General features: G+C 63.3%; 63 protein-coding genes (1 of these 63 cut by a window edge). 34 read left to right on the forward strand and 29 right to left on the reverse strand.

What is annotated here, in order from left to right:
- Positions 1-252: 252 nt before the first annotated feature.
- Together hemF and JKL45_RS20545 are read right to left on the reverse strand one after the other, a co-directional pair.
- Positions 253-1,149 carry an oxygen-dependent coproporphyrinogen oxidase gene (hemF, locus tag JKL45_RS20540; protein ID WP_201863445.1) on the reverse strand — a complete coding sequence of 299 codons (897 nt, stop codon included), beginning with the start codon at positions 1,147-1,149 and terminating at the stop codon, positions 253-255.
- 11 nt (positions 1,150-1,160) lie between these two features.
- Entirely contained in the window at positions 1,161-1,640 is a 480-nt protein-coding gene (locus JKL45_RS20545) for a tRNA (cytidine(34)-2'-O)-methyltransferase (RefSeq protein WP_201863446.1), read from the reverse strand.
- A 269-nt stretch (positions 1,641-1,909) separates the two neighbouring features.
- On the opposite strand from JKL45_RS20545, the gene petA reads away from it, so the two are divergent.
- The 6 genes from petA to JKL45_RS20575 all read left to right on the forward strand — a co-directional run bounded on the left by petA (position 1,910) and on the right by JKL45_RS20575 (position 6,918).
- The gene (gene petA / locus JKL45_RS20550; protein ID WP_201863447.1) at positions 1,910-2,473 is read left to right on the forward strand and encodes a ubiquinol-cytochrome c reductase iron-sulfur subunit; all 564 of its coding nucleotides are present in this window, start codon (positions 1,910-1,912) and stop codon (positions 2,471-2,473) included.
- 25 nt (positions 2,474-2,498) lie between these two features.
- Positions 2,499-3,779, forward strand: coding sequence for a cytochrome b (locus JKL45_RS20555; protein WP_201863448.1), 1,281 nt, complete (start codon positions 2,499-2,501; stop codon positions 3,777-3,779).
- 23 nt (positions 3,780-3,802) lie between these two features.
- Positions 3,803-4,687, forward strand: coding sequence for a cytochrome c1 (locus JKL45_RS20560; protein WP_201863449.1), 885 nt, complete (start codon positions 3,803-3,805; stop codon positions 4,685-4,687).
- A gap of 78 nt (positions 4,688-4,765) precedes the next feature.
- Positions 4,766-5,380: a hypothetical protein gene (locus JKL45_RS20565; protein ID WP_201863450.1), complete on the forward strand. Its 615-nt coding sequence runs from the start codon at positions 4,766-4,768 to the stop codon at positions 5,378-5,380.
- 64 nt (positions 5,381-5,444) lie between these two features.
- Positions 5,445-6,329, forward strand: coding sequence for an S-methyl-5'-thioadenosine phosphorylase (locus JKL45_RS20570; RefSeq protein ID WP_201863451.1), 885 nt, complete (start codon positions 5,445-5,447; stop codon positions 6,327-6,329).
- 43 nt (positions 6,330-6,372) lie between these two features.
- On the forward strand, positions 6,373-6,918 hold the full coding sequence (locus JKL45_RS20575) for an adenine phosphoribosyltransferase (RefSeq protein WP_201863452.1): 546 nt from the start codon (positions 6,373-6,375) through the stop codon (positions 6,916-6,918).
- 114 nt (positions 6,919-7,032) lie between these two features.
- Here the strand turns inward: JKL45_RS20575 and JKL45_RS20580 are convergent, their stop codons facing one another.
- From JKL45_RS20580 to nfi, 3 genes are all read right to left on the reverse strand, one after another.
- The gene (locus JKL45_RS20580; protein ID WP_201863453.1) at positions 7,033-8,043 is read right to left on the reverse strand and encodes a MaoC family dehydratase; all 1,011 of its coding nucleotides are present in this window, start codon (positions 8,041-8,043) and stop codon (positions 7,033-7,035) included.
- 149 nt (positions 8,044-8,192) lie between these two features.
- A complete protein-coding gene (locus JKL45_RS20585; protein WP_201863454.1) occupies positions 8,193-11,450 on the reverse strand; it encodes a PQQ-dependent sugar dehydrogenase in 3,258 nt (1,085 codons plus the stop codon).
- 183 nt (positions 11,451-11,633) lie between these two features.
- The gene (gene nfi, locus JKL45_RS20590) at positions 11,634-12,302 is read right to left on the reverse strand and encodes a deoxyribonuclease V (RefSeq protein ID WP_201863455.1); all 669 of its coding nucleotides are present in this window, start codon (positions 12,300-12,302) and stop codon (positions 11,634-11,636) included.
- Positions 12,303-12,491: 189 nt separating this feature from the next.
- Between nfi and JKL45_RS20595 the strand changes: the two genes are divergently transcribed.
- Complete coding sequence (locus JKL45_RS20595; protein WP_246498734.1) at positions 12,492-13,700, forward strand: hypothetical protein; 1,209 nt, start codon at positions 12,492-12,494, stop codon at positions 13,698-13,700.
- Between the two features lie 111 nt (positions 13,701-13,811).
- Positions 13,812-14,234, forward strand: a complete 423-nt coding sequence (locus JKL45_RS20600) for a group III truncated hemoglobin (protein WP_201863456.1) — start codon at positions 13,812-13,814, stop codon at positions 14,232-14,234.
- An 8-nt stretch (positions 14,235-14,242) separates the two neighbouring features.
- On the opposite strand, the gene JKL45_RS20605 is transcribed toward JKL45_RS20600, so the two are convergent.
- The 4 genes from JKL45_RS20605 to JKL45_RS20620 form a co-directional block, all read right to left on the reverse strand.
- Positions 14,243-14,395: a hypothetical protein gene (locus tag JKL45_RS20605; protein ID WP_201863457.1), complete on the reverse strand. Its 153-nt coding sequence runs from the start codon at positions 14,393-14,395 to the stop codon at positions 14,243-14,245.
- 80 nt (positions 14,396-14,475) lie between these two features.
- The gene (gene ychF / locus JKL45_RS20610) at positions 14,476-15,573 is read right to left on the reverse strand and encodes a redox-regulated ATPase YchF (protein ID WP_201863458.1); all 1,098 of its coding nucleotides are present in this window, start codon (positions 15,571-15,573) and stop codon (positions 14,476-14,478) included.
- 26 nt (positions 15,574-15,599) lie between these two features.
- Positions 15,600-16,232 (reverse strand): aminoacyl-tRNA hydrolase, encoded by a 633-nt coding sequence (gene pth, locus JKL45_RS20615; RefSeq protein ID WP_201863459.1) that lies wholly within the window; start codon positions 16,230-16,232, stop codon positions 15,600-15,602.
- A gap of 90 nt (positions 16,233-16,322) precedes the next feature.
- Complete coding sequence (locus JKL45_RS20620; protein ID WP_201863460.1) at positions 16,323-16,937, reverse strand: 50S ribosomal protein L25/general stress protein Ctc; 615 nt, start codon at positions 16,935-16,937, stop codon at positions 16,323-16,325.
- A gap of 212 nt (positions 16,938-17,149) precedes the next feature.
- Here JKL45_RS20620 and JKL45_RS20625 point away from each other — a divergent pair, with 212 nt between their 5' ends.
- Positions 17,150-17,962, forward strand: coding sequence for a class I SAM-dependent methyltransferase (locus JKL45_RS20625; protein ID WP_201863461.1), 813 nt, complete (start codon positions 17,150-17,152; stop codon positions 17,960-17,962).
- A gap of 3 nt (positions 17,963-17,965) precedes the next feature.
- On the opposite strand, the gene JKL45_RS20630 is transcribed toward JKL45_RS20625, so the two are convergent.
- The 3 genes from JKL45_RS20630 to JKL45_RS20640 all read right to left on the reverse strand — a co-directional run bounded on the left by JKL45_RS20630 (position 17,966) and on the right by JKL45_RS20640 (position 20,811).
- Positions 17,966-18,898, reverse strand: a complete 933-nt coding sequence (locus JKL45_RS20630) for a ribose-phosphate pyrophosphokinase (RefSeq protein WP_201863462.1) — start codon at positions 18,896-18,898, stop codon at positions 17,966-17,968.
- A gap of 155 nt (positions 18,899-19,053) precedes the next feature.
- Positions 19,054-19,587: a hypothetical protein gene (locus JKL45_RS20635; RefSeq protein ID WP_201863463.1), complete on the reverse strand. Its 534-nt coding sequence runs from the start codon at positions 19,585-19,587 to the stop codon at positions 19,054-19,056.
- Positions 19,588-19,650: 63 nt separating this feature from the next.
- Positions 19,651-20,811 carry a benzoate/H(+) symporter BenE family transporter gene (locus tag JKL45_RS20640; protein ID WP_201863464.1) on the reverse strand — a complete coding sequence of 387 codons (1,161 nt, stop codon included), beginning with the start codon at positions 20,809-20,811 and terminating at the stop codon, positions 19,651-19,653.
- 110 nt (positions 20,812-20,921) lie between these two features.
- Between JKL45_RS20640 and uvrC the strand changes: the two genes are divergently transcribed.
- The 10 genes from uvrC (at position 20,922) to JKL45_RS20690 (ending at position 28,958) form a co-directional block, all read left to right on the forward strand.
- The gene (gene uvrC, locus JKL45_RS20645) at positions 20,922-22,928 is read left to right on the forward strand and encodes an excinuclease ABC subunit UvrC (RefSeq protein ID WP_201863465.1); all 2,007 of its coding nucleotides are present in this window, start codon (positions 20,922-20,924) and stop codon (positions 22,926-22,928) included.
- A gap of 95 nt (positions 22,929-23,023) precedes the next feature.
- Complete coding sequence (gene pgsA, locus JKL45_RS20650; protein ID WP_246498736.1) at positions 23,024-23,620, forward strand: CDP-diacylglycerol--glycerol-3-phosphate 3-phosphatidyltransferase; 597 nt, start codon at positions 23,024-23,026, stop codon at positions 23,618-23,620.
- Positions 23,621-23,625: 5 nt separating this feature from the next.
- The gene (gene moaD, locus JKL45_RS20655; protein ID WP_201863467.1) at positions 23,626-23,877 is read left to right on the forward strand and encodes a molybdopterin converting factor subunit 1; all 252 of its coding nucleotides are present in this window, start codon (positions 23,626-23,628) and stop codon (positions 23,875-23,877) included.
- A gap of 22 nt (positions 23,878-23,899) precedes the next feature.
- Positions 23,900-24,355, forward strand: a complete 456-nt coding sequence (locus tag JKL45_RS20660) for a molybdenum cofactor biosynthesis protein MoaE (protein ID WP_201863468.1) — start codon at positions 23,900-23,902, stop codon at positions 24,353-24,355.
- A 67-nt stretch (positions 24,356-24,422) separates the two neighbouring features.
- A complete protein-coding gene (locus tag JKL45_RS20665; RefSeq protein ID WP_201863469.1) occupies positions 24,423-24,680 on the forward strand; it encodes a hypothetical protein in 258 nt (85 codons plus the stop codon).
- A 517-nt stretch (positions 24,681-25,197) separates the two neighbouring features.
- Positions 25,198-26,211, forward strand: coding sequence for an extensin-like domain-containing protein (locus JKL45_RS20670; protein ID WP_201863470.1), 1,014 nt, complete (start codon positions 25,198-25,200; stop codon positions 26,209-26,211).
- Between the two features lie 82 nt (positions 26,212-26,293).
- Complete coding sequence (locus tag JKL45_RS20675; protein ID WP_201863471.1) at positions 26,294-26,725, forward strand: hypothetical protein; 432 nt, start codon at positions 26,294-26,296, stop codon at positions 26,723-26,725.
- On the forward strand, positions 26,722-27,384 hold the full coding sequence (locus tag JKL45_RS20680) for a ribonuclease T2 family protein (protein ID WP_201863472.1): 663 nt from the start codon (positions 26,722-26,724) through the stop codon (positions 27,382-27,384). The genes JKL45_RS20675 and JKL45_RS20680 overlap by 4 nt, the downstream gene beginning before the upstream one ends.
- Before the next feature lie 51 nt (positions 27,385-27,435).
- Positions 27,436-28,284 (forward strand): 23S rRNA (adenine(2030)-N(6))-methyltransferase RlmJ, encoded by an 849-nt coding sequence (locus tag JKL45_RS20685; protein ID WP_201863473.1) that lies wholly within the window; start codon positions 27,436-27,438, stop codon positions 28,282-28,284.
- A 68-nt stretch (positions 28,285-28,352) separates the two neighbouring features.
- On the forward strand, positions 28,353-28,958 hold the full coding sequence (locus tag JKL45_RS20690) for a glutathione S-transferase family protein (RefSeq protein ID WP_201863474.1): 606 nt from the start codon (positions 28,353-28,355) through the stop codon (positions 28,956-28,958).
- 56 nt (positions 28,959-29,014) lie between these two features.
- Here the strand turns inward: JKL45_RS20690 and JKL45_RS20695 are convergent, their stop codons facing one another.
- Positions 29,015-29,644 (reverse strand): outer membrane protein, encoded by a 630-nt coding sequence (locus tag JKL45_RS20695; protein WP_201863475.1) that lies wholly within the window; start codon positions 29,642-29,644, stop codon positions 29,015-29,017.
- Positions 29,645-29,938: 294 nt separating this feature from the next.
- Between JKL45_RS20695 and JKL45_RS20700 the strand changes: the two genes are divergently transcribed.
- On the forward strand, positions 29,939-30,694 hold the full coding sequence (locus JKL45_RS20700; RefSeq protein ID WP_201863476.1) for an SDR family oxidoreductase: 756 nt from the start codon (positions 29,939-29,941) through the stop codon (positions 30,692-30,694).
- Here JKL45_RS20700 and pgeF read toward each other — a convergent pair.
- The 3 genes from pgeF to lgt are packed head-to-tail and all read right to left on the reverse strand — an operon-like array spanning position 30,684 to position 33,391.
- Positions 30,684-31,451, reverse strand: a complete 768-nt coding sequence (gene pgeF, locus JKL45_RS20705) for a peptidoglycan editing factor PgeF (RefSeq protein ID WP_201863477.1) — start codon at positions 31,449-31,451, stop codon at positions 30,684-30,686. The genes JKL45_RS20700 and pgeF overlap by 11 nt on opposite strands.
- A 9-nt stretch (positions 31,452-31,460) precedes the next feature.
- Complete coding sequence (locus tag JKL45_RS20710; RefSeq protein WP_312897000.1) at positions 31,461-32,537, reverse strand: class I SAM-dependent methyltransferase; 1,077 nt, start codon at positions 32,535-32,537, stop codon at positions 31,461-31,463.
- Positions 32,534-33,391, reverse strand: coding sequence for a prolipoprotein diacylglyceryl transferase (gene lgt / locus JKL45_RS20715; RefSeq protein WP_201863478.1), 858 nt, complete (start codon positions 33,389-33,391; stop codon positions 32,534-32,536). The genes JKL45_RS20710 and lgt overlap by 4 nt, the downstream gene beginning before the upstream one ends.
- 135 nt (positions 33,392-33,526) lie before the next feature.
- Here lgt and JKL45_RS20720 point away from each other — a divergent pair, with 135 nt between their 5' ends.
- The 5 genes from JKL45_RS20720 to JKL45_RS20740 all read left to right on the forward strand — a co-directional run bounded on the left by JKL45_RS20720 (position 33,527) and on the right by JKL45_RS20740 (position 36,625).
- Complete coding sequence (locus JKL45_RS20720; protein ID WP_201863479.1) at positions 33,527-33,805, forward strand: accessory factor UbiK family protein; 279 nt, start codon at positions 33,527-33,529, stop codon at positions 33,803-33,805.
- A gap of 243 nt (positions 33,806-34,048) precedes the next feature.
- Positions 34,049-34,549, forward strand: coding sequence for a type III secretion system chaperone family protein (locus JKL45_RS20725; protein WP_201863480.1), 501 nt, complete (start codon positions 34,049-34,051; stop codon positions 34,547-34,549).
- Positions 34,550-34,621: 72 nt separating this feature from the next.
- Positions 34,622-35,449, forward strand: coding sequence for a pyrroline-5-carboxylate reductase (proC, locus tag JKL45_RS20730; RefSeq protein WP_201863481.1), 828 nt, complete (start codon positions 34,622-34,624; stop codon positions 35,447-35,449).
- Positions 35,450-35,556: 107 nt separating this feature from the next.
- Positions 35,557-36,246, forward strand: a complete 690-nt coding sequence (locus JKL45_RS20735) for a TetR/AcrR family transcriptional regulator (RefSeq protein WP_210345853.1) — start codon at positions 35,557-35,559, stop codon at positions 36,244-36,246.
- A 19-nt stretch (positions 36,247-36,265) separates the two neighbouring features.
- Entirely contained in the window at positions 36,266-36,625 is a 360-nt protein-coding gene (locus tag JKL45_RS20740; RefSeq protein ID WP_201863483.1) for a tRNA-binding protein, read from the forward strand.
- Between the two features lie 65 nt (positions 36,626-36,690).
- Here JKL45_RS20740 and JKL45_RS20745 read toward each other — a convergent pair whose 3' ends face one another.
- From JKL45_RS20745 to JKL45_RS20755, 3 genes are all read right to left on the reverse strand, one after another.
- The gene (locus JKL45_RS20745) at positions 36,691-38,058 is read right to left on the reverse strand and encodes an ATP-binding protein (RefSeq protein WP_201863484.1); all 1,368 of its coding nucleotides are present in this window, start codon (positions 38,056-38,058) and stop codon (positions 36,691-36,693) included.
- Complete coding sequence (locus tag JKL45_RS20750) at positions 38,055-38,771, reverse strand: response regulator (RefSeq protein WP_201863485.1); 717 nt, start codon at positions 38,769-38,771, stop codon at positions 38,055-38,057. The genes JKL45_RS20745 and JKL45_RS20750 overlap by 4 nt, the downstream gene beginning before the upstream one ends.
- Positions 38,772-38,922: 151 nt before the next feature.
- Positions 38,923-39,444 (reverse strand): MarR family winged helix-turn-helix transcriptional regulator, encoded by a 522-nt coding sequence (locus tag JKL45_RS20755; RefSeq protein ID WP_201863486.1) that lies wholly within the window; start codon positions 39,442-39,444, stop codon positions 38,923-38,925.
- Between the two features lie 160 nt (positions 39,445-39,604).
- On the opposite strand from JKL45_RS20755, the gene JKL45_RS20760 reads away from it, so the two are divergent.
- The gene (locus JKL45_RS20760; protein ID WP_201863487.1) at positions 39,605-40,492 is read left to right on the forward strand and encodes a branched-chain amino acid aminotransferase; all 888 of its coding nucleotides are present in this window, start codon (positions 39,605-39,607) and stop codon (positions 40,490-40,492) included.
- A gap of 69 nt (positions 40,493-40,561) precedes the next feature.
- Here the strand turns inward: JKL45_RS20760 and JKL45_RS20765 are convergent, their stop codons facing one another.
- Entirely contained in the window at positions 40,562-40,960 is a 399-nt protein-coding gene (locus JKL45_RS20765) for a RidA family protein (RefSeq protein WP_201863488.1), read from the reverse strand.
- 75 nt (positions 40,961-41,035) lie between these two features.
- A complete protein-coding gene (locus JKL45_RS20770) occupies positions 41,036-42,280 on the reverse strand; it encodes a Y-family DNA polymerase (protein WP_201863489.1) in 1,245 nt (414 codons plus the stop codon).
- Positions 42,281-42,460: 180 nt separating this feature from the next.
- Between JKL45_RS20770 and JKL45_RS20775 the strand changes: the two genes are divergently transcribed.
- Both JKL45_RS20775 and JKL45_RS20780 read left to right on the forward strand, forming a co-directional pair.
- A complete protein-coding gene (locus tag JKL45_RS20775) occupies positions 42,461-42,736 on the forward strand; it encodes a DUF3072 domain-containing protein (protein ID WP_201863490.1) in 276 nt (91 codons plus the stop codon).
- Positions 42,737-42,996: 260 nt separating this feature from the next.
- Positions 42,997-44,052: a Tim44 domain-containing protein gene (locus tag JKL45_RS20780; RefSeq protein ID WP_201863491.1), complete on the forward strand. Its 1,056-nt coding sequence runs from the start codon at positions 42,997-42,999 to the stop codon at positions 44,050-44,052.
- A gap of 75 nt (positions 44,053-44,127) precedes the next feature.
- On the opposite strand, the gene JKL45_RS20785 is transcribed toward JKL45_RS20780, so the two are convergent.
- The gene (locus JKL45_RS20785; RefSeq protein WP_201863492.1) at positions 44,128-44,709 is read right to left on the reverse strand and encodes a type 1 glutamine amidotransferase domain-containing protein; all 582 of its coding nucleotides are present in this window, start codon (positions 44,707-44,709) and stop codon (positions 44,128-44,130) included.
- Between the two features lie 134 nt (positions 44,710-44,843).
- On the opposite strand from JKL45_RS20785, the gene JKL45_RS20790 reads away from it, so the two are divergent.
- The gene (locus JKL45_RS20790; RefSeq protein ID WP_201863493.1) at positions 44,844-45,065 is read left to right on the forward strand and encodes a hypothetical protein; all 222 of its coding nucleotides are present in this window, start codon (positions 44,844-44,846) and stop codon (positions 45,063-45,065) included.
- 41 nt (positions 45,066-45,106) lie between these two features.
- Here the strand turns inward: JKL45_RS20790 and JKL45_RS20795 are convergent, their stop codons facing one another.
- The 5 genes from JKL45_RS20795 to JKL45_RS20815 all read right to left on the reverse strand — a co-directional run bounded on the left by JKL45_RS20795 (position 45,107) and on the right by JKL45_RS20815 (position 49,838).
- On the reverse strand, positions 45,107-45,841 hold the full coding sequence (locus JKL45_RS20795) for a metallophosphoesterase family protein (RefSeq protein ID WP_201863494.1): 735 nt from the start codon (positions 45,839-45,841) through the stop codon (positions 45,107-45,109).
- Positions 45,834-46,649, reverse strand: coding sequence for a nucleotidyltransferase family protein (locus JKL45_RS20800; protein ID WP_246498738.1), 816 nt, complete (start codon positions 46,647-46,649; stop codon positions 45,834-45,836). Before JKL45_RS20800 ends, JKL45_RS20795 begins: the two co-directional genes overlap by 8 nt.
- A 108-nt stretch (positions 46,650-46,757) precedes the next feature.
- The gene (locus JKL45_RS20805) at positions 46,758-48,338 is read right to left on the reverse strand and encodes a class I SAM-dependent methyltransferase (protein WP_201863495.1); all 1,581 of its coding nucleotides are present in this window, start codon (positions 48,336-48,338) and stop codon (positions 46,758-46,760) included.
- Positions 48,339-48,467: 129 nt separating this feature from the next.
- Positions 48,468-48,845, reverse strand: coding sequence for a hypothetical protein (locus JKL45_RS20810; protein ID WP_201863496.1), 378 nt, complete (start codon positions 48,843-48,845; stop codon positions 48,468-48,470).
- A 144-nt stretch (positions 48,846-48,989) separates the two neighbouring features.
- Positions 48,990-49,838 (reverse strand): BON domain-containing protein, encoded by an 849-nt coding sequence (locus JKL45_RS20815; RefSeq protein ID WP_246498740.1) that lies wholly within the window; start codon positions 49,836-49,838, stop codon positions 48,990-48,992.
- Between the two features lie 190 nt (positions 49,839-50,028).
- Here JKL45_RS20815 and JKL45_RS20820 point away from each other — a divergent pair, with 190 nt between their 5' ends.
- From JKL45_RS20820 to infA, 3 genes are all read left to right on the forward strand, one after another.
- The gene (locus JKL45_RS20820; RefSeq protein ID WP_201863497.1) at positions 50,029-50,283 is read left to right on the forward strand and encodes a hypothetical protein; all 255 of its coding nucleotides are present in this window, start codon (positions 50,029-50,031) and stop codon (positions 50,281-50,283) included.
- Between the two features lie 234 nt (positions 50,284-50,517).
- Positions 50,518-50,727 carry a cold-shock protein gene (locus JKL45_RS20825; protein WP_190842609.1) on the forward strand — a complete coding sequence of 70 codons (210 nt, stop codon included), beginning with the start codon at positions 50,518-50,520 and terminating at the stop codon, positions 50,725-50,727.
- A gap of 94 nt (positions 50,728-50,821) precedes the next feature.
- Positions 50,822-51,103: a translation initiation factor IF-1 gene (gene infA / locus JKL45_RS20830; protein ID WP_009494617.1), complete on the forward strand. Its 282-nt coding sequence runs from the start codon at positions 50,822-50,824 to the stop codon at positions 51,101-51,103.
- 122 nt (positions 51,104-51,225) lie between these two features.
- Here infA and JKL45_RS20835 read toward each other — a convergent pair whose 3' ends face one another.
- Together JKL45_RS20835 and JKL45_RS20840 are read right to left on the reverse strand one after the other, a co-directional pair.
- Entirely contained in the window at positions 51,226-51,774 is a 549-nt protein-coding gene (locus JKL45_RS20835; protein ID WP_201863498.1) for a sigma-70 family RNA polymerase sigma factor, read from the reverse strand.
- On the reverse strand, positions 51,771-51,998 hold the full coding sequence (locus tag JKL45_RS20840) for a NepR family anti-sigma factor (protein ID WP_201863499.1): 228 nt from the start codon (positions 51,996-51,998) through the stop codon (positions 51,771-51,773). The genes JKL45_RS20835 and JKL45_RS20840 overlap by 4 nt, the downstream gene beginning before the upstream one ends.
- 240 nt (positions 51,999-52,238) lie before the next feature.
- On the opposite strand from JKL45_RS20840, the gene JKL45_RS20845 reads away from it, so the two are divergent.
- Together JKL45_RS20845 and JKL45_RS20850 are read left to right on the forward strand one after the other, a co-directional pair.
- A complete protein-coding gene (locus tag JKL45_RS20845; RefSeq protein WP_201863500.1) occupies positions 52,239-52,397 on the forward strand; it encodes a DUF3309 family protein in 159 nt (52 codons plus the stop codon).
- Between the two features lie 191 nt (positions 52,398-52,588).
- Positions 52,589-52,771, forward strand: partial view of a calcium-binding protein gene (locus JKL45_RS20850; RefSeq protein WP_201863501.1) — the beginning only. The gene runs 468 nt beyond the window's last position; only the first 183 of its 651 coding nucleotides appear in the window; its start codon is at positions 52,589-52,591; its stop codon lies beyond the right edge, outside the window.

The following is a 52,771-nucleotide window of genomic DNA, read 5'->3' on the forward strand; positions in this document are numbered from 1 at the left end:
TCCCGGACGAAGCGCAGCGCAGATCCGGGATCGCGTAAACCAGCCCAGCCCTGTCATCCCGGGGCTGCGCAGCAGAGACTGGGATCCATAACCGCTGACAAATCAGAACGAAGCGCGACGCTGCTCGCTCTCTTCTAAAACGTCAGCGGTTATGGATCCCCGCCTGCGCGGGGATGACAGCGTTGAGTTTCAGGCGCTACCTCCGGCACACGATCCCGGATCGGCTACGCCGTCCGGGATGACCAACTCTGTTTAAGGCCAGCGCACAGTCGGCGGCATGGAGGAGAGGATCGACGCGATGTTGCCGCCGGTCTTCAGGCCGAAGATCGTGCCCCGGTCGTAGAGCAGGTTGAACTCCACATAGCGACCGCGCCGCACCTGCTGCTCGATCCGGTCCTCCTCGGTCCAGGGCTTGGACGCATTGCGGCGGACGATCTCGGGATAGACCTTGAGGAAGGCCTCGCCCACGTTGCGGGTGAAGGCGAAGTCCTCGTCCGGGTTCCCGGTCCAGTGGTAGTCGTAGAAGATGCCGCCGATGCCGCGCGGCTCGTTGCGATGCTTGAGGAAGAAGTACTCGTCGCACCATGTCTTGTACTTGCCGTAGGACCCTTCCGGCGCGTGGGCGCTGCAGGCCTGTTCCATGGCCTGGTGGAAGAGCACCGTGTCCGGATCCTCCTGCGTGCGCCGCCTTTCGAGCACTGGGGTAAGATCCGCCCCGCCTCCGAACCAGGGCTTCGTGGTGACCACGAAGCGGGTGTTCATGTGGACGGTGGGCACGTTCGGGTTCCAGGGATGGGCGATGAGGGAAATCCCGCCGGCCCAGAAGCGCGGGTCCTGGTCGGAGCCGGGGATCTGGCCGCGGAACTCGGGCGCGAACTCGCCATGGACCGTCGAAACATGGACGCCCACCTTCTCGAACACGCGGCCCTTCATCATCGACATCACGCCGCCGCCACCGGGCGTTCCGCTGTGATCCTTGCGTTCCCACGGGGTGCGCACGAACCGACCGGGCTCCGAAGCCTCCAAGGGGAGGGGGCCCGTCACCTCGTCCTCCAGGGCCTCGAAGGCGGCGCGGATGCGGTCGCGCAGCAGCGCGAACCAGACAGGGGCCTCATTCTGCAGGCGCGCCACAGCGGCTTGGTCGGTCATCGGATCTTGCCTCACATCTCGGAAGGGGCGGGAACGGGAAACGAACGGGTCTGCCTTAAGGACTCGCCCAGGATCATGGCGGCGGTCACGGCCACGTTGAGGGAGCGCATGCCGGCCTGCATGGGGATGAGGATCCGGGCATCGGCCACCGCATGAACCTCCTCCGGCACGCCGGCGGATTCCCGCCCCACCAGGACGATGTCATCGGGCCGATAGGTGAAATCGGCATAGGGGATCGCCCCCTTGGTGGTGGCGAGGACGAGGCGCCCTCTGGTCTCCTGCCGCCATGCCTCGAAGGCCCGCCACGAAATGTGACGGGTGATCGTGACGTGCTGCAGGTAGTCCATGCCGGAGCGGCGCAGGTTGCGGTCGGACACGTCGAAGGCCGCAGGTTCGATGATCTCGACCGGCACACCGAGACAGGCCGCCAGGCGCAGCATGGTGCCGGTGTTCTGCGGGATATCCGGCTGATAGATGGCAAGACGGGGCATGGCTTCGTCATCGGGGCAACGCGCCCCGCCGTCAAGGGAGCGTCTCCAAGGGAGCGTCTCAAGGGGTTTGGGTCGGCGGCATTTTGAGGCACAGGCTGGAACAACTCCAATCCGGCTATGGACAGGCGGGCTTGACCGTGCCAAAGAGCCACCGCGCGGCGACTCCCAGTCGCATTGCGCGCGCATTGTCGTGTTCCATATCGGAATGCGTGAGCCGAATGCCTGGGTTTCCAAGGCATTGCCGATGCGCGGTTCTCGTTTTTTGACCAATGCTGGAGAGCCAAGTGGCCGAGACCACCACTCATGTCGCTGAGCCGACACGGCGCGATTTTCTGTACATCGCCACGGGCGCAGCCGCCGCGATCGGCGGAGCCACCCTGGTGTGGCCTTTCGTTCAGTCCCTGGCGCCTGACGCGGCGACGGTGGCTGCCGGCGCTCCCGTCGAAGTCGACCTGGCTCCGATCGCCGAAGGCCAGATCGTGAAGGTGTTCTGGCGCGGCAAGCTGATCTTCATCCGCCACCGCACGCCGGATGAGATCAAGGCGGCTGAGGACGTGAACGTCGCCTCCCTGCGCGACCCGCAGGCGGACGCCGCCCGCGTGAAGGAAGGCAAGGCGCAGTGGCTCGTCGTCTATGGCAACTGCACCCATCTGGGCTGCGTGCCGCTCGGCCAGCAGGGCGAGTATCACGGCTGGTTCTGCCCCTGCCACGGGTCGGTGTTCGACACCTCCGGCCGCGTCCGCGGCGGTCCGGCACCCATCAATCTGCCGATCCCGCCCTATGCCTTCGCGTCCGACACGAAGGTCATCATCGGCCAAGAAGCCACGGCGTAACCTAAGCGACGATCAGGCGATACACATGAGCCAGCATCCCACAACTTACGTTCCCAAGAGCGCCTTCGGTCGGTGGTTCGAGAGCCGCCTGCCGATCGCGGGTCTCGTCCACTCCTCGTTCGTCGCGTTCCCTGTCCCGCGGAACCTGACCTATTTCTGGACTTTCGGCGCCATCCTGTCCTTCATGCTCGTCGCGCAGATCGTGACCGGCGTGTTCCTGGCGATGTACTACACCCCGAACGCCGGTATGGCGTTCCAGTCCGTCGAGCACATCATGCGCGACGTGAACTATGGCTGGCTGATCCGCTACCTGCACGCCAACGGCGCGTCGATGTTCTTCATCGCCGTCTATCTGCACATTTTCCGGAACTTCTACTACGGCTCCTACAAGGCGCCCCGCGAGGTTCTGTACATCCTCGGCGTGATCATCTTTATCCTCATGATGGCCACCGCCTTCATGGGCTACGTGCTTCCCTGGGGCCAGATGAGCTTCTGGGGCGCCACCGTGATCACCAACCTGTTCTCGGCGATCCCGCTCGTCGGCGAGACCATCGTGAGCTACCTCTGGGGCGGCTATTCGGTGGGCAACCCGACGCTCAACCGCTTCTTCTCGCTGCACTACCTGCTGCCCTTCATGATCGCGGGCGTCGTCGCCCTGCACATCTGGGCGCTGCACGTGCCGGGCCAGAACAACCCGACCGGCATTCCGATCAAGTCGGGCAAGGACGCGGTTCCGTTCACGCCCTATGCGACGATCAAGGACATCTTCGCCGTCGTCGTGTTCCTGATCTTCTTCGCCTATTGGGTGTTCTACATGCCCAATTATCTCGGCCATGCGGACAACTACATCCCGGCGAACCCGGCCGTGACGCCGTCCCACATCGTGCCTGAGTGGTACTTCCTGCCGTTCTACGCGATCCTGCGCGCCATTCCCGACAAGCTCGGCGGCGTCATCGCCATGGGCGCGGCCATCGTGATCTGGGTGTTCATGCCCTGGCTCGATACCTCGAAGGTGCGTTCCACGGCCTATCGCCCGCTCTACAAGCAGTTCTTCTGGGTCTTCGTGGGCGTCTGCCTCGTGCTCGGCTGGCTCGGTTCCCGTCCGGCCGAGGGCTGGTACGTGATCGCGTCCCAGATCTGCACGGTCTACTACTTCGCCCACTTCCTGATCGTCCTTCCGGTGCTCGGCTTCGTCGAGCGTCCGCTGCCGCTGCCGAATTCGATCCTCGAATCCGTCATGGGTGTGCAGAAGGGCGGGGCTGGCATGCCGGCAGGTGCCAATGCCGAGCCGCAGTCCAAGGGCTGAACGGGAGCGTTGAGGAAAACATCATGATGAAGCGTATTGTTCTCATCGCTGCGGCCGTTCTCGGCCTCTCCGCTCCGGCCTTCGCTGCCGGCGAGACCCCGGTCCCGCCCCAGCTCAAGTGGAGCTTCCAGGGGCCGTTCGGCACCTTCGACCGGGCCCAGCTCCAGCGCGGCTTCAAGGTCTACCGGGAGGTCTGCGCCTCCTGCCACGGCCTGAGCTATGTCGCGTTCCGCAATCTGGCGCAGCCCGGCGGTCCGGAGTTCTCCGAGGCCCAGGTTCGCGCTCTGGCGGCCGAGTACAAGATCCAGGACGGCCCGAACGATGCGGGCGACATGTTCGAGCGTGCCGGCCGTGCGGCCGACCGCTTCCCGTCGCCGTTCCCGAACGAGAACGCGGCGGCTGCGGCCAATGGCGGCAAGGCTCCGCCGGATCTGTCCCTGATGGCCAAGGCCCGCACCTATGAGCGCGGCTTCCCCTGGTGGATCACGGACATCTTCCGTCAGTATTCCGAGAACGGCGCGGATTACCTCGTAGCGCTCCTCAACGGCTATCATGAGGCTCCGCAGGGCTTCAAAGTGCCGGAGGGTGGTCACTACAACGAGTTTTATCCGGGCCACGTGATCGCGATGCCGAAGCCGCTCAGCGACGGTCAGGTCGAGTATCCGAAGAACGAGGCGGGCCAGCCTCAAGTGCCGGAAACGGTCGACCAGTATGCCCGCGACGTGACGGCCTTCCTCACCTGGACGGCGGAACCGCATCTTGAGGCCCGCAAGCGTCTCGGCTTCCAGGTCATCCTGTTCCTGATCGTGCTCGCAGGCCTGCTCTACTTCACCAAGAAGAAGATCTGGGCCCGGGTGGGCGGCGAGGTCGAAGGACACGCCACACCCCCGATGACGCACAATCCGTAAGGATCGAGAACGAGGCCCCGAAAGGGGCCTTTTTCTTTTCAGGTGACAGCGTGTGACGGCAGCCCTATGTCGGCTGCCATGCTGCAGACGATTGCCGACGACATCTGGGGAAAGCCCTGCCTCGCCTACCACGTTCAGCCGAGCCTTGAGCCTGAAGCCCGCGAAGCCTTCGCGGAGGTGCAGCGAAGCATCGCCGAGCGCTGGCCGGAGCCATTGAACATCGGCCCTCGGCACGGGCTGCATGTCACCATCTATCCGCTGGTTCCGGTGAAGGGTGCCTTCGACAAGGACGCCTACTGGCAGGGCATCGCTCGACAAAGCCAGAACTTGGTGGAGGATCTCTGTGCCGACCAGCCGACTTTGGAACTGCGCTTCTCCCGCCTCAAGGTGACCGACACGGCCATCATCGCGACCGCAACCGAGGAAACGGGCCTGATCGATGCCATTCGGAGCAGAATCGTCAGTGATATTCCTCCGCCGCCCGGTCACAAGCCGATCATCTACGATCTGATCCACTCGACTCTGGCGCGCTATCGGACAGGAGCCTCCATCCCGGATGAAGTTGTCCGGCGGATCGAGAGCCTACCCGTCTCCATCACGGCGCCTGTGAGGCAGATCAGGCTCGTTCGCGAGACGCTGTTCCCCTGTCTCACGACGGATGAGATCGCTTCGATCCCGCTGACGGGGGGGTGAGGCTTGGGACGCGGCTCATCCTCGGCTATGACAGGCCCGTAACAGCTGGGCAGACGAGGGCGAGATGGCAAAGGCGGTTCTGGGCATCATCGGCGGTTCGGGGGTTTATGACCTGCCGGGGATCGAGGACATGCGTGACGAGCGCATCGTCTCTCCCTGGGGTGAACCATCGGACGTGCTGCGCATCGGCCGCATCGGCGAGACGACGATTGCGTTCCTGCCCCGCCATGGGCGCGGCCACCGCCTGTCGCCCTCCGACATTAACTACCGGGCCAACATCGACGTGATGAAGCGAGCCGGCGTCACCGATCTGATCTCCGTTTCCGCCGTCGGCTCGTTCAGGAACGAGTATCATCCGGGGTTCTTTGTCCTGGTAGACCAGTATGTGGACCGCACCCACAAGCGCGAGACCTCCTTCTTCGGCCAGGGCTGCGTGGCCCATGTGCCCATGGCTCATCCGGTCGGCCCTCTGCTGCGCCAGCGCATTGCCGATGCGGCTCAGGTCGAGGACATTCAGTTTGCCGTCGGCGGTACGCTCGTGTGCATCGAAGGGCCGCAATTCTCCACCTATGCCGAGTCGATCACCTACAAGGAACTCGGCTACGACGTGATCGGCATGACGGCGATGCCCGAGGCCAAGCTCGCCCGCGAGGCCGAGATCACCTATGCCACCATCGCCATGGTGACCGACTACGATTGCTGGCACCCGGAGCACGACCATGTGGACGTGGCCTCCGTGGTGGCCGTGGCACAGCAGAACGCCGCCAAGGTCGCCCGCCTCGTTGCCCGTGTCGCCCGCGACTTCCCGGCCGAGCACGAGCCTTGCCCCGCCGGCTCCGACCGGGCGCTCGACGGCGCCATCATGACGGCGCCCTCCGCCCGCGATCCCGAGCTTCTGAAAAAGTTGGATGCGGTGGCCGGCCGGGTGCTAAACCCCTCAAAAGCGTGATCACGAACTTATTGTCGTCAAACACTCAGGCAGGCTTGAACCCATGGACCAGCGTCTCCTCACCGACCTGAAGGCCGCGATCCGCTCGATCCCGGATTATCCCAAGCCCGGTATCGTGTTCCGCGACATCACGACTCTGCTCGGCGATGCGCGGGCCTTCCGTCGCTCCGTGGATGAACTCGTCCATCCCTTCGCGGGTGGGCGGGTCGACAAGGTGGCGGGCATCGAGGCGCGGGGCTTCATCCTGGGTGGAGCCATCGCGCACCAGCTCTCGTCCGGCTTCGTGCCGATCCGCAAGAAGGGCAAGCTCCCGCACGAGACGGTGCGCATCGCCTATTCGCTGGAATACGGCGTCGACGAGATGGAGATCCACACGGATGCCATCGGCCAGGATGAGCGGGTGATCCTCGTGGACGATCTCATCGCCACCGGAGGCACGGCGGTCGCAGCCACGAAGCTCCTGCGCCAGATGGGCGCCAATATCGTGGCTGCCTGCTTCATCATCGACCTGCCGGATCTCGGCGGCGCGCAGAAGCTGAAGGAGCTTGGCGTCGAGGTGCGCAGCCTCGTGAGCTTCGAGGGCCATTGAGCTTAGGATGTCATCCCCGGCGAGCGGAGCGAGGGAAGGGGATCCACGATCAGGCTCAGCGCCATGGATTCCCTTCCCCTCCGCTGCGCTCCGGCCGGGAATGACACAGGCGTCTCAGCCGCGCTTTTCCCAGAACACCATGCCGTCGAAGGCAAACACCTCCTCGCCGTTCTGGTTCGTCCCCGTGTTGTGGTGGAACACCAGCCCCCATTCCGGGCGGGACGCGGAAGGGCGCTTGGCCGTCACGGTGGTGCGGTAGGTGATCGTGTCGCCTGCATAGACGGGCTTCAGCCATTTCAGGTTGGAGAAGCCCGGGGAGGGGCCGAGCCTGGCCGGGCGCTGGCCGTGGGCAAGCGCATAGGCGCGGATCCGGTCGCGGTGACCGACCATGTGCTTCATCCACACGCTTGCCGTATGCCAGCCGGAGGCGCAAAGCGCCCCGAACAGGCTCCCCTTGGCGGCTTCCGCATCCACATGGAAGCGCTGCGGGTCGTACTGCCTGGCGAAGCGGACGATCTCGTCGGGCGTGAAGGTGGTGGAGCCCAGCTCCTCCGTCTCGCCGATCACGAGATCCTCGAAATAGGGATTGGAGGAGATCGGGGGGATCTCACGCCGAGGATGGTCGCCGGGCAGGGAATCCGCCACGGCATTGAGAACCTGACGGTCCTCTCCCGAGAAGGGCTCCGCGTCGCGGGTGGCGAACATCACCCAGTTGGTCTGGGTCAGCACAGTCTCGTCGGCTTGGTTGGCCATGTCGAAGTGGAGCTTCACAAGGCCGAGCGTCGGCCGGCTCTTGGAGGTCCGGCTCTCCAGAACCTGCACTCGCGAGCGCAGGGTATCGCCGGGTCTCACGGGCCTCACCCATTTCACCTCCTCGATGCCCGGAGCCCCCATGGCGGAGGAGTCCAGGAGCAGCCCGTCGGCCACGAGGCGCATGTTGAGGCTGCAGGTGTGCCAGCCCGAGGCGATCAGGGTCCCGACGAAGCTGTCCTTGGCCGCAACCTCGTCCACATGGAAGGGCTGGGCATCGTATTCCCGCGCGAAGGCGATGATGTCGTCCTTCGACACATGGAGAGGGCCGAGGGTCTGGGTGAAGCCGACCGGCAGATCTTCGAACGTGCGCATGAGCAATCCCTTGTCGAAGGCCTGCCCTAGCACAATGAACGCCCTGTTGGGAGGCCCAGCGCCGCAACCTAGGTTTGTCGCCTGCATGTCAGGGAACGAAAAAGGGACGGGCATTGCCCGTCCCTTAGCATTCGTCCGCGCTTGGAGGGTTAGAGAACGAACCAGCTCTTGCTGAGCTCGATCGAGCCCTTCAGCTTGATCACGGCTTCCGCCGTCTTGTCGCTGTCGGTGTTGAGATAGACATAAGTTGTGCTCTTCGTCTTCTCGAAGCGCACCTCGCCCGCCTTGCTGAAGCTCTTGTCATCGCCGATGAACGAGAACTTCTGGTCACCGCGCTTCTTGGTGTTGGCGTCGATCAGCTTGAGATCAATCCTGTCACCACCTCGACCCGAGAAGTCAGTAATGTAGTCTGCCTTCGACTTGGACGAGCCCGTCTCCCGGTCGTCGAACACGAACACATCCCGGCCCTTTCCGCCGGTGAGCGTGTCCTTGCCGAGGCCGCCGATCAGTCGGTCGTTGTTCAGGCCTCCGTCCAGCAGATCATCGCCGGATGAGCCTTCAAGCGTGTCATCGCCCGACTCTCCATACAGGCGATCGTTGCCAAGATCTCCATAGAGGCGGTCATTGCCGCCGGCACCCTTGAAGGCGTCCTGGCCCTCTCCGCCTTTCAGCACATCGCCAAGAGCGCTGCCGGTGGCGGTCTCGTTCAGACTATTGCCGACCTGGATCGTGAAGGTCTTCCTCATGCTCGCGCCGGTGGCGTCCGTCACCTGCACCTCGACCAGATGGCTTTTGGCCTGCTCGTAATCGAGCCTCACGCCATCCGCCACGCTGATCTTGCCCGATTTGTTATCGATGGCGAAACGGCCTTCGGCATTGCTCAGAAGCTCGAAGTGAAGAGTGCCAACAGCGCCCTTGATGGAGAAGTCGCCGAACTCGAAGCCGGTTTGGCTGTTCTCTTCCACAACATCACCAGTCAGTCCGAAGTCGGTGAGCAGTAATCCGCCCGCGGTGGATGTGATATCCGCGAACTTGAAGATCTCAACCTGAGTGATCGTATCGACCCTGTCGCCGTCTTCCCGCGCATCGGTCAGTGTGAAGGAGCCGTCGCCGTTACGCTCGATGGTATAATCGGCACGCTTGCCGCTCAACACCACAGTGTCTTCGCCGGCGCCGCCGTCGAGGCTGTTGCGGCCTTTGTTGCCATAGAGAGTGTTGTTCAACTCATTGCCAGTGAGATTGCCCCCAAAGCTGTCAGGATTCGCCTTCAGGATCTCCACATGGATGCCTGCACCGAGTGTGTAGTTGGCCTCGCCGACGACGATGACCGTGTCGATACCCATGCCAGCTGCTTCTTCGATCGTCTCTTCGCCGTAGATACGGTAGGTGTCGTCACCCGCGCCGCCTTCCAGGCTGTCGGATCTGTTTCCGCCATTGAGTGTGTCATTGCCGCCTCCGCCGATGAGCGTGTCGACACCATCGCCGCCGGAAAGGGAGTTTGCGGCACTATTGCCGGTGATGATGTTGTCGAGACTATTGCCCGAACCGTTAATGGCAGCGGTTCCTAGCAGGGTCAGGTTCTCAAGGTTCGTGCCCAGAGTATAGTTGTTCAATGCAGTCCGGACTGTATCGATGCCGCCGGCATCTGAACCATCGTCATTCGTCTCCACAATCGTGTCCATGCCGTCCGCAACGTAGGTGTCATTGCCTGCGCCGCCCATTAGCGTATCCGGACCGACATCGCCGTTCAGAACATTCGCACCTGCGTTGCCGATCAGGCGTTGGGCAAGCTCGTTGCCTGTCAGGTCGAGAGCAACCTCACTGTCAGCAGGCCAAGCCCGCAGAACTTCTACAGCTTGACCAGCTCCCAGAGTGAATGACTCAATTGCGCGAACCTCATCATTGCTTTGAACTGTGCTGGCAAGCTCAATCACTGTGTCGCCGCTGCTGACATAGTAGGTATCGTCGCCATTCCCGCCGGTAAGGGTGTCGGCGCTGTCATCAGTGCCTGTAGCATTGCCGCCATAGATGGTGTCGTTACCCTCATCGCCATAGATCCGGTCGCTGTCGGCGCCGCCATAAATGGTGTCATCCCCACCGCCGCCGTAGATGGTGTCGTTGCCGCCTGCACCGTCGAGGGTGTCGCCAAGGTCGGATCCGCCCCCGCCTGCATCCAGGCGGAATACCTCGCCACTGATGTCGACAACATAGAGGTTGCCGTTCCTGTCGGTGCCGAAGGAAGCAATCCTCTCGATCGTACCGGCGCTCGGAACGATCGTAGCGGTGATATCATTTCTCACCCAACCGGAAGCAGTTTCCTCGAGCGTCCAGATCCGCGCGCTTCCGAAATCGCCAAAAATGTACTTGCCTCGCAAAGAGGCGATGGGGCCGTCATAGACGTATCCGCCTGTAACCGACGCACCAATGCCATCCTCGTGAAAATAGGAGTGGATCCCGTCGGTATAGCCGTCGTTGGTTTCAGGGGTCGGTCCGTCGTCCGCATCATTACTTGGATCTTCATCTTCGTCGTTCTCGGGCCGTCCCCAGCCATAGTTCGCACCAGGGACCACGAGATTAATCTCTTCCGCTGTATCCGCGCCGACATCGCCTACAAAGAGCCGACCGTCCTTATCGAAGCTGGCGCGCCACGGGTTGCGGAAGCCAATGGCGTAGACCTCGGACGGCTGCGCCAGGTCGGGAGCGTTGTCGAAGACGGTCGGATTGCCCTCCGGGATGGCGAAGTTCTTCTTGGGATCTCCCGGATAGGCATCCTCCAGACTGTCCACGTCAAGGCGAAGAATCTTGCCGAGGTGGCTGGTCGGATTTTGCGCATTCCAATTCTGATCGCCGTCGCCGGTCGCTACATACAGGTAGCCGTCTGTCGGGCTGAAGCCGATCCAGCCGGCTCGATGATTGCCCGAGCCCTCAGTATATTCCGTTGTCTCCAGAATGACTTTGTAGTTGCTGGGGAGTACGTCCGGCGAATTCGGATTGACAGTGTATTCCCGGATCTGCGACTCGTTGTGCCGTGGGTCGCTGTTATTCTCTCCCTTGAGGGACAGGAACACATACACTTTGCCGTTGTTGGCAAAATCCGGATGGAACGTGAAGCCGAGGAGGCCGACCTCGCCAGCCGTCGAGACCTGATCCGTTACATCCAGAAACGGCGTTGGGGCAGTCGACCCGTCCGCGCCGACGATCTGAACTGTCCCTTGCTTGCCGACGATGAAGAGGCGGCCTGAATTGTCCGGGGCGCCGGTGACAAAGAGTGGCTGAGTCAGGCCCGACGCGATCCGCGTGCCGACGATTTCCGATGCATTAGGATTGTACCCATAGATCGTGTCATCCTCATTCGTTGCTTGGTTCGTCAGGTCGTCGGCACCAGAAGAGCCGTAAATAGTCGCCATAATCATTGCCCCACATCGAAAAGTGTTACTTACCTTCATCCTTCGCTGAGGGGCTTGGCAGGGACAACTCTCTGAACAGGGAGGACTCTTGACGAAAGGGCAGGTTTACATGTCTCGGGCAGCGGGAAAGCCTGCTGAACGCCAGAAATGACCTCGTAAACCATTGCTCTGCGGCAATCCCACTCAGGGCGTAAACTCCCCCGCCGCGTTGTGCGCCAAGCGGATCGGCTCCGGCAGGCGGTACTTGGGGGAGCAGCGCAGGACCAGTTCAGCGGCTGACGGGATATCCGCGAGGTGGCCGGGGGAGATGAACATCGGGTTCTTGGCCGTGCGGGTGCGCAGCGCCACCCCGATGGTTTCCTTGCGGTCGATGAGCGGCGCGGCGGAGCCCTTTTCTTCGCCGAGATCCTTGTAGCGTCCGCAGAGCAGCGTCTTGCCGCAGCCGACAGTGGGGCGCTGCAGCCACAGGCCCATATGGCTGGCGATGCCGATGCGGCGGGGGTGCGCGATGCCCATGCCGTCGAAGAGAAACACGTCGGCTACGGTTTTCAGTTTCTCGAAGGCCTCCTCGAGCACCGGCCCTTCCCGAAAGCTGAGCAGTCCGGGAACATAGGGAAAGGGCGTCGGCCGCTGCGCCAGCACTGTCTCGACCGGCAGGAAGCCGGGATAAGTCACCACCACGATAGCGGCCTGCGACTGCTCGTTCTTCACGCTGACGTCGACGCCGGCCACGAGCTTGACCTTGTCGAGGTCGATGGGGTGGTCGGAGATCACCTCCGTGCGCAGCTCGTGCTGCAGGGCGATGGCCTCGGAGGGGGAGACATTCCAGTCGTGGCGGTGGTGAAGCTTCATGATCCGGTATCGAAGAGGACAAGGGCTAACGCTCAAGGTTCGGGATCGATCCCTTGCAACCTGAGTCGATAGGCCGAAGCCGCTGGAGACTACGTGGAAGCCCTTAGGGGCATTGTCGGAATATCGTCCTCTGTTCGATGGGTTTAAACCCTCGGCCATCGCAAAGATAAGTCTAACAAAGAGGATGTCATGTCTCGCGTACATGCAACCAGCGGCTCCGCACCGGTCGAGCCGCACGTCAAGAATTCGGGGTCGTTCAAGCGTGCAGCGGCGGGCCTTGCCGCCCTTGGCGCCGGCCTGTGGGCGCTGCCGGCCGAAGCCCATGTGAAGTGGTTTGCGCCCTATATCGTCAATGCCGCCCCGCAGCCGATCTCCGCCACTCTGACCAATGTATGGTTCTGGACCGGCATCGGCCTCGTTCTGGCGTTCTTCCTCGCTACGCTCATGGTCGAGCGCACATTCGTCGGCCGCGGCGTTCAGGCGGGTCTCGACCGCGTCAGCGCGCCGCTCTGGAGCCGTGCGGACGATTTCATGCGCGTCTCCATCGGCGGCTTCTTCGTGGCGATCTTCGCCGTCGGGGGCATCTATCTCACGCCGGATCTCAAGACGGATTCCGAGCTGATCTCCTGGGCCCAGCTGCTGATCGCCATGTGCGTGTTCTCGCGCCGGACCATGCCGATTGCCGCTGCCGGCATCATCACCCTCTGGGTGGTGGCGTTGCGGGAATACGACCTGTTCCACCTGCTGGACTACCTGGCCCTCGGCGTTGCTGTTGCTGCCTATCTGGTGATGGCCTCCTCGAACGACGAGAAGTGGCGCGCCCGCCGGTTCCTGGCTCTGCGCTGGGGCATCGCGATCGCGCTGATGTGGTCGTCGCTCGAGAAGTTCGCCTATCCGGACTGGTTCTATCCGCTCGTGGAGGAGAAGCCGTTCCTGACCTTCGGCATGCCGCGTGACGTGTTCATCCCGATGGCTGGTGTCGCTGAGTTCACCATGGGCTTCGGCCTGCTCTGGACCCCGCTGGTGCGCCGTCTTTCGGCCGTGGCCCTGCTGGCGATCTTCTTCACCGCCGTCTATCCGTTCGGCCGCATCGACCTCGTCGGCCATGCCCTGATCATGGCAGCGCTCTTCCTGGTCGCCGCCGATCCGTGCCGCGAGGCCAAGGCGGTTGCCGTAAAGGTGCCGAACACACTGCCGCGCTTTGGCAGCCTGGCTTCGGTTCCTGCGGGACTTGCCGTCGCCCTCGTGGTGCTGGTGAGCGGGTATTGGGGACTGCACGGCGTGTTCTACAGCGCCGGGTATGAGGCCGGACAGCAGCAGGAGCTGACGACCCACTCCCACAGTAAGGAATATCCGCACGGGCCTCAGCCTAAGCCGGAGAGCCACAGCCATCACTAACCATGAGCAAGCCGGGCCGTTATGAGCGGCCCGGCTTGATCTTTCGTAAGGAATGACGAAACAGGATGGAGCATCGTGCCTCCATCCTGTTCGGTTTTGAGGAGATCCGCTTTGGCGCAGTCAGCCACAGGGCGCAGCATCCCGATCATCAGCCCGGCCGAGGGCGTGACGGAGGAGATGATCCGGCTACTGGTGGAAACCTTCTACGACCGGGTGATTCGCGATCCGGAACTCGGGCCGCTCTTTCACAACGCGCTCTCCGGACGATGGAGCAAGCACTTGGCCCTGATGGTGGATTTCTGGTCGTCGATTGCGCTGCGGACCGGGCGCTACCAGGGCAAGCCGCAGGCGGCCCATATGGGCATGAGTCTCACGCCGGAGCTTTTTTCACGCTGGCTGGCGCTGTTCGAGCAGACCGCGGGTGAAATCTTCGAACCGGATGTGGCGGCCTTCTTCGTGGATCGGGCAGGGCGCATAGCGGATAGCCTGCAGATCGGCCTCGGGATCGGACCGAAGGCGCTGCGGCTGCCTTAAGGCTTAGCTTAACGCTCCCACCACTCAAGCTCGTCATCGCCGCGCTTGGGCAGCAGGGACGAGATGCCGATCATGAGAAAGCCGCAAGCCATGAGCACGCCGACGAAGAACTCGGCGCTACCAAAGCCCGGAGAAAAGAAAGTCTCTAAAAAAGCCTGCATGAAGCCACCCTCCATGCAGGCTTTGTCGCATCATGGTCCTGAACGGGCGAAAAAGCCCGCGTTCAGGATTCCGACAGCTTTTACGTATTGAACCGGAAGTGCATCACGTCGCCGTCCTGGACGATGTATTCCTTGCCCTCCAGCCGCAGCTTGCCAGCATCGCGCGCACCGGCTTCGCCCTTGAGCGAAGTGTAATCGGCATAAGCGATGGTCTCGGCGCGGATGAAGCCCTTCTCGAAATCCGTGTGGATCACGCCGGCAGCGCCGGGAGCCTTGGTGCCCTTGGTGATCGTCCAGGCACGGGCTTCCTTCGGGCCGACGGTGAAGTAGGTGATCAGCCCGAGCAGTTCGTAGCCGGCGCGGATCACGCGGTTGAGGCCGGGCTCTTCAAGGCCGACGGCTTCGAGATAATCCGTCTGCTCGCTGGGCGGCAGAACGGCGATCTCGCTCTCGATCTTGGCCGAGACGACAACGGCTTTCGCACCCTCTTCCTTGGCCCGCTCGAAAACCTTGGCCGAGAAGGCGTTGCCTTGGTCGGCGGAGGCCTCCTCCACGTTGCACACGTAGAGAACGGGTTTGGAGGAGAGGAGACCCAGCATCTGGAACAGACGCTCCTCTTCGACCTTGCGCTCCACCATGCGGGCGGGCTTTCCTTCGCGCAGCAGGGGCAGGGTGCGGTTGACGAGGTCGAGGGTTTCCTTCGCCTCCTTGTCGTTACCCTTGGCCTTCTTCTCGAGCGCGGTGACGCGCTTCTCGAGGCTGTCGAGGTCGGCCAGCATCAGCTCGGTCTCGATGGTCTCGATGTCGGCGATCGGGTCGATCTTGCCTTCCACGTGCGTGATGTCCGTGTCCTCGAAGCAGCGCACCACATGGGCGATGGCATCGACTTCACGGATGTTAGCCAGGAACTGATTGCCCAGGCCTTCGCCGCGGGACGCGCCGCGCACGAGGCCTGCGATATCCACGAAGGTGAGGCGGGTCGGGATGATCTGAGCCGAGCTGGCGATGCCCGCGAGCTGGTCGAGCCGGTCGTCCGGCACCGCCACGTCGCCCACGTTCGGCTCGATGGTGCAGAACGGGTAATTGGCAGCCTGCGCGGCGGCCGTCTGCGTCAAGGCGTTGAAGAGGGTGGACTTGCCCACATTCGGCAGGCCGACGATGCCCATTTTGAAGCCCATGGCCTCACTCCTTTGATGGCCGGTGTCTAGCCGGCGTTGTTCTTGCCTTCAGCAGCCTTTTCTCCAGGCCGCTTCACATCCGTCCAGCCTCTCGCCTCCATGGCGAGGTGGACCTTGTTCTGAAAGCTGCCGTCCTCACCCTTGGCGAGAAGGGCGGCGCTGTCCGCGATGATCCGGCACAGGTCATCGACCCAGGCCTCTTCGCTTTTTCCGAAATCGCCCAGCACATGGCTCTGCACCAGTGCCTTGTGACCGGGATGGCCGATGCCGAGGCGCACGCGGCGGTAATCGTTGCCGCAATGGGCGGAGATCGAACGCAGGCCGTTATGGCCCGCATTGCCGCCGCCGATCTTCACGCGCAGCTTGGCCGGCGGCAGATCGAGCTCGTCGTAGAAGACCGTCACGTCGTGGAGCGGGATCTTGAAGAAGTTCTGCGCCTCTCCCACGGACTGCCCCGACAGGTTCATGTAGGTCTGCGGCTTGATCAGCAGCACCTTCTCAGCCCCGATCACCGCATCGGCTGCCTCCGCGTGGAAGCGCTTGCGCCAGGGGCCGGCGTTGTGTGCGCGCGCAATCTCGTCCACGGCCATGAACCCGATATTGTGGCGGTTCCTGGCGTAGCGGGATCCGGGATTGCCCAGGCCGACGAAGAGGCGCATCGCTTGGTCCTGCTCATAAGAAACGCTCCGGCCTTGCGGTCGGAGCGTTAAAGCCGATCGATGGGCTCAGTAAACGCCCGATCAAGCCCATTAGGCCGCGGGAGTGGCCTCGGCAGCCGGAGCTGCGTCCTCTTCCGTGAGGCCGGTCGGGGCCACGACGGTGACCAGGGTCACGTTCTCGGTGGATGTCGCCTTGGCGCCGTTCGGCAGCTTGATGTCGTTGAGGTGGATCGAGGAGCCGATATCGAGACCATCGACCGATGCCTCGATGTAGTCCGGGATCGAGTCGGACGGAACGAGCAGTTCCACCGAGTGCTCGACGATCTGGAGAGCGCCGCCGCGCTTCAGGCCCGGGCTCTTCTCCTGGCCGACCACGTGCACCGGAACCACGACCTTGATCGACTGGCCCTGCGCAAGACGCAGGAAGTCGATGTGGACCGGGAAGTCACGGACCGGGTCGAGCTGGTAGTCGCGCGGAATGGCGCGGGTCTTCTTGCCGTCCACGTCGATCTCGAAGATCGTGGTCAGGAAGTGACCGGCGAAAATCAGCTGCTTGGTCTGGTTGAAGTCGAGGGCGATCGCCTGGGCCGGCTGGCCGGCTCCGTAAATGACGGCGGGAACTTGGCCTTGGCGACGAACGGCCCGGGCGGCCCCCTTGCCGGCCCGGTCGCGCGCCACGGCCTTGATTTGCTTTACTTCGCTCATGGTCGTGGTCCTTGATCAATGGATTGGAAAAACCGATGGCCGCCAAGGTCTTGAAACCTATCTGCGGCCATGAGGTCAGCGCCCGTGCCTCCAAGGGTGTCGAGCGGGCGCGAGGCGGCTTATAGCGGTAAATATACCGGAAGACAATGACTTTGGCTGCTACTTTGTATCATATAGTATTGCGTCCGGAATGCCGCCAATGAGAACCGAAAATGGGCCTGGATCAGGTTGCCTTAGACCATATCACGAGAATTGTGGGCTCGAACCTGCCGGAGAGGCAGAAGCTTGAGCAGACCCTCCGGGCTCTCGCCAAATGGCGCTCCCAGCTCATCGGGTCGACCTTGGTGGCCCATTCGGACACCGTCATTCAGGACGGCCCCTTCAAGGGCATGACCTATGTGGCGGCCCCATCCGAGGGCGGCATTGCGCCCAAGCTGCTCGGAGTCTACGAAACAGCCCTGCACGAGGTCTTCCTCGCCGCACCCAAAAGTGGCTACGACGTCGTTCTCAATGTCGGCTGTGCTGAAGGCTTCTATGCGGTCGGATGCGCGCGGCTATTGCCTGACACGACAGTGTTGGCCTGGGACATCGATCCCATAGCCCGTGGAAAATGCCTGGAACTGGCCCGCCTGAACGGTGTCGAGACGCGAATTGATCTTCGCGAGCGCTTCGGGGCGCAGCATGTGAGCCTTGTGGATAACGAATTTGACGTGAAGCTCGGGCGCCAACCGAAGGGGCTGCTCGTCATGGATTGCGAGGGCGCAGAGTTCGATCTGCTCGACCCTCAGGCAGGGGACTTCCGCTGGCTCGATCTCGTCGTCGAGGTCCATCCGGGGCAGGAGCGGACGGTGAGGGCGCTGGCGGAGCGCTTCGAGAGCACACACATTGTCGAGGAGAGGCAGGCGCGGACCGTGGTCCCGAAGCTGCCGCCATGGCTCGAGAAACTCGGCCATCTCGACCAGCTTCTCGCCGTCTGGGAGTGGAGAGCTGTCCCCACCCCATGGCTGGTCATGCGTCCACGATAGAGTTTAGTCGAACAGGCTCGACACCGAGCTTTCCGTAGCGGTACGGCCGATGGCTTCTCCCATCAGGGACGCGATGGAGATGACCCGGATGTTGTGGGCCGCCTTCACCGCCTCGGTCGGCATGATGGAATCGGTGATCACGAGCGCCTTCAGGCGGGAGCTGGCAATGCGGGCCACGGCGCCGCCGGACAGCACACCGTGGGTGATGTAGGCGTAGACCTCCTTCGCCCCGTTGGCGAGGAGGGCATCAGCGGCATTCACCAGGGTGCCGCCGGAATCGACGATGTCGTCGACCAGGATGCAGGAGCGGCCGGACACGTCGCCGATGATGTTCATCACCTCGGACTCACCCGGACGATCGCGGCGCTTGTCGACGATGGCGAGCTGGGCGTCGATGCGCTTGGCGAGCGCACGGGCGCGCACCACGCCTCCCACGTCCGGCGAGACCACCATCCGGTTGCCGCCGTCGAGGTGCTCCTTGATGTCCCGCGCCAGGATCGGCGCGGCGAAGAGGTTGTCGGTCGGAATATCGAAGAAGCCCTGGATCTGACCGGCATGGAGATCCAGCGTCAGAACGCGATCGACGCCCGCATGGGTAATCATGTTGGCGACAAGCTTGGCCGAGATCGGCGAGCGAGAGGCGGGTTTCCGGTCCTGCCGGGCATAGCCGAAATAGGGGATCACCGCCGTGATGCGGCGGGCCGAGGCCCTGCGCAGCGCATCGGTGATGATCAGAAGCTCCATGAGGTGGTCGTTCGTGGGATACGAGGTCGACTGGATAATGAACACGTCCTCGCCGCGCACATTCTCCTGGATCTCGACGAACACTTCCATGTCCGCGAAGCGCTTCACCTGAGCTTTTGCCAGGGGAACATTGAGGTAGGCGGAGATAGCCTCCGCCAGCGGACGATTGGAATTTCCCGCAACGAGCTTCATGAAAGCAACTTTGGCTCTGTGTGATCGACAAAGCCCGCTGCGCAACGCCGTGATCTCTGCGCGGCCGGGCGCAAGGGTCTTAGCAGCGATATCAAACCGTCACAATACATGTGAGCGGCTTTGGTGGGCCGCAAAACCGGGTTGTTGCCATGCGGTCATTGCATTGCAACTCCGTCCTCCTCGGGCGAAGTCTCTGTGGTTAGGACTTCCGCAGTCTGAATTGGCGCTTCTGCCGTTGAGGGTCTCTCCGACTTGGTCGCGCTCAGAAACTCGGCGATTTCGCCCATGCTGGCCTGGGCCAGCGTGGCGAGAGCCTGCTTGTCGAGGGACGAGATGGAGGCGGCTGGAACGGGGCTCGACCCCTCCAGGCGCTTGGCCCGGCGCTTCTGGGAATCGAATACGTCCCAGACATAAGCCACCTTGGTTTCGCCGTTCTCGGTCGCGGTCGAGAGATAGCCGCGGACCCGATAGCGTGCCTCGGCGCTGGCCCCGACAAGGTCGACCTTGCGGTCGGTGGCCGCAGTGGCGAGTTCCTCGGTCAAGGCGGCGCGGATCGGAACCGGTGCCCCGTCGATGCTCTCAAGGGCGACGGGGATGCCCTCGGGCGATGCGCTGAATGTGCCCTGGCAGGCTCCCAGAGCCATCGTCAGCGCGATTGCGCCAAGCCGTGCATGCGTCATCCCACCCATGAGAGCCCCCGTTCTTGTTTCTTCGTAACGAAGTCTTAAGCTTAACGGAGGCGCCAGTCCAGATCAGCCGCGCTGCCGCAGACGAATTGCCAGCGAGTCGAGCCCCAGGGTGACGAGACCCGCCACCAGTCCCCAGAAGGCGGAGCCGATGCCGAAAAGCGTGAGGCCGGAGGCCGTCACCGCCAGCGTGATCACAGCTGGAAAGACCTTGGCCCCCTCGGAGAGGGCGGAACCCAGGGCACCCGCGAACGCGCCGAGGAGGGCCAGTCCGGCCACGGTCTTGATGAGCTCCGGCGGCAGCGCGGCGATCAAGCCGATCAGCGCGGCGCTGAAGGCAGCGAAGATCAGGTAGCTCAAGGCGTAGAAGGGGCCGACCATCCAGCGCTTCGAAGGATCGGGATGGGTGTCGGGCCCGGTGCAGATCGCCGCCGAAATGGCCGCGAGGTTGCTCGTGTGGGCACCAAAGAGGGCAGTGACCATGGAGGCTAATCCCGTTACGGCCAGGATCGGGCGGGAAGGGGGCTGGTATCCGGAGGCCTTGAGCACGGCGAAGCCCGGCAGGTTCTGGGACGCCATGGTCACCAGGAACAGGGGGAGCCCCAGCCCGATCAGGGCCGTGGGCTCGAAGGCCGGCGCGATGAAGGTCAAGGAGGAGAGGCTTAAGGTCGATGTCAGCGGCTGCGCCATACCGCTGCCGAAGGCGATGCCGAGGCCGACGAACAGCACGGCCAGCACCGCGAGTGCCGGGTTGAAGAGCCGCACCACCAGGAAGATGGCCACGAGGGGCAGCACGAGACCGGGCGCACCCTGAGCACTCTGGAATACCCCGACGACGAACTGGAGGAGCACCCCCGCCAGCATCGCGGCCGCGATGGAGGTGGGAATGCGCTCGATGGCGCGACCGAACGGCTTGATGATGGCGGCCAGCACGATAAGGGCGGCCGCGAGCAGGAAGGAGCCGACAGCGGCATGGATCGAAATGCCAGCCGAGGCTGCGATGAGGGCAGCCCCGGGTGTCGACCAGGCGGTAATGACTGGCATCCGGTAGCGGACGCTCAAGAAACCGCTCGTCGCCGCCATGGCGAGGCACAGGGCCGCCACCCAGGAGGAGGTCTGCGCCGCATCGGCGCCCACGGCCTGAGCGGCCGCGATGATGATCGCGATCGTGCTACCGAACCCCACTAAGGCCGCAACGACGGCTGATGTGACGATCGACAGGCGCATGACCGGCTCCGCTGAGTTCCAGGAGCTTGGCGGTTTAGACCGAATGGCAAGACTGCGCCAGTTCGTCGGCGGTACTTTCCTCACCCCTCCCGAACCCTTAAATCTCCCTCATGAGTCGCAACACCACCAATGACGTCCCGCCGGATATTCTGGACAACGAGGAAGACGATCAGTCTGTCGCCCTTGAGAGCGGCTCGGACGTCGAGTTCGACCTGGAGGCCAATCCGGGGTCGGTGCAGCGCGGCACGGAGGTGATCCGGCATTTCTGGAACACGCTTCCCAACGCGCCCGGCGTCTATCGCATGCTAGATGCCAAGGGCGACGTTCTCTATGTGGGCAAGGCGAAGAGCCTGAAGAACCGCGTGGGCTCCTATGCCCGTGGTCAGGCCCATTCCAACCGCATCGCCCGGATGATCGGCGAAACCTCGTCGATGGAGTTCGTCACCACGGCGACAGAGACCGAGGCGCTGCTGCTCGAGGCCAACCTCATCAAGCAGCTCAAACCCCGCTACAACGTGCTGCTGCGGGACGACAAGTCGCTGCCCTATATCCTGCTCACCGCAGACCACGAGGCGCCGCAGCTCGTGAAGCATCGCGGCGCGAGAAAGCGCAAGGGCGATTATTACGGACCCTTCGCCAGCGTCTGGGCGGTAAACCGCACCATCAATGCGCTCCAGCGCGCCTTCCTGCTGCGCTCCTGCAACGACAGCTACTACGAGAACCGCACGCGGCCGTGCCTGCTGTTCCAAATCAAGCGCTGCTCGGGTCCCTGCACCAACGAGATCTCGCACGAGGATTATGCCGGGCTTGCCGCCGAGGCGCGGGCTTTCCTCTCAGGCAAGTCGAACGCGGTGAAGCAGCGCATTACGGAAGAGATGCAGCAGGCCGCAGAAGAGCTTGAATTCGAACGCGCGGCGCGCTGCCGCGACCGCTTGGCAGCGCTTTCTGCCATCCAGGGTGTGCAGGGCATCAACACCCAGTCGGTGGAGGAGGCGGACGTGTTCGCCCTCGACGAGCAGGCCGGACAGTTCTGCGTCGAGGTGTTCTTCTTCCGCAACTGGCAGAACTGGGGCAACCGCGCTTACTTTCCGAAGGCCGACAAATCCATGAGCCGGGAGGAAGTTCTCGGCTCCTTCATCGCTCAGTTCTACGACGACAAGCCCGCGCCGCGCCTCGTCCTGCTCTCGCACGAGATCGAGGATGCGGAGCTGATGGCGGCCGCGCTCTCGACCAAGACCGACACGAAGGTCGAGATCCACGCGCCGCAGCGCGGCGAGCGGCGTCAGCTCATCGAGTATGTGCTTCGCAATGCCCGCGAGGCGCTCGGCCGGCGGCTCGCCGATACGGCCTCGCAGCAGAAGCTCCTCGTCTCCCTCGGCCAGGCCTTCGGCCTGCAAAAGCCACCCCGGCGGGTCGAGGTCTACGACAACTCGCATATCATGGGCACCAACGCCGTGGGTGCCATGGTGGTGGCAGGCGCCAACGGCTTCATGAAGCAGCACTATCGCACCTTCAACATGAAGTCGGAGGACCTGAAGCCGGGTGACGATTACGGGATGATGCGCGAGATGCTCCAACGCCGCTTCGCCCGCCTGGTGAAGGAGGAGCCGCGAGCTGCCGATGGGGATGGCGCCGCACAGGGAGATGACGGGTTTCCCGCCTGGCCCGATCTGGTGCTGATCGACGGTGGTAAGGGGCAGCTCGAGGCCGCACGCCAGGCGCTTGCGGAGGTCGGCGTCAGTGAGGACGATGTGGCCCTGATCGGCATCGCCAAGGGGCGCGACCGCGATGCGGGCCGCGAGACCTTCTTCAAGCCGGACCAGCCCCCCTTCAAGATGCCGCCCCGGGATCCGGCGCTCTACTTCGTGCAGCGCCTGCGCGACGAGGCGCATCGCTTCGCCATCGGGGCGCACCGGGCCAAGCGCAAGCGCGAACTGGTGAAGAACCCGCTCGATGAGATTCCTGGCATCGGGCCGACCCGCAAGCGGGCGCTCCTGCATCATTTCGGAACCGTCAAGGCGATCCAGCGGGCCGCCCTGGAGGATCTGATGAAGGCCCCCGGGGTGAATGCCGCCACGGCCCGTGCGGTCCATGACTTCTTCCATGAACGGGGTTGAATCCTGCGCAATGCTGTTCACGTAAGGGTGACGGTGTGCAATTGCGGCGCTCCGCGATTGACGGAGTGTCCATCCTCATGCTTCCTGCGGGTGCTATGAAGAGTGCTTCTTCCATAGGCCGCTCGAAGGCCTTCAACCTGGCCAACATGCTGACCTACGGGCGGCTTGTGGCGGTGCCGGCCGTGGTCGGCCTCCTGTTCTGGCCCGAGGACCATTGGTCCCGCTGGGCGGCGCTGATGGTCTTTGCGGTGGCTGCCATCACCGACTACCTGGACGGCTACGTGGCGCGCACCTATGGGCAGCAATCGGCCCTCGGGCGCATGCTCGATCCCATCGCCGACAAGCTGCTCGTGGCCGCATGCCTCCTGATGCTGGTGGCGGTCGGCACGATCCACGGCTGGTCTCTTTGGGCTGCCATCGTGATCCTGTGCCGCGAGATCCTGGTCTCGGGCCTGCGCGAGTTCCTGGCGGAGCTGAAGGTCAGCGTTCCCGTGAGCCGGGTAGCCAAGTGGAAGACCACCCTGCAGCTCGTGTCGCTGGGCTTCCTGATCGCAGGCCCGGCCGGCGAGACGGTCCTGCCTAACAATACGCTCATCGGCATCATCCTGCTCTGGGTGGCGGCCGTTCTGACGCTCTATACCGGCTGGGACTACTTCAAGAACGGTATCCATCATCTCATGGATGAGGGCTGAAGGCCGTGAAGCTCGTCTATTTCGCATGGGTCCGCGAACGCGTCGGCAAGACGGACGAGGACATCGAGGTGCCGGAGAACGTCGGGACCGTGGCCGATCTGGTGCGCTGGCTCAAAGGCCGGGGCGAAGAATACGGCTACGCATTCGAGAACGAGGGCGTCGTCCGGGCCGCCATCGATCATGTCCACGTCAAGCCCGAAGCCTCCATTGCCGGTGCGCGGGAGATCGCCTTCTTCCCGCCGATGACCGGGGGTTAGTCCCTCGAGGGGCGGCACCGCCATGATCCGCACGATCCGCATCCAGCCTGAGCCCTTCGATGTCGCCGCCGAGACGGCTGCCCTGACCCTGGGAAGAGCGGATATCGGCGCTCTGGTCGCCTTCACGGGTCTGTGCCGGGACGAGGGCGGGCGGCTCACGGCTCTCGAACTTGAGCACTACCCCGGTATGGCCGAGGCCGAGATCGACCGGATCGCCGGGCAGGCGGAGAGCCGCTGGCCCCTGCTGGGCCTTACGGTCATTCACCGCTTCGGCCGGATTTCTCCCAGCGAGGAGATCGTGCTGGTTCTGGCCGCCAGCGCCCATCGAGCGGCGGCCTTCGAGGCAGCGTCGTTTATGATGGATTATCTCAAGACGCAGGCTCCCTTCTGGAAGCGCGAGCATCTCAAGGACGGCACAACAGGCGCCTGGGTCGAGGCCAAGGAGGCTGACGACCGGGCAATGGAGCGGTGGGCCTGATCTCCTGCTTGACGCGGACCGATGACAGGAGGAGCATTCCTGCTCAAACGACACGCGGAGATGCCTTATGCGCAGCGTGGTCTTCGTTCTCGGCCTGATGATTTTGACCCCTGCAGATGCCCATGAGCGGCCGGTGCTTCCCCAGCAGGCTCAAGCTCCCGATCACAATCCGCTCGACTGCTACTGCCGGGCGCAAGGGAAGATGTTCGCCCCGGGAGAGAAGGTGTGCCTGAAAACGGCCGACGGGCCACGGCTCGCCCAATGCCAGATGGAGATCAACGTCATGTCCTGGAGCCTCACGGAGGCACCGTGCCCTGAGGCATAAAAAAAGCTGCCGGTAGTGCGGCAGCGCGGAGGAACCATGAAGTTTGTCGAGCGGTTCGCCAGGAACCGCAGGGTCTCGTCTCAGAGAAGGCCGGTAACGATCGCGAGGATGAAGGATGAGGACACGCAAACAGCCGCGATATTGAGCTTGGACGTCCAGTCCAGGTTCGCCGTCAGATGCATGCTAAGCCCCTCTCGGTACGAGGGATTAACTCCCTCTCTGAATAGATAGGCAAGTTACCAAATCTGAGAGGTCGTGAGAAGCGCCTCCGAGGAGCTAGGGGCTGCTCGGGCGAACCGGAAATATGATTAACGAAAAGTTAACATCTTGTTTTTGTTGACACGTAATCGTTTTCAGCTTCAGGTAAAAAAAGTTCCTGCTCCATTGTGACGCACCCGGTTTTTTGCACGGCTATATGGGGACAAACGGGTGAAAACCGTCCGAATCGGCGCTCTCCGCCGAGCCGAGAACAGCGCCGTTGACGAGATGTTTACGGCCCCGGTCATACTCTCCGCTCATGCGTCGTGGGTTAGTTGCGTTTTTTGCCTTATCGCTCATTGGGCTCGGAGTTACCGGTTGCGGACTGTTTCGGTTCGAGCAGCGCGAGCCTTGGCGCGCGCAGGCCGAGGAGGCTTGCCTGTCGCAGCGGCTCGTCCAGCCTTCCGCCTACATGGCCCTGAGCTCGAAGATCGAAGGTCCCGGCGTCTGCGGCATGGATTACCCGTTCAAGGTCTCGGCCTTCAACAATGGCGCTGTCGGCCTGAAGTCGAAGGTGACGCTTGCCTGCCCGATCATCCCGCGGATCGATACCTGGCTCGACGAGATCGTGAGGCCCGCCGCCGAAATGTACTTCGGTGTACCGCTCGCCGACATCAAGGCGGGCTCCTATTCCTGCCGCCCGCGCAACAACCAGCGGGGTGCCAAGCTCTCGGAGCATTCCTTCGGCAATGCCCTCGATGTCATGGGCTTCGTTCTGGCTGACGGTCGCGAGATTTCGGTCGTGAAGGGGTGGCGGGGCCAGGACCCTGTGGAGCAGGAGTTCCTGCGTGAGGCCTTCGTCGGTGCCTGCCGCTATTTCACGACGGTACTCGGGCCTGGCTCCGATGCCTTCCATTACGATCATTTCCACATCGACCTGGCACGCCACGACCCGAAAGGGCAGCGGCGCATCTGCAAGCCGATCCTGAAGTTTGCGCCGCGCATCGACCCCGAAAAGAGCCAGGAGGTGCTCCAGAGCGCCGCTGAGGCGGGCGATCTGGCCCCGGTCGATCTTGAGCAGGACGTGCCGGAAGGGGAGGCCTACATCCCGCCCGCGCCTCCGCCGACCCCCAATCTGTCGGCTCCGGTGCAGCGCTATTCGTCCTCGAACGGCTACGCGGCCGACCTGCCCGGTCCGGGTGCTTCAGGAGGCTCGCCATCCCCTCGTTACTCGCCGCCCGCCCGGCCTCCGGAGCAGACCTATGCTCCGCCACGGCCGCAGGCCCATCCGACCGGTGCGCCGATGATGCTGAACCGCCACGCCATCTATTAAACCACAAGCGGAGCCTTGACCTTCTCAGGGATCGCCCACATGGTCGATGGAACACAATCCGAAGACCTGTTGGAGCATCCGAATGAAGTGGCTGGCGGCTTTCATCTCCTGCATGATGTTGAGCGCACCTGCGATGGCTCGCGAGATCACACCTGCGGAGCGGCGGGAAGAGCCTTTCGACGCCTCGCTGCCGGCCTGCGCCGATCCGTCCGTGCTCCAAGACATCAGCGTCAATTTCCAGAACAAGGAACACAAGTTCTGGAACTCCAACCTGCAGATCGTCGCCTTCGAGCGGGTGCAGCAGGTCGCCTGGCGCCCCTGGGGTCTCGACTATATCCCCCGTCGCTACTGCACCGGTACGGTGGTCGTGTCCGACGGCTACAAGCACAAGATCAACTTCTCGATCCGTGAGGATCTCGGGTTCATCGGCATCGGCTGGGACACGGAAGCCTGCGTGGACGGCTTCGACCGCCATTATGCCTTCGCGCCTCATTGCAAGCAGGCCGCTCCTTGATCCTACGGTGGTGCCTCTCGTTTGCAGGCGCCTGCTTTCTCCTGCTCTCTCCGACAGTGGCCCAGGGACCGCGGGAGGCGCGGGGCGCCCCCATGGGGCAGTTCGACTTCTACGTGCTCGCACTCTCCTGGTCGCCGGGCTTCTGCGAGAACAGCGGCAGCCGGAACCGGCAATGCGACAGCGGCAGCGGTCTCGGCTTCGTCACCCATGGCCTGTGGCCGCAGAACGAGAAGGGCTATCCCAGCTTCTGTGAGCCCAGCGGGCGCTTCGTGCCGCAGGCGGCGATCGCTGAGGCCGAGGGCCTCTTCCCGGACGGCAACTTGGCCCGTTACCAGTGGCGCAAGCATGGAACCTGCACGGGAGAATCCCCAAGCGGCTATTTCCAGGCCGTTCGACGCGCCCGTGAGCTCGTGCGCATCCCCGAGAGCTTCAAGGGACTGGACAGCCGCCCGCGGGTGCTGCCGAGCGAGATCGAGCAGGCTTTCCTGAACGCCAATCCGGGCTTGCGTCCCGACATGATTTCGGTTTCCTGCGGCCGGCGCATCTTTCAGGAGGTGCGCATCTGCCTCGGCAAGGACCTGCGCGGTTTCCGTCAGTGTCCCGAGGTCGATCGCGACAGCTGCCGCGCGGGCGAGATCACGGTCCCGGCGGTCAGATAGCGCATCTCCTGAACGTGCGGCCTGCATTTGGCCCGATGCCGTAGGACAGACATGAATTACCGTCACGCCTTTCACGCCGGCAATTTCGCCGATGTCATGAAGCACGCCCTTCTGGTGCGGATCATCAGTTATCTGCAGCGCAAGGAGACGCCGCTTCGCGTCATCGACACCCATGCGGGCATTGGCCTCTACGATCTGACGGGCGACGAGGCCGGGCGAACCGGGGAGTGGATCGACGGAATCGGGCGCCTGGACGAAGCCCTTGCCCCGGGCGCGGAGGAGATTCTGGCTCCTTATCGCAAGGTTATTGCCGATGTACGTGCCCGGCACGGCGAGACCATCTATCCCGGCTCCCCCGGCATCGTGCGCGAGGTTCTGCGGCGGCACGACCGGGGCGTGTTCGTCGAACTCCACCCGGCCGACCACGCCGTGCTGAGCGAGGCCTTCAACGAGGTCTCCAACCTGAAGGCCATGCATCTCGATGGCTGGACGGCGCTGCATGCCCTCATCCCACCCAAGGAGAAGCGCGGTCTGGTCCTGATTGATCCTCCTTATGAACAGCCCAACGAGTTGGAACGCCTCGGTACCGAACTTCTCGCCGCTCTGAGGAAATGGCCGACTGGGGTCTATGCCGGGTGGTATCCTGTGAAAGACGTCGGGCCCGTCAATGCTGTGGCCGAGCGCCTCCATCGGGAGAGTTCGCGTCCGGGCCTGCGGCTTGAACTCTACGTGGACGATCCCCGCGATACATCACGGCTCAACGGCAGCGGGCTCTTCATTCTCAATCCGCCATGGTCGTTGAGGGAGGAGGCGGAGATTCTTCTGCCGGCCTTGGCGGAGCGCCTGTCGCGCAGCGGTTACGGGGCTTATCGCTGTGAAGCCTTCGGTCCCCCTGCTTAAAGCGGATTGCCGCAGGCGCCATGAGCGTTCATGACTGGCCCCACTCTCTTCAATTCAGGAGTTTGCTCATGCTCGTTCTCCGCTCTTCGCCCGCGTCGCCTTTCGGCCGCAAGGTGAAGCTCTCCGCCGCGATCCTCAACCTGTCCGACCGACTTGAGATTGTCGATGCGGACACGCTGAACCCTGAGGATTCGATCCGCCAGCAGAACCCGCTCGGCAAGATCCCAGCGCTCATCCTCGAGAACGGGGATGTGCTCTACGATTCCCGCGTGATCGTGGATTATCTCGATCATCTGGCCGGCGGCGGGCGCGTCATCCCGAACGGGCCGGAGCGGTTTACAGCCCTGCGCGATCAGGCGTTGGCCGATGGCATCATGGATGCGGCGCTGCTGCAGGTCTACGAGGGCCGCTTCCGCCAGGAGGACAAGCGCGAGCCGAAATGGGTCGATCATCAGGCCGACAAGGTCCGCCGCGGTCTCGATCATGCGGAGGCGCATCTGTCTGCGCCCGGCCAGAGACTGCATATCGGCCAGATCGCTCTCGCCTGCGCCCTGGGTTATCTCGACCTGCGTTTCGGCGGACGCTGGCGCGAGAGCTATCCGAAGCTCGTGGCATGGGTTGCCGATTTCGAAGCTCGCGTTCCGGCCTATGCCAAGACAAGGGTGACGCCCTGAAACGAAAAAGGCCCGGGGGTTACCCGGGCCTTGATCTGTCTCAGGTGAGACGGGTCTTAGTAGGTGCCGAAGCGGAAGTTCAGACCGGCGCGGATGACGCCGAAGTCGGTCTCGCCGTCGAAGCCCGGGAAGTCGTCGTCGTTGTCGAGGTTGACGTACAGGCCTTCGATCTTGGCCGATAGGTTGTTGGTGAAGGCGTACTCCACACCACCACCCACGGTCCAGCCATTGGCGTCGTCCGCGAACGCGAAGCCGCCGGTGGCGTAGATCAGAGCGCGGTCGAAGGCCACACCGGCGCGAGCACGCACCGTGCCGAACCAGTCGCTGCGGTCGAGGTCGTAGGTGGCGCCGTCGGTGCCGATGAAGGCGCCTTCAGAGCCGAAGTCGGCGTACTGGATGTCGCCTTCGAGACCGACCACGAACGAGCCGATCTGGTAGTTGTAGCCAACCTGGGCGCCGCCGACGAAGCCGCCGTCGTCATCCTCGTCAGCCAGGTCAACGGAGTCGAAGTCGTCGTTCGACCAGCCGTAGCCGGCGTTCACACCGACGTAGAAGCCGGTCCAGGTGAAGAGCGGAGCAGCGGCAATGATCGGAGCCGGCGGAGCAGCGCGCATGGGCAGGTCCGCAGCGGAGGCAGCCCCGGCGAAGCCGAAGAGGGCGACGCTGGCGAGAAGAATCTTCTTCATGGTTTCTCTTTCCTAATCGATGTCATGCCAGCTCGACCCACTTAACGTCGGTTCAAGCCGGGCACTCCCCATTTATAGAGCGACAACCTCGCGAGGGCTGTGACCTCACAACCACAGCAGCCAAGAAGTGCTGTGGCAGGATTGTGGCGGCAATACGCAGATGAACCCCTTGCGACATCGCTAGGCCTACAACGCACAGCTTAGCCATTGGTTCGACGCCACAGTGAAAAAATGTCATTTTCTTGGCGAAGACTGCTAATTTACGCTACATACTTACATTTCAAGAGGCCGGACATGAAAAAAGCAGCCCTCGTGACGGGTGGGGCCCAACGTATCGGGCGTCGAATCGTCGAACGACTCACCGCCGAGGGCTACGCGGTAGCGATCCACTGCCGCCGCTCCGCAGATGAGGCTGAGCGCATGGCCGACCGGATCAGGCAGGCAGGCGGCGAAGCGGCTGTCGTGCAAGCCGATCTGGCCGAAGCCGATGCCGTCGAACGCCTTGTACCGGAGGCCGTACGGGCGCTGGGTCCGCTGACTCTTCTGGTCAACAATGCTTCCGAATTCGAGCCCGACGAGATCGAGACTCTGACGCAGGCGCGGTGGGACCGGCACTTTGCCGTCAATCTCCGGGCGCCGGCCTTCCTGGCCCGGGACTTCGCTCATCAACTACCTGCCGAGGCCCAGGGGTGCATCGTCAACATCGTCGACCAGCGGGTCTGGAAGCTGACGCCGCAGTTCTTCTCCTACACGCTGACGAAGGCTGCTCTCTTCACCGCCACCCAGACCATGGCCCAGGCCCTGGCGCCGCGGATCCGCGTCAATGCCATCGGACCCGGGCCCACCCTGTCGAACGTGCGCCAGGGGGATGAGGACTTCGACAAGCAGAGCAGCGCCGTGCTGCTGGGCCATGGCGGAACGCCGGACGAGATCGCCGACGCGGTGCTCTACCTTGCGAAAGCCGGCAGCGTCACCGGCCAGATGATCGCCGTCGATGGCGGCCAGCACCTCGCCTGGGAAACGCCGGACGTGGCGGGCATCAAGGAGTGAGCGCGATCGCCGAGATCAGGCGGCCGTAATCCGGCTCCTGGCGGTGGGTGGTGCGGCGATAGCTGAAGAAGCGCTCCTCGTCGGAATAGGTGCAGAGCCCAAGATCCGTGAAAGCGCCGATCCCCGCCGCTTCAAGGCGGGCACCGATAAAGCCCGGGAGGTCGAACATGGCATGTCCTGGCCTCTCCGCCTCCCTCAGGAAGCGCTCGTGGCCTGGAGCCTCCTTGCTGAAGCGCTCGATAAAGTCGGGGCCGACCTCATAGGCCTTCTGGCTGATCGTGGGCCCGAGCACCGCGACGATGCTTTCGCGCCTTGCTCCGAGGCGCTCCATCGCGGCGATTGTGGACTCGAGAACGCCCGTCACTGCCCCGCGCCAGCCCGCATGGGCCGCTCCGATCACGCGGGCCTGCGCGTCGGCAAAGAGGACTGGCCCGCAATCCGCCGTAGTGATGCCCAGTGCAAGGCCCGGCACCGAGGTCACCATGGCATCGGCCTTCGGACGCTCGGTCTTCCAGGGGCCTTCCACGATCACCGCATCGGGCGAGTGAACCTGATAGACGCTGATCAGCGCATCCGGCGCGACGCTAAGAGCCTCGGCCATGCGCCGGCGGTTTTCCTGCACCTTTTCCGGATCATCGGAGGAGCCGACGCCGCCATTGAGCGAAGCATAGATCCCTTCCGAGACGCCGCCTTCCCGCGTGAAGAAGGCGTGGCGGATATTCGACTGGGAGGAGAGGGCAGGAGCTTGGATGAACATGGGGCGATCTTACGAAGAGAAGGGCAGGGCGGGCAATCCGGGCACGGTTTGGATCGCTTCATGTGTAACGGCCAAAGCCTTAAACAGCTCTCCCATGCCGGTCGCCCCACGCTCTGTGAGGCGAGCGAGGGCCTGGTCGATATCGGCGGCCTGCGCCGGGGTGGCGCGCGCTTTCAAGGCCTCGGCACGGGCCTCGATTCCGAGGGCTTGAAGGAAATCACCCTGAGCAACGATGCCGTGAACCCGAGCACCTTGTGCCGCGGAAGCCTGAGCCAAGCGGTGGAAGTCCACATGGGTGGTGAGATCAGCCTCGCCCGGCTCCTCAAGCGGATCGACAGACCGATGGCTCTTCAGTGCCTGCAGGGTGTCGCCGAAGGCCGGGCCCCAATAGCCGTAATCGAGGATCAGGGCGGCTCCTCCATCGCGGGCGAGCCTCCCGGTGAGTGGGCCCATCACGTCCACCGAGGCGGCGGGCCATTCGAGAACATCGCCGAGCCGCAGCGGGTTGCCGAGAGCGGGTTCCGGCTCCGGGCGCAGGCCGAACGTCAGGTGTTCCCCGTCGAGGCCCACGAGGCGCTCGCACCAGCCGCGCTCGGTGGCCAAAAACTGGCGCACCGGAAGCGCATCGAAGAACTCGTTGGCGACGAGGAGCATGGGACCTGCAGGCACGCCCTCGAGCCTGTCGTGCCATTTGATTTCAAATCCGGACGGGGTGAGGGCGGCCTGCTGGCGCTGCCTCAAGGAAGGGCTCGTCTCGACCAGGTGAACGGTGGCGGCCTCCTTGAAATCGGGCAGGAGCTTTGTCGCCCGCAGCAGATCCGCCATCAGGGTGCCGCGTCCAGGCCCGAGTTCCACAAGACGGCACGGGGCAGGGCGGCCCATGCCATTCCAGATCTCCAGCATCCACAGGCCGATCAGCTCACCGAACATCTGGCTGATCTCGGGCGCCGTGGTGAAGTCGCCGGCAGCGCCCAGCGGGTCGCGGGTGGCGTAATAGTGCCGGAGGCACAGGCTCATGTAGCGCTCGACCGTGATCGGCCCTTCGAGGGCGATCAGCTCGCGCAAGGTCTCCTTCAGCGCCTTCACGCCGCCTCGACCGCATGCCGGGGCCGCGTGAAGCCCCGCGCCGCCAGCACGATAGCTACCGCGCCCACGAGCACCATGGGAATCGAGAGCAGCATGCCCATGGTGATGCCGCCGCCCAGCGCCTGCACGGAGGAGCCGAAGAGGAAGCCGAGCTGCTCGTCCGGCTCGCGGAAGAACTCGCACACGATGCGGGCGAGCGCATAGCCCAGTACGAAGATGCCGCCGAGAAGACCCGGTCTGCGGAAGCCGAAGCGCCGTGCGGCGAAAGCCATGACGATGAACAGGATCAGACCCTCGCCGAAAGCCTCATAGAGCTGGCTCGGGTGGCGCGGCACCGGGCCTGCATGGGGGAACACCACCGCATAGGGAAAGTCGGGTGCCGGCCGGCCCCACAGCTCTCCGTTGATGAAGTTGGCGATGCGGCCGAAGAACAGCCCGATGGGCGTTACCACGGCGGCCATGTCGAGCATGGCGAGCGGGTTGAGCCCGCGCGAGCGGGCAAACAGCACGATGGCGAGCACGGCGCCGAGGAAACCACCGTGGAAGGACATGCCGCCGCGCCAGACCGCGAAGATCTCCAGAGGCTGGGAGAGGTAGGAGCTTAGGTTGTAGAACAGCACGTAGCCGATGCGCCCCCCCAGCACGACGCCGAGGGCCACCCACACGATGAGATCGTCCACGTCGATGGACTTCGGTTGCTTCAGGCCGCCCCAGAGATCGGCCTTTGCGGCCAGGCGCTTGGCATAGAACCAGCCGCCCAGGAGGCCGGCCACATAGGCCAGCGCATACCAGCGGATCGCAATGGGGCCGATGGAGATGGCGATCGGGTCGATGAGCGGAAAGGAGAGCGGCATGAGCGGGCCTTGATCGAACGGGCTGCCATTGGACCCGTCAGCCGCGGATCGTCAACCCTGTTGCAGTTTCGGGCGAATGCGCCCATGTGTGGCGCTCCAGGGCCGATGAGCCCAATGTGCGCTGTGGAAAGACCCATGACCCAATCGTCCAACCGGATCTTCGATGAACTCGCCCGCTTTGCCACCGATGCCGCAGGTGCTGCCCAGGGCGTCCGGCGCGAGGTCGAGAGCGTGGTCCGCAGCCAGTTCGAGCGGCTGATCAAGGACATGGACGTGGCCACCCGCGAGGAAGTGGAGGTTCTGCGCGAGATGGTTGTCGCCGCCCGCGAGGAGAACGAGCGGCTTGACGCCCGGGTGAAGGAACTTGAGGCGAAGCTGACGGCAACGGGCAGCACGGGCGCCACGACACCCTGACGAGGGTGAAAAGCCGGCCTGCATCCGGCGCGGGGCTCCTGTTGTGGACAGGTGAATCCGGCGCATTGTGACGGGGGCCGAAATCTAAGACTGTCGATCATGAGCTGATTCGAGGTTGCTGGGGCGGGGCTTGCGAATACCGAAGGTATTCCGAGGTCTTTCTCCGGAGTTTGCCCGGATTGACGCAATGGTATTGCCCGGATGTGTTTACCATGTTCGCGCGATTGAGTTGATCGGATCGACATGTCGCAGATTCATCTTGAAATCGACCGCGCTGAGCACCCCCTCGACGTGGTCGAGCGTCTTGCTGCCCTGCGGCATTGGATCTTCGACCGGGCCGAGGCGGACGAGATGTCCGTATCCGTCGCCGGACGCTGGGCCGATTACGACGTCGCCTTCACCTGGATCGAGGACGTGGAGGCCCTGCACATGGCCTGCGCCTTCGACCTCAAGGTTCCCGATCGGCGCCGGCCCGAGGTCGTCCAGCTCATCTCCGCCGTCAACGAGCAGCTCTGGGTCGGGCATTTCGACCTGTGGAGCACCGAGAATGTGGTGATGTTCCGCCACGCCCTTCTGCTCGCCGGCGGCGCCGATCCCACGGACGGGCAATGCGAGACCATGCTACGGGTCGCAGTGGAGGCTTGCGAGCGCTACTTCCAGGCCTTCCAGTTCGTGATCTGGGCCGGAAAGTCGGCCCGTGAGGCCCTCGACTCTGTTCTGTTTGAAACCGAAGGCGAGGCCTGAGCGCACCTCGACAGGTTTGCCCGGACTTGAATAGAGTGCGGCCTCCCGTCTCTATTCCGTCAGGGTAAGCCCATGTCGCCGAACGCCTCGCACCTCCCGTCGTCGCTCATCCTCATCGGTGCCGGCAAAATGGGCGGCTCCATGCTGGAGGGCTGGCTCAAGGTCGGCATGAGATCGCAGGGCGTTACGGTCATAGACCCACGCCCGTCGGAGGAGATGACCCGGTTCTGCCGGGAGCAGGGGATAGCCCTCAATCCGGGAAACCCCGCCGCGCCCGACGTGCTGGTGCTCGCCACCAAGCCTCAGATGCTGGATGAAGCGGCATCTTCGGTGAACGCCTGCCTCGGGTCCCGGACCCTCATCATCTCGATCCTCGCCGGCAAAACTATCGGCGACCTGCGTTCAAGGCTCCCCGCCGCGGGGGCCATCGTGCGTGCCATGCCGAACCTGCCCGCCAGCATCGGCCGGGGAGCCACGGGAGCGGCCATCAACGAGCAGGTGAACGAAGAGCAGCGGCTCATGGCCCATGCGCTTCTCGCCAGCAACGGCATCGTCGAATGGCTGCCGACGGAAGACCTGATCGATGCCGTCACGGCGGTGTCGGGTTCCGGGCCGGCCTATGTGTTCCATCTCGTTGAATGCCTCGCCGAGGCAGGCGCGGCGGCCGGGCTTCCAAAGGAACTTGCCGAGCGCTTGGCCCGCGCCACCGTCACCGGGGCGGGAGAACTCCTGTTCCAGAGCGATCTGCCGCCCGCAACGCTGCGCCAGAACGTCACCTCTCCCGGCGGCACCACGGCGGCTGCGCTCGACGTGCTCATGCGGGATCCGAACGGGATGAAGACGCTCATGCGCGAAGCCGTGGCCGCCGCCAAGCGGCGCGCGGAGGAACTCGCCGGGTGAGTCTTGGGCGGGTAAACCTTGGGATTGCTGCCGCGGATCCCTAGATTAGACCTCAAAGACCTATTTTCAGGAGGTTGATCGTGACGGCAGATGCTCCCACAGCTCCGATGGACAAGCGCAAGGCGATTGTCGAAGCCCTCATGGATCTCGCCTCCCGGCGTCCCTGGCATGAGATCGAGATCACCGATATCGCAAAGGCGGCGAATGTCTCCCTTGCGGAGTTCCGCGATCTCTTTCCTTCCAAGGGCGCGGTGCTCGGCGGGTTGTCCCGCATGATCGACAAGCAGGTGCTGGAAGGCACCACCGATGACCTTGCCGGCGAGCCGGCACGCGAGCGCATCTTCGACGTGCTGATGCGCCGCTTCGATGCGATGCAGCCCTACAAGGAGGCGCTGCGCAGGATTTCACAGGACTTGCGATACGATCCCGTATCGCTTGCGGCGCTCAATCAGGTGGCGCTCAACTCCCAGCGCTTCATGCTCGCGGCCGCCGGCATCAACACGGAAGGACCGCTTGGTACCCTGAAGCTTCAGGGTGCGGTGCTGGTCTATGCCAACACCATGCGGACATGGCTCGACGATGAGGATCCCGCACAGGCCAAGACCATGGCGCGGCTCGATCGCGAATTGCGGCGTGGCGAGCGCATTCTGGAAGGGGCTGAGGATCTGCGCCGCCTGAGCGCTCCGCTGCGCGCGGTCGGGCGAGCGTTCATGCAGGGGCGCCGCACGTCCCGTTCCGAGCGACGCCGCGCCGCGGACGGTAACGGCGATGCGGAGAATCCCGCAGCGGCGATCTGACAAGACGTAGAGGGGTAGCATGGATCAGGCGCCTTCGATCTCGCCGCAGATCAAGTTCGACGATTTCCTGAAGGTCGACATCCGTGTCGGCCGCATCGTTGCCGTGGAACCGTTTCCGCAGGCCCGCAAGCCCGCCTTCAAACTCACCATCGACTTGGGCCCGGAGATCGGCACCAAGCGCTCGTCGGCGCAGATCACGATCAACCACACACCGGAGGATCTCGTCGGGACACTCGTGCTGGCGGTGGTGAATTTCCCGCCGCGGCAGATCGGCCCGTTCCTATCGGAGGTGCTGACTCTCGGCGTGCCCGATGCCGATGGCAACGTCATGCTGATCCGACCTGATCGTGACGTGCCGGTTGGCGTTCGGTTGCATTAGATTGGTCACAGCTGTCATATCGGATCTGCGCTGTACTTCGTCCGGGATGACGATCCGCTGAAAGACTAAGCCGGCAGGCGCACGGTCGCGCGCAGGCCTCCGAGCGGACTGTCACCGAGCACGATGTCGCCGCCATGGGAGCGTGCGACGTCGCGGGCGATGGCTAGGCCTAGACCTGAGCCGCCCTCGTCCTGATTGCGCGCTTCATCCAGGCGCACGAAGGGCTTGAAGACCTCCTCACGCATCGCCGGCGGAATGCCCGGTCCGTCGTCATCCACATGCAGAACGAGCCAGCGGGTTTCGTGGTTGGCCGTGATCTCGATCCGGTCGCCATGCCGCGCCGCGTTGCCGACCAGATTGAACAGCAGGCGGCGGAATGCGTCGGGGCGTACGGTGATGATGGGGTCGCCGACGATGTCGAGTTCCGTCACGTGGCCCTGACGCTCGGCGTCCGACTGCACCTCTTCGAGCAGTTGCCGCAGGTCCGTTGCAGTCGCCTGCTCGCCTGCATCGCCGCCGTCGCCGCGAGCGAAGGCGAGATAGCCTTCGAGCATGCGGCTCATCTCGTCCACGTCGCGCTTGAGGTCCTCCACCTCGGGCGTCTGGTCGAGGAACACGAGCGACAGCTTGAAGCGTGTCAAGATGGTGCGCAGGTCGTGACTCACGCCGTTGAGCATCGTCGTGCGCTGTTCCATGTTGCGCTCGATGCGCCGCTTCATCTCGAGGAATGCGTGACCGGCCTGGCGCACCTCGCGCGCGCCACGCGGGCGGAACTCGACCTCGCGGCCCTTGCCGAGAGCTTCGGCCGCTTCCGAGAGCCTCAGGATTGGCCTGATCTGGTTGCGCAGGAACAGGATGGCGATGCCGAGCAGCACGAAGGACGAGCCGCCCATCCACACGAGGAAGATGTGCGAGTTGGAGGCATAGGCCTGGCTGCGCCGCGCCAAAATGCGCATCACATCATTCTGGTCGAGCTTGATGCGCACCTCCACATAGCTCGAGCGTCCGACCGTATCGACCCAGTAGGGCCGGTCGATCTGACGGCGCAATTCGTTCGAGAGTGTCTCGTCGAGAATGTCGAAGAACGGCTTGGGTCCCGGCGGCGGCAGATCGGTATTGCGCAGGATGTCCACATCGAGCTGCAGGCGGTCCGATGCGATCCGCGAGAGAGTGCTGGTGTCTCTCTCCTGCGGATAGCTCTCGTAGATGTCGATGAGCGCCGCGATATCCGCCGTTACCGCAGAGGAGAGGCGGCGCGTCACGAGCTCGTAGTGCCGCTCCATGAACACATAGGCTACGACCGATTGCAGCAGGATGACCGGCGCGATGATGATGATGAGTGCGCGCGCATAGAGACCCTTCGGCAAAAATCGCCCGAACCAGCGCGCGGCATGGTCGAGGGGCGAATAGTTCAGGGTCGCGCCGATCTTCATCGGTCGATCACGAGACGGTAGCCGATGCCGCGCACGGTCTGGAGAAAGATCGGGTTGGCCGGATCGGTCTCGATCTTGCGCCGCAGGCGGTTGATCTGAACGTCCACCGTGCGCTCGTTAGCGGCGATCCCGGTTCCGGACAGCGCCTCGCGGGGCACGTTGTCGCCCGCGTGGCTGCCGAGGATGGTGAGGATCTCGCGCTCGCGCTCGGTGATGCGCACCATCTCGTCGCCCCGCCGCAACTCGCCCCGGTCGAAGCGATAGGAGAAGGGTCCGAAATGGATCACGTCCGGCACATCGCCGTTAGAAGCTCCGGGCACGGGCACCGCGCGCTTGAGGATGTTGCCGAGCCGCAGGAGCAGCTCGCGCGGCTCGAAAGGCTTGGAAAGATAATCGTCCGCGCCGATCTCGAGGCCGGTCACCCGGTCCGAGGTTTCGGTGCGGGCGGTCAACATGAGAATCGGCACCTGCGAGTGCTCCCGCAAGGCGCGGGCATAATCGAAGCCGGTCTCGCCCGGCATCATCACATCGAGAACAAGAGCGTCGAAGACGAAGTTCTCCGCCTTCGCCCGCGCCTCCGCGGCGCTGGCAGCCGCCGTCACCCGGTAGCCGTTTTCGCTCAGGAACCGGGTCAGCAGGTCGCGCAGGCGGCGGTCGTCGTCCACCACGAGAACGTGCGGGGCGTGGTCTGGAATGTCGATGCGTGCATCCATCGGGTCTAAAGCACCGGACCCAAAAGTGGATTTGCACTTTTGGGGGCCATCCGATGCTTCCTCCATAAATGAGAGCATCGTTCGGAGCGGAAAACCGGGTCCACTTTTCCGCACGATGCTCTGGTGCTTCAAGGTTACGGACCCTGCTTTATCAGGTTTCCTCGGACCCGAATACGAGGTGCTTCACATGGGCGCTGCTGTCGGGATCGATAAGGCTCAGGAGATAGCGGCTGACCGCATCCTTGGCCTCGGGCTCCATGCCGGACAGGGCGCGCATGATGCGGCGGGTCTGCAGCTTGGCGAGCTTCAGGGCCAGCTCCCCGCCTTGAGGCGTGGCAAAGAGCAGGCGCTGGCGCCGGTCGGCGGTGCCCATCCGGCTCTCGATAAAGTCCTTCTCGATCAGCTCCTTCAGGACCCGGTTGAGGCTCTGCTTGGTGATGCGCAGGATGTCGAGGAGTTCCGCGATGGTCAGGCCCGGATTGCGGCTCACGAAGTGCAGAACCCGGTGGTGGGCACGGCCAAAGCCATACTCGTCCAGGATCCGGTCCGGATCGCTGACGAAATCGCGATAGGCGAAGAAGAACAATTCGATCAGGTCATAGGCCGGGGTCTCGGCCAGGATGTCCTTGCCGGAGTGATGAGACTTCAAAGCCGGAAGAGCGTCAGGCACCATCCTGTTCCCAAATTTTATGTCAGCCTTGTTGACATATCTCAGGACGATTGTTACTCGTCAAGCCGCTTCTGCGAAATGAATGAAATTGAAATTGGCTGGGAGCGCACCGGAAATTACCCGACCCCGGTTGCCACAAGGTCGGCCTGCAAGGAGATATACGATGTCCGCGACCCCCTTCGATCAACGTGATGGATGGATCTGGTACGACGGGCAGCTTGTACCCTGGAAGGATGCCCAGCTTCACGTTCTCTCGCACGGCCTTCATTATGGGTCGTCCGTGTTCGAAGGCGAGCGCGCCTATGGCGGCGAGATCTTCAAGTCGACGGAGCATTCGGAGCGCCTGAAAAAGTCGGCCGAAATCCTGGATTTCGAGATCCCCTACAGCGTGGCCGAGATCGACGCGGCCAAGCGCCTCGTGCTGGAAAAGAGCGGAATGAAGGATGCCTATCTGCGCCCCGTCGCCTGGCGCGGTTCGGAGATGATGGGCGTGGCCGCCCAGTCCAACAAGATCCACCTCGCCATTGCGGCCTGGGAATGGCCGAGCTATTTCGATCCGGCCGAGAAGATGAAGGGCATCCGCATCGACATGGCGGAGTACCGCCGCCCCGACCCGGCGACCGCCCCGTCGGCGGCCAAGGCCGCGGGACTCTACATGATCTGCACCATCTCCAAGCACAAGGCGGAGCGAAAGGGCTATGCGGATGCGCTGATGCTCGACTGGCAGGGCCGCGTTGCCGAATGCACGGGCGCCAACGTGTTCTTCATCCGCGACGGCATCGTTCACACGCCAGTAGCCGACTGCTTCCTCGACGGCATCACCCGCCGCACCGTGATCGATCTTGCCAAGCGCCGCGGCTTCGAGGTCGCCGAGCGCCGGATCATGCCGGACGAACTCCCGAGCTTCAACGAGTGCTTCATCACCGGAACGGCGGCCGAAGTGACGCCTGTGTCCGAGATCGGTCCACACAAGTACCAGCCCGGCAACATGACCAAGGTGCTGATGGACGACTACTCGGCCGAAGTGCAGCCGAAGAGCAAAGCTGCTTAACGCTCCCGCCTTTCTATGCATTCCATGTCATGCCCGGCCTTGTGCCGGGCATCGACGTTTCGGGCGGCCTCAGTTGTTGGAAGCGGTATGAGCAATGACGCGGATTTCAACGATGGCTCCTTCGCGCCTGAGGCCGGCGACCTCAACGGCCGTCCAGGTCGGGTAAGGCTCGGCCAAGTACTCAAGGCGAATTGAGTCGAAGAGGTCGAAGTGATCCCGCAGGCCCACATGATAGCTCGTCATCTCGACGATTGATTGGAACGTCAGGTTGCCTGCGCGCAGCACGGATCCGATCTTGTCGAAAGCGTTTCTGATCTGGGTGCCCGCATCGCCTGGCATCCGCCCCTGCGCATCGCTCCCGGTGACGCCGGTCAGAAAAACGTGGTTCCCTGAAATGATCGCAGGGGACATTTTCAGCTGGTCTGCCGCGGCTGTGAATTCAGGCGGAATGATAGCGCGCTTGGCCATTGAGCAGCCTCCAGACAATGGTTGACCCGCCATCATGGCCGAGGCGGTCCCGATGCTCAACACTGCCGACTTGCCTCAAAAATCCTCCGCATCGGGAATGCGGTTGAAAGCGATCTTGGCTCCTGCATAGCCTCCGGGGATCGTCACCCAAGGGCCCCAGTGCAGAAGAGTCTTCCGATGGCTGACATTGAACTGGTCTGCGATGGCGGACAGATACTCCATGCGCCGCTTGAGCTGCGCCTCCGAGGCATCATCGAACAGGTCGTCCACAATGTCGCTGAGCGGCACCAGATCGTGCAGCGCCACATGGACGCTGCGGCTGCGGCGCATCTCCTCCCGTTCGGCATGCAGGAACAGACGGCTCAAGGATGCCAGCAGGGATGGGTCGTCCCAAGTGGCCCGGAAATGCTCCTCCCCATACCAGCCGGCGCTGTTCCTGTCGGTGAACCAGAGGGCGAGCGCCTTGGCGGCAAAGCCTGAGCGGCGCATGCGGGTGGAGGCCTTGGCGAGCAGCACACGGGCGGCCGCATAGGCTCCGTTCAGGGAGCGCCAGTCGGCGGGAAGAACCCGGCCGTGGCCGAACATGCGACGGCGGGTTTCGGGCCGCTCCACGGTGTAGCCGTGCAGCCCCATCCACATCCGCTCCCCCTCGACGCTGCCCCAGAGCCGGCGCAACTCCTTGGGCTGGAGCCGCCAGAGGGCGCCCATATCCCCAACTCCGGCGCGGGCGAGCCGTGCCGCATTGCCCCGTGCGATACCAGGGATGTCCGTGAGATCGAGCAAGAGCAGGGGGCCGGGCAGATCGTCGGGGTAGAGCGCTACCAGACCGTCCGGCTTCTGCATCTCGGCAGCGATCTTGGCCAGCAGGTCGTTGGGCCCCAAGCCCACCGAGCAGGTGAGGGTGGGGCCGATCCGTGTGGCGATCACGTCCTTCACACGCTGCCCGATCGCGAGTCCCTGCGGCCATTCCGAGGGCATCAGCGCACAAACCATCTCGTCGATGGAGCAGACCGCCTTGACGGGAAGCACAGTCTCGATCGCCTCCAAGATCTGCCGGTGCAACTCCACATAAGCCTCGTGCCGCGCCGTTACGAGAACGAGGCCGGGACATTGCCGGCGGGCATCCCGCACGAAGGTGCCGCGCTTGAGGCCCAGCGCCTTGGCCTCCCGGCTCACGGCGATAAGCCCGGTATGCTCCGAATCGACAGGAATGACCCCGACGGGTCGGCCGCGAAGATGCGGTTGAAGGTGCTGCTCGGCGCTGGCGAAGAAGGAATCGAAGTCGACATAGAGCCGCTCCAGACCCGTGGGTTTGCGCATCGCCGTCCACCTTTTACGTTTCGTGAACAAAGCAAGAACACGAGCTTGGCAGCGAGTCGAGGGCCGGATCTGTGGATAACGGGGATGAGTCTCCGGGAGTAATCCGCCTTTCTCTGAGGAACCAAGGCCCTGCGCACGTGTTCTCGTCAGAGAACAAAGCTAGAACAATAGGAGTCCTGCATGTCTTCGCACGGCAAAGTGAATTCCGGTGCTTCCGTTAACCATAAGCGTTCCGCAGAGGCAGTTAACCCGAAGACCAACCCCGATCCGTCCGACAACCAGATCAAGGATCCGGAGGATTGGGTGACGGGCGACGAACCGATGACCGGCGCCCAGGCATCCTACCTCAAGACGCTGTCCGAACAGGCGCACGATCCAAAGGCGTTTGACCCCAAACTCGACAAGGCCGAGGCCTCGAAGCGGATCGACCAGCTCAAGCAGAAGCAGGGTCATTGATGCTACTGCGTTGCCGCTGTCATTCCCGCGAAGGCGGGGATCCATAAACGCCGACGTATAGGAAGAGGCGCAACAGCAATGTTTGCGCCTCTTCTCGCAGGTGTGGTGGTTATGGATTCCGGGTTCCGCTACGCGGCCCCGGAATGACAACGGGTGTGGAAGGGCGCCAAAATCGAACTGCTCAGCCCTTTCGCAACCCTCCCGGCATCACCACATTATCCCTCAAGAGCATCATGCTCGCAGGGATGAGACACAAGACGATGATGAATTTAGCTTCTCGCCGCAGCCGGATTATGATGGTCCTGGCAGCCGGTCTGATCTTCGCCGGAAGCGCGGCCGAGGCTCGTGTCGGACGGGGCGGGGGCAGCTTCGGCTCGCGCGGCTCGCGCACCTACACGCCGCCGCCGGCCACGCGCACGGCGCCCGATGCCGCAGCCCCGATCCAGCGTTCCCAGGTTCCGAACCAGGGCCCCAACGTGACCCGTCCGGGCACCCCGGCGCCTAACGTGGCGCAGCCGCGCCGCTTCGGCTTCGGCACGGGCCTGATGGCCGGCCTGTTCGGCGCCGGCCTGCTCGGCATGCTCATGGGCAACGGCTTCTTCGGCGGCCTCGGTGGTCTGGCATCGATCTTCGGTCTTCTGCTCCAGATCGGCCTTGTGGTCCTGCTGGTGTCGTTTGCCATGAAGTGGTTCCGCCGGCGTCAGGAGCCGTCCTATGCCGGTCAGGGTCAGGGCTATGCCCGCACTATGGGCGGCAGCGTGCCCCCGACAGGCGGACAGCCCATGGGAGGCGGCTTGAGCGGTGGTCTTGGTGGTGGAGGCCTCGGTGGGCTGGGCGCAGGCCTCGGCGGCGCGATGGGCGGCCTCGGTGGCCGGTCCCAGCAGACGCAGGCTCGTCCAGGCGTACGGGATGAGATCGGCATCGGCGAACGCGACTACGCGGAGTTCGAGCGCGGTCTCGTCGAGATGCAGGATGCTTACTCTCGCGAGGACGTCGCCAAGCTCTGGACGCTCGCAACCCCTGAGATGGCGGGCTACATCCAGGAGGAACTGAACGACAACACTGCCCGTGGCGTCGTGAACAAGCTGTCCAACGTGCGTCTCAACCAAGGTGACCTGTCCGAGGCTTGGCGCGAGGGCGCGACGGATTACGCAACTGTCGCCATGCGCTTCGGCATCACCGACGTGATGGTGGATCGTGCTACCGGACGTGTTGTGGAGGGCGATCCGAACAAGGTCGAAGAGGCGACTGAGCTCTGGACCTTCCGTCGCGATCAGGGCGGCACTTGGAAGATCTCGGCGATCCAGCAGGCCTAAAGTCAGGCTCTATAGCGATACGAAAGCGGCCGGTGAAAACCGGCCGCTTTTTTGTTTGCATCAGAGAGCGAACGATTACTCGGCGGCCTGACGGCGACCCGCATGCGAGCCCTCGCGCACCTCTTCGATGATCTTGTTCACGAACGCATCGAGATCGCCGGGATTGCGGCTGGTGATGAGACCCTGATCGGTCACGACCGTCTCGTCCCGCCATTGTCCGCCGGCATTGATCACGTCGGTCTTGATCGAATGATAGGACGTGCACTTCCTGCCCTTGATGATGCCGGCCTCGATGAGAAGCCAGGGCGCATGGCAGATCGCCGCGACGGTCTTTCCTGAGGAATAGAAGGCGCGGATGATCTCGATGGCCTTCGGCTCGACGCGCAGCTTGTCGGGGTTGATCTGCCCGCCGGGCAGCACGAGCGCATCGTAATCCGCCGGGTTCACATCCTCGATGTCCTTATCGACGGATATGGTCTTGCCCCAGTCGTTTTCGTCCCAGCCGTAGATCTTGCCGGACTTCATACGCGACTTGGGCGCCGCGACTTCGACAGTTGCTCCGGCATCCGAGAGCTTCTCCTGCGGCACCATGAGCTCCGACTGCTCGAAGCCGTCCGTCGCCATGATAAGGATCCTGGCCTGCTTGATGTCAGGCATGATGCTTCTCCATTGTTTTCGGGAACTGCTTGGGAACGGGCGAGGCGCGGTGAGGTTCCGCGGGTGCGCTGATCGGAACCCCGCTCGCATGCGCCTGTTGACCCTCTGACAGAGGCCAAGTTGAGGAAGACACGATGGTCAATCCAGGACAGCCGACGAACGAGCCGCTGCCCGGCGGAAACATCCCGAGCGAAGTGCCGCCAGGAACCATTCCTGACGAAGAGCCGGACATCGGCCCCACCGGACCGCGCACGCCCTATCCCGTGAACGATCCAGGGATCAACGATCCGAAAGGTCCGGGCTCCGAGCCCGATTACCTGCCCGGCAATCCGACGGATCCCGGCACCCGCTATTGAGGGGAGACGATCAACGTGGGCGGGCTTCGGGATGAGCCCGCTCAGATTTCGAGAATGGCGTAAGGCTTGCCGGTGGGCTTCTCGATATGCTTGGCGACATTATAGACCGGCTGTCCGCCGGGCGTGCGGCCCTCGAAGCGGCCGCGATGGGCATGACCGTGCACGATGGCATTGACCTTGAAGCGGTCGATGGTTTCCGCTAGACGCGATGAGCCGAGGAACGGGTAAATCTCCAGCGGCTCGCTCTCGATAGTGTCGGTGACGGGCGCATAGTGCAGGATGACCATGGAGCGTTTGGCGCGCACCTGTCGCATGGCATTTTCCAGCCGCAGCGTCTCGTTCATGGTCTCGTTGACGAACTGCTTCATGGCCGGCTCGCCGAAATAACCCAGCATGCGCCGTCCGAAGCCGCCGGCAAATCCCTTCACGCCGACGAAGCCCACGCCGTCGATCTCCACCGATTGGCCATCAAGCAGCTTCATGCCCGCATCGCGAAGGATCTGCGACACCTCTTCCTGTGCGCCGCATTCGTAGTCGTGATTGCCGAGCACGCCTACGACGGGAATCGAGCAGGCCTTCAGGTCCTGAGCCAGAAGCTCCGCTTCTTTCGGTTTGCCGAGATCCGTCAGGTCTCCGGCGAGCACCAGCACATCCGCCTCGCGGGAGATTTCCCCGAACAGATCCCGATAGGATTCCGCATTGTCTTCACGAACGTGAAGGTCGCCCATGGCTGCGACCTTCAGGGTTGCTTGCAAGGGTGTTTGTACGTCACTCATTCCGCCATTCACCTTCGCCGCCTACATCGGCAAAGCCCCATTCCTTCACGTCGATCTCGTAGTCGATCCGCGAGAACATCCGCCCGCGGCAGACCTTCATCTGCGGCGGAGGAAGGTCGCGTTGCTTGGAGAGCCTGTCGAGAAGTTCGTCCATCACCCAGCCCGGGACCTTGTCGCGCTCGGACGGGTAGATCCAGCGGAAGTTGAGCAGGTGCATGAGCAGCACCTCCCAATGCACTTCCATGTAGGCGAGCAACCCATGCCAGTCGATCTGGTCGTGAGCCTTGAGGATCGTGTGCGCTACGTCGGCGCCGTCATAGCGGTGACGCAGCTGGATGAAGCATTTCGACCAGACGAGTTCGGTTGGACCGACGATGCGAACGGGAATGCCGAACACCTCGATCTGTCGGGCGTGCTCAAACCACGGATCGCCGATCGGCATCGTGCCGTTCGACGAGGCGAAGATCACGTCGAAGAAATACTGGCCCTTGAAGACCTTGCCGAGCCAGCGGTCATCCTCGATCTCGATGGAGTAGCCGAGGCTCTTGAAATGCGAGAGAACCCGCGTGTAGTCGCCGGCCTTGCAGAAGATGTCGAGGTCCTTGGTCGGGCGCGTGATGCCGGTATAGGCCGAGAGCGCATAAGTGCCAGCAAGCAGAAAGGGCAGCCCAAGCGTGTTCAGTTCCCGCAGAGCCTCTGCATAGAAGGCTTCCGATTCCGGGTATTTCAGGGTCGGTTCCGCCTTCGCGTCCATGATCGGAACGGACGGATATACGCCTGAGGTGAGATCTGGGTCGTGAACTGCCATGGGCCCTATCCGAAGCGCGGCCAAGAATGACCTGCGTTCGACAACCGAATGGCATTGATGAAGTTCCGTTAAAGCTTAAGCTTATCGCCGGGGAGAGGCATCGCCTGTTCAGGCGCGCAGCCTCGCCTGCTTGGTGAACTCCTGAGAAGGGCTCGTGTCCAGGCCGAGCGCTGTCCAGACGTCGAGGGTATTTTGCTCGAACTCGGCGACACGCTGCCGAAGCTCCGCATCATGGGCCTCGCCTTCAAGCGGCTTGCCGTCCTTCATCAGGCGCTGCCCGGCAGCCGACAGAACAGCCCCGACGAAGCGGACGGTGTCTGCGTCCTTCTCTTGCAAGGAGAGCCACATGAGCTGAGCCATGCGGTCGGCCGCTATGCCGCCGCCCGTGACCGGCGAGGCGAAATGGCTGAACTTGCGCTCGAAGCGCGAGTGGTTCGCAACGGCCCGGTTGAAGCGCTCCGTCTGGAGCTTTCGTTCGGCGACGCCTTGCACCGGCAGGCAGGGCTGGCAATTGCCCAAGGCGACGAGGATCGTGAGGGCCTGAACCAGGCGGTTGAAGCCTGCCTGTTCCAGAGCGGGCTCGGTCATGATCTCGCGCATTGTGCGAGGCCCCTTTTCAAGCGCCGCAATCAGGGGATCGTAGATGCCGCTGTGCAGTTTGACCGCGTGGCGGAGGCCACGCAGCTCACGCGGGATCTTGCTGCCCTTGGCCGACAGGGCGAAGCGTGTTTCAAGCCATTTCTCGCGCACCTGCTGGGCGGAGAGGCGGACCGCGCCCTTGACGAAGATGTCGCGGCGAAACTGCTGGTCGACGATGTGGTCGCGCGTCATCTGGCGCAGGGCGGTGTCATCGATCCCGGCGAGAAAATCCCTCTGCTCTTTCGTCAGATTGATCTCGTCGAGGTTCTCCAGCGCATTTGCAGGCCCGACCCAGGTCAGCTTTGCCTCCGCGAGTTCCTGGGCGAGATCGGTGAAGTAGAACGGTTCGGATTGCTGATTCAAATATTCGTGGGCAATATAATTTTGGTTCTGGCCCTTGAGCTTCTCGATGCGCTTGGCCAGCTTGGGATGGCTCGCGAAGTAGCGCGTGTCGAGTTCACCGAGCTTGTTCGCCACATCGAGGAAGCCCGCGACCCGGGATGAACCGGAGAGCCGTGATCCTTGCGCCTTCGTATGCTCCAGGAGAAGGCGCCGGAGCGGCATCATGGAGGCCCAGCCCGGCATGGTGTTGTAGGAGATGTACACGAGGCCGCCGGGCTTGAGCTTCCGGCGGATGAACTCGACGATGGTCTGCCGGTTCTCAGAGGAGATCCAGCTGTAGATTCCATGCAGGCAAACGAAATCGAAATCGGGCAGGTCGCTGCGGCTCAAGAAATCGGCGAAGCTGTCGTCGTAGAATTGAACATTCGGAAGGCCTCCGGCCTGCGCGAGGCTCTGTGCCCCAACGATGTGGCCTGGATTGAAATCCGTCGCGTGGAACTGGATGTGCGGGTTTGCAGCCGCCAGGAGGTTGGTCGAGAAACCCTGGCCGCATCCGAGCTCGCAATAAGTCAGCGACGACGAGCCAAGATCCGGTGCCTGCACCCCCTGCAGCAATGTCAGGAAGCCGAGGAGACTTGGCGTCAGCTCCTGATAGAACCCGTGGGTATACTCGACATCGACAACATAACCTGCTGACCAATTCGCCATGACAATATCCCGGTGCCTGAAGATGCTGCGGCACCGGGCCAGGCAAAGAAAAGTTATAAAGTAACTTATGTCAGGCGGGTGAATTCAGATCAATGTTTTTCCGATGCCCTTGCGGAAGAGTGGTTAAGCCTAGTGATCCCCGTGCGAAACACGCGCATCGCGCGGGCTGTTGAGGATCTCGAGCAGGCTCTGGGCAATGTGCCTCGCCTCGTCATCCTTCAAGCGCAGCAGGAAGGGCGGCATCGCGCCGGCCTGAAGGGCCACCACGGCCATTCCATGCTCGTCCATGCCGACATCGATGGTCTGGGAGGTCACGTCCACCAGTTCCTCCGGCATCTCCTCTCCCTCGTCTCCCACGCTTTCGCCGATCGCGGCGAGGAGTTGGCTCACGGCTCTCACCAGCGAGCGGGCAGCATGGGGATCCATGACCACGGCAGTGGATTGTTCGTCCTTCTGGAAAGCCAGCTGGATGTTGTCGCCTTCGAGCGTGACGGAAATGCCTGCCATCGATGTCCTCTTCCTTGTCCCACCCATATGGGGCTTCATCGCGGTTGGGGAAAGGCAAAGGCCTTGTTACGACGGATGCGCCTCGTCCCCAAGGGGAGAAGCGCATCCTGGTAAACCGGCGGTTTTCCTAGGCGAGAAGAGCCGTCAGTCGCCGCTGCCCGAACTTCCGCCGGTCCTGCGGCGGCCGGAGGAGGTTGCGTCGGTCGCAGGCGTTCCGGTGCTGCCGGCTCCAGCGGCTCCTGCGCCCGACATCATGGTGCCGCCGATGCCTGCATCGGCCGCCTGCTGGATGCGCAGGTTGTTCTGCACATGGGTAACGCCGGAAACGGACTCCGCGATGTCCTCCGCGTGGCGCTTCTCGAAGCGGCTGTTGACCGTGCCGGAAAGCGTCACTTCGCGGTTCTCCACCCGCACGTCGATCTCGGAAGCATCGAGATGCGGATCCTCGGTGAGGCGATCGTTCACGTCCTCTAGGATGCGGGCGTCGGAGCGCTGGTAGCCCTTTGGTCCACGGCCGCGATGCTGGCCGGCCTCGCGCATGTCCCTGTCGCGGCGGCGCTCGGCGTCGTCATCCCCGAACCAGGACCGCACCTCGTCGCCGGCCCGCTCGAAGAAGCCGCGTTCCTCATTGTAGTCGCGCGAGCCGCGGCCGAAGCTCTCGGATCCGGAGCGGTCGCGTCCATAACGGTCCTGTCCCAGCCGGTCCGGATCGTGCCGCCGGTCCGTGTCGAAGAGGGGGCGTCCCTGGCCGCGCTCCTCGCCGACCACGTCATGCCAGTCGAGGGCCGAGCCGCCCGTGCCGTAGCCGGCCGAATCCCCGAAATCGCGCTCGCGGCTGCGGCCATAGCCTTCGTCCGAGCGGCGGCCGGAGCCGGTGTTGCGGTCGTAGCCGGCACTGCGGTTGCCGAAGCCGCGGCGGGCGATGTAGCCGTCGTCCTCGCGGTCGCCCCAGCCGGAATCCTGATTGCCGTAGCGGTTGCGATCATTGGCCATGATTGCGCTCCTCCTTGCTCTCATCCGGGTCTGTTGGAAGACCCGCTCTCGCGCAACCAACGTAAGGCGTGGACGTCTGTTCCTGGCCGCCGGAGGGGCTTGCGGGGCCTGTTTTTGCCGCTCCGCTTGAACGGTCCTGGAGCCCTCGCATTGAGAGGGTGGATATCTTCAACGGTAATCGAGGAAGACGATGGCGGATCTGTCCGGATTGAGCGACGAGGCGCTGGCGGTGTTCGCCTTCGCGGCCTACCACCAGCTTTCGAGCGGTCAGATGGTACGCAGCGTGGTGCAGAAGGACGGATCCGGCCACAAGGCGAGCGATGTCGCCGTGGAGGAGCTCACGGGCCGGGGGCTGATCGAGGCCGACGGAGCTGAGATCCGGTTCACGTCGCAGGGCGAGGAGGCCCTGCAGGGGGTGATCGCCGGCATCCGGGGCAGTGGCTAAAAGCCCGGCTGGCCAAGCATTCACCGAAGAGCGCCGAGGGGATGGGCCCTGGGCTTTGCCTTGCATTTGCCCCATCCGTACCCTACGTAGTTCTGATCGACATTTGGCCGGACGACTGGGCTTCCCGCTTTGGCACTGCCGGGCGCACGTTCCTTCTCTACCATCTATCGACTAACGGATGTCTGGTTTTAAGCTCACATCCACGTGCAAACGACAGTGAAAAGGGAATTCCCCATGGAACAGGGAACCGTGAAGTGGTACAATGAAACCAAGGGTTATGGTTTCATCCAGCCCGACAACGGCGGCAAGGACGTGTTCGTTCACGCTACGGCGCTCGAGCGTGCCGGCATGCGCGGCTTGCAGGAAGGCCAGAAGATCTCCTATGAGCTTCAGACCGACCAGCGCACCGGCCGCGCTTCTGCAGTGAACCTGCAGAACGCCTAAGGTTTCAGGCCGGAGGACGTACCACGGTACGTCCTCTTGCATATGAGCCGTTCCGGGTAAGGGGCGGCTTTTTTGTTATGAGGAAAGGCTTTGTATGGCCAAGGAAGAACTGATCACCTTTGAAGGACTCGTAACCGAAATTCTGCCCGATGCGCGCTACCGCGTGCAGCTCGACAACGGGCACGAGGTCATCGCGTACACGGCCGGCAAGATGAAGAAGAACCGCATCAAGACCCTCGCCGGCGACCGCGTGACCGTCGAGATGTCGCCCTACGACCTCGAGAAGGGCCGCCTCATCTTCCGTCACAAGGATTCGGGTGCCTCTTCCGGTCCGCGTCCGCCGCAGCGCGGCAACCAGCAGTTCCGGCGTCGCTAAAGCATCGGACCCAAAAGTGGATCTGCACTTTTGGGATTGATCCGATGCTTCCTCGATCAACGAGAGCATCGTGAGGCGCCCCTTTCGGAGCGCCTGTTGAGGGAAAGCTCCCTGAGAACGGATCAGGCGACCGCGTGCATCACCGAGAGGGTGACGCGGTCCGGGCCGAGATCCTCCTCCATGTCGGTGAGGTGCATCAGCTCAGCGAGGCGGTTGCGGGCGCGGTTCACGCGGCTCTTGATGGTGCCGACCGCGCAGCCGCAGATCTCCGCCGCCTGCTCGTAGGAGAACCCGGAGGCGCCCACCAGCAGCAGCGCCTCGCGCTGGTCGTGGGGCAGGCGCGCCAGCGCCTTCTGCAGATCCTCGAAGTCGAGATGGGATATCTGGTCGGGCGCGACCGAGAGGGTCGCGGCGTACTTGCCGTCCGCATCCTCGACCTCGCGGCGGCGCTTGCGGTATTCGGAATGGAACAGGTTGCGCAGGATGGTGAAGAGCCAGGCCTGCATGTTGGTGCCCGGCTGGAAGCGGTCGATGTTGGCAATCGCCCGCATCAAGGTTTCCTGCACGAGGTCGTCGGCGCGGTCCACGTTGTTCGTCAGCGAGATGGCGAAGGCCCTTAAGTTAGGCGTCGCCTTGAACATGGAATCGCGGAGAGAGACGTCCATACTCATGACTGATGCTTCTCCGGCGCACGCTCGTCCAGCCGATTGATGATCTCGATGAAGCGGTCCGGAACCGGCTGCTCGCCAAGCGCCAGCGTCTCGTAGAACTGACGCAGCCGCTGGCCGATCTGAGCCTGCACCGAGCGGCTCAGGGCCGGAGAGGACGATCCGTGAAGGCCAGGAACGGTCTCTGTATCTTCGTTGTGCATGATGTTCGGATTCTTCTTCTGCATGGGTTGTCCTGGACTATCTGGACCGGCGACCTCCCGCAGGGGACACGCTGAAAGCGGCACCCAATCGCCGAGGAGGTAACGTCAGGCATTTGTGATCGTTCCGCCCTGGAACCTACCCCTTCGGCACTCATCCACAGGCAATACAATCACACAAGAATGCGGGAACCTTTCCCCAATGGCCAAGTTTCCCACCCATGAAGCGCGGCCGTTTCCAAGGCGCTCTATCAAGGAGAATTCCTCATGGGTATCAGCACCATCCTGCTCATCCTGGTCATCCTGCTGCTCATCGGCGCCGTGCCGGCCTGGCCGCACAGCCGCAGCTGGGGCTACGGGCCGAGCGGCCTTCTCGGCGTCGTCCTCGTCATCCTCATCATCCTGCTGCTGATGGGCAGGCTCTGACGCCCATTCGGCTGAGCTGGGTCGATGGCCGGGGCAGTGCCCCGGCCTTTCCTTTTTGGGCCAGCGACCAAACGGCTCACTTGGCCGAAATTCCTGAACCGCCTTCCGGAACGTGATATCAGACGGGTGGCGGACATCGCTCCGCTTCATTGTTGAACAGCCTGTTTGAAATCAAAGAATGAAGGTTGGAAATGGCTAGGTTTTTCGGGGGACGTGGGGCCGACCTGCTGCGCGGCGGCAAGGGAACGGATCTCATCAAGGGCTATAACGGCAACGACCGCATTTACGGCGGGGCCGGTGACAACACCATCGACGGCGGTGATGGCAACGACAAGCTTTGGGGCGGCCAGGGCAACGACCTGCTGACCGGCGGC

The sequence above is a fragment of the Microvirga soli genome (assembly GCF_016734765.1).
GTDB lineage: Bacteria > Pseudomonadota > Alphaproteobacteria > Rhizobiales > Beijerinckiaceae > Microvirga > Microvirga soli.

What these genes read in the sequence shown, in the direction of transcription:
- hemF (WP_201863445.1), bottom strand. Translation starts at nt 1,149, where the DNA reads ATGACCGACCAAGCCGCTGTGGCGCGCCTGCAGAATGAGGCCCCTGTC.
- JKL45_RS20545 (WP_201863446.1), bottom strand. Translation starts at nt 1,640, where the DNA reads ATGCCCCGTCTTGCCATCTATCAGCCGGATATCCCGCAGAACACCGGC.
- petA (WP_201863447.1), top strand. Translation starts at nt 1,910, where the DNA reads ATGCTGGAGAGCCAAGTGGCCGAGACCACCACTCATGTCGCTGAGCCG.
- JKL45_RS20555 (WP_201863448.1), top strand. Translation starts at nt 2,499, where the DNA reads ATGAGCCAGCATCCCACAACTTACGTTCCCAAGAGCGCCTTCGGTCGG.
- JKL45_RS20560 (WP_201863449.1), top strand. Translation starts at nt 3,803, where the DNA reads ATGATGAAGCGTATTGTTCTCATCGCTGCGGCCGTTCTCGGCCTCTCC.
- JKL45_RS20565 (WP_201863450.1), top strand. Translation starts at nt 4,766, where the DNA reads ATGCTGCAGACGATTGCCGACGACATCTGGGGAAAGCCCTGCCTCGCC.
- JKL45_RS20570 (WP_201863451.1), top strand. Translation starts at nt 5,445, where the DNA reads ATGGCAAAGGCGGTTCTGGGCATCATCGGCGGTTCGGGGGTTTATGAC.
- JKL45_RS20575 (WP_201863452.1), top strand. Translation starts at nt 6,373, where the DNA reads ATGGACCAGCGTCTCCTCACCGACCTGAAGGCCGCGATCCGCTCGATC.
- JKL45_RS20580 (WP_201863453.1), bottom strand. Translation starts at nt 8,043, where the DNA reads ATGCGCACGTTCGAAGATCTGCCGGTCGGCTTCACCCAGACCCTCGGC.
- JKL45_RS20585 (WP_201863454.1), bottom strand. Translation starts at nt 11,450, where the DNA reads ATGGCGACTATTTACGGCTCTTCTGGTGCCGACGACCTGACGAACCAA.
- nfi (WP_201863455.1), bottom strand. Translation starts at nt 12,302, where the DNA reads ATGAAGCTTCACCACCGCCACGACTGGAATGTCTCCCCCTCCGAGGCC.
- JKL45_RS20595 (WP_246498734.1), top strand. Translation starts at nt 12,492, where the DNA reads ATGTCTCGCGTACATGCAACCAGCGGCTCCGCACCGGTCGAGCCGCAC.
- JKL45_RS20605 (WP_201863457.1), bottom strand. Translation starts at nt 14,395, where the DNA reads ATGCAGGCTTTTTTAGAGACTTTCTTTTCTCCGGGCTTTGGTAGCGCC.
- ychF (WP_201863458.1), bottom strand. Translation starts at nt 15,573, where the DNA reads ATGGGCTTCAAAATGGGCATCGTCGGCCTGCCGAATGTGGGCAAGTCC.
- pth (WP_201863459.1), bottom strand. Translation starts at nt 16,232, where the DNA reads ATGCGCCTCTTCGTCGGCCTGGGCAATCCCGGATCCCGCTACGCCAGG.
- JKL45_RS20620 (WP_201863460.1), bottom strand. Translation starts at nt 16,937, where the DNA reads ATGAGCGAAGTAAAGCAAATCAAGGCCGTGGCGCGCGACCGGGCCGGC.
- JKL45_RS20625 (WP_201863461.1), top strand. Translation starts at nt 17,150, where the DNA reads ATGGGCCTGGATCAGGTTGCCTTAGACCATATCACGAGAATTGTGGGC.
- JKL45_RS20630 (WP_201863462.1), bottom strand. Translation starts at nt 18,898, where the DNA reads ATGAAGCTCGTTGCGGGAAATTCCAATCGTCCGCTGGCGGAGGCTATC.
- JKL45_RS20635 (WP_201863463.1), bottom strand. Translation starts at nt 19,587, where the DNA reads ATGGGTGGGATGACGCATGCACGGCTTGGCGCAATCGCGCTGACGATG.
- JKL45_RS20640 (WP_201863464.1), bottom strand. Translation starts at nt 20,811, where the DNA reads ATGCGCCTGTCGATCGTCACATCAGCCGTCGTTGCGGCCTTAGTGGGG.
- uvrC (WP_201863465.1), top strand. Translation starts at nt 20,922, where the DNA reads ATGAGTCGCAACACCACCAATGACGTCCCGCCGGATATTCTGGACAAC.
- pgsA (WP_246498736.1), top strand. Translation starts at nt 23,024, where the DNA reads ATGAAGAGTGCTTCTTCCATAGGCCGCTCGAAGGCCTTCAACCTGGCC.
- JKL45_RS20660 (WP_201863468.1), top strand. Translation starts at nt 23,900, where the DNA reads ATGATCCGCACGATCCGCATCCAGCCTGAGCCCTTCGATGTCGCCGCC.
- JKL45_RS20665 (WP_201863469.1), top strand. Translation starts at nt 24,423, where the DNA reads ATGCGCAGCGTGGTCTTCGTTCTCGGCCTGATGATTTTGACCCCTGCA.
- JKL45_RS20670 (WP_201863470.1), top strand. Translation starts at nt 25,198, where the DNA reads ATGCGTCGTGGGTTAGTTGCGTTTTTTGCCTTATCGCTCATTGGGCTC.
- JKL45_RS20675 (WP_201863471.1), top strand. Translation starts at nt 26,294, where the DNA reads ATGAAGTGGCTGGCGGCTTTCATCTCCTGCATGATGTTGAGCGCACCT.
- JKL45_RS20685 (WP_201863473.1), top strand. Translation starts at nt 27,436, where the DNA reads ATGAATTACCGTCACGCCTTTCACGCCGGCAATTTCGCCGATGTCATG.
- JKL45_RS20690 (WP_201863474.1), top strand. Translation starts at nt 28,353, where the DNA reads ATGCTCGTTCTCCGCTCTTCGCCCGCGTCGCCTTTCGGCCGCAAGGTG.
- JKL45_RS20695 (WP_201863475.1), bottom strand. Translation starts at nt 29,644, where the DNA reads ATGAAGAAGATTCTTCTCGCCAGCGTCGCCCTCTTCGGCTTCGCCGGG.
- JKL45_RS20700 (WP_201863476.1), top strand. Translation starts at nt 29,939, where the DNA reads ATGAAAAAAGCAGCCCTCGTGACGGGTGGGGCCCAACGTATCGGGCGT.
- pgeF (WP_201863477.1), bottom strand. Translation starts at nt 31,451, where the DNA reads ATGTTCATCCAAGCTCCTGCCCTCTCCTCCCAGTCGAATATCCGCCAC.
- lgt (WP_201863478.1), bottom strand. Translation starts at nt 33,391, where the DNA reads ATGCCGCTCTCCTTTCCGCTCATCGACCCGATCGCCATCTCCATCGGC.
- JKL45_RS20720 (WP_201863479.1), top strand. Translation starts at nt 33,527, where the DNA reads ATGACCCAATCGTCCAACCGGATCTTCGATGAACTCGCCCGCTTTGCC.
- JKL45_RS20725 (WP_201863480.1), top strand. Translation starts at nt 34,049, where the DNA reads ATGTCGCAGATTCATCTTGAAATCGACCGCGCTGAGCACCCCCTCGAC.
- proC (WP_201863481.1), top strand. Translation starts at nt 34,622, where the DNA reads ATGTCGCCGAACGCCTCGCACCTCCCGTCGTCGCTCATCCTCATCGGT.
- JKL45_RS20735 (WP_210345853.1), top strand. Translation starts at nt 35,557, where the DNA reads ATGGACAAGCGCAAGGCGATTGTCGAAGCCCTCATGGATCTCGCCTCC.
- JKL45_RS20740 (WP_201863483.1), top strand. Translation starts at nt 36,266, where the DNA reads ATGGATCAGGCGCCTTCGATCTCGCCGCAGATCAAGTTCGACGATTTC.
- JKL45_RS20745 (WP_201863484.1), bottom strand. Translation starts at nt 38,058, where the DNA reads ATGAAGATCGGCGCGACCCTGAACTATTCGCCCCTCGACCATGCCGCG.
- JKL45_RS20750 (WP_201863485.1), bottom strand. Translation starts at nt 38,771, where the DNA reads ATGGATGCACGCATCGACATTCCAGACCACGCCCCGCACGTTCTCGTG.
- JKL45_RS20755 (WP_201863486.1), bottom strand. Translation starts at nt 39,444, where the DNA reads ATGGTGCCTGACGCTCTTCCGGCTTTGAAGTCTCATCACTCCGGCAAG.
- JKL45_RS20760 (WP_201863487.1), top strand. Translation starts at nt 39,605, where the DNA reads ATGTCCGCGACCCCCTTCGATCAACGTGATGGATGGATCTGGTACGAC.
- JKL45_RS20765 (WP_201863488.1), bottom strand. Translation starts at nt 40,960, where the DNA reads ATGGCCAAGCGCGCTATCATTCCGCCTGAATTCACAGCCGCGGCAGAC.
- JKL45_RS20770 (WP_201863489.1), bottom strand. Translation starts at nt 42,280, where the DNA reads ATGCGCAAACCCACGGGTCTGGAGCGGCTCTATGTCGACTTCGATTCC.
- JKL45_RS20775 (WP_201863490.1), top strand. Translation starts at nt 42,461, where the DNA reads ATGTCTTCGCACGGCAAAGTGAATTCCGGTGCTTCCGTTAACCATAAG.
- JKL45_RS20780 (WP_201863491.1), top strand. Translation starts at nt 42,997, where the DNA reads ATGATGAATTTAGCTTCTCGCCGCAGCCGGATTATGATGGTCCTGGCA.
- JKL45_RS20785 (WP_201863492.1), bottom strand. Translation starts at nt 44,709, where the DNA reads ATGCCTGACATCAAGCAGGCCAGGATCCTTATCATGGCGACGGACGGC.
- JKL45_RS20790 (WP_201863493.1), top strand. Translation starts at nt 44,844, where the DNA reads ATGGTCAATCCAGGACAGCCGACGAACGAGCCGCTGCCCGGCGGAAAC.
- JKL45_RS20795 (WP_201863494.1), bottom strand. Translation starts at nt 45,841, where the DNA reads ATGAGTGACGTACAAACACCCTTGCAAGCAACCCTGAAGGTCGCAGCC.
- JKL45_RS20800 (WP_246498738.1), bottom strand. Translation starts at nt 46,649, where the DNA reads ATGGCAGTTCACGACCCAGATCTCACCTCAGGCGTATATCCGTCCGTT.
- JKL45_RS20805 (WP_201863495.1), bottom strand. Translation starts at nt 48,338, where the DNA reads ATGGCGAATTGGTCAGCAGGTTATGTTGTCGATGTCGAGTATACCCAC.
- JKL45_RS20810 (WP_201863496.1), bottom strand. Translation starts at nt 48,845, where the DNA reads ATGGCAGGCATTTCCGTCACGCTCGAAGGCGACAACATCCAGCTGGCT.
- JKL45_RS20815 (WP_246498740.1), bottom strand. Translation starts at nt 49,838, where the DNA reads ATGGCCAATGATCGCAACCGCTACGGCAATCAGGATTCCGGCTGGGGC.
- JKL45_RS20820 (WP_201863497.1), top strand. Translation starts at nt 50,029, where the DNA reads ATGGCGGATCTGTCCGGATTGAGCGACGAGGCGCTGGCGGTGTTCGCC.
- JKL45_RS20825 (WP_190842609.1), top strand. Translation starts at nt 50,518, where the DNA reads ATGGAACAGGGAACCGTGAAGTGGTACAATGAAACCAAGGGTTATGGT.
- infA (WP_009494617.1), top strand. Translation starts at nt 50,822, where the DNA reads ATGGCCAAGGAAGAACTGATCACCTTTGAAGGACTCGTAACCGAAATT.
- JKL45_RS20835 (WP_201863498.1), bottom strand. Translation starts at nt 51,774, where the DNA reads ATGAGTATGGACGTCTCTCTCCGCGATTCCATGTTCAAGGCGACGCCT.
- JKL45_RS20840 (WP_201863499.1), bottom strand. Translation starts at nt 51,998, where the DNA reads ATGCAGAAGAAGAATCCGAACATCATGCACAACGAAGATACAGAGACC.
- JKL45_RS20845 (WP_201863500.1), top strand. Translation starts at nt 52,239, where the DNA reads ATGGGTATCAGCACCATCCTGCTCATCCTGGTCATCCTGCTGCTCATC.